Raw genomic sequence first — 56,332 nt, forward strand, 5'->3', positions numbered from 1 at the left:
GCTGCTGGCCGTTGCCTTTGTCATCGCCATGCTCGAGGGGTACGACCTCGCCGTTTATGGCGTTTCAGTTCCCGCTCTGCTGGCCGACAAGTCGCTGGCCATCGACAAGGCGTCAGCCGGTGTCCTGGGCTCAGTCGTGGGAGCCGGAATGCTGATCGGCGCAGCCCTCGCCGGTGCCTTGATGCGCAGGATCGGAGCCCTGCGGCTGATTCTGGCAAGCTGCATGGTTTTCTCCGCGGGCATGGTGGTCTCGGCCGTGGCCCAGAACGTGGCACTTTTCGGAATTGGCCGGGCGTTCGTTGGCCTCGGGCTTGGTATCGTCCTGCCCACGCTCCTGGCTTATGTGGCAGATCTTTCCGTCCCTCAGCACCGTAACCGCAACACCGGAATAGTCATGGCCGGCTATGCAGCGGGCGGGCTTGCAGCCCCGCTGCTGGGCGCGGCACTCCTCCCTTCCACCTCGTTCCGTTGGCTGTACATCATCGGAGTCATTCCAGCTCTGGTCATCCTGCCGTTCGCATGGAAACTGCTACCGGTTCCTCCTGTCCACCTGCTCCGGACCGGCAAGGTTGCCGAGGCACACCGTCTCAGCGAGTCGATGGGCTTGCCGACACCGGTACTGACGCTGGCCGGCAAACGGCACCTTGCTGGAATCGGCCCGCTGTTTGCTCCCGGGATCGCCGGTGCCACACTGCTGTTCTGGGTGATGACGTTCTGTGGCCTCCTGCTGGTCTTCGGCATCACTGCCTGGCTCCCCACCATGATGCAGGCCAACGGCTATTCCCTGGGTTCGGCACTGCTGCAGACCGCCGCCATGTGGATCGGCGTCGCTGTCGGAGTCATCATCGGCGGCCGGATTGCCGACCGCATCGGCGCAAAGCCGGTGGTCGTCGTCGCCTTCCTCACCGGCGCGGTCAGCCTTCTGGTGATGAGCGTGAACCCCAACGTGGTCATTCTGTTTATCTTTATGTTCCTCAGCGGGGTGGGCTTCATCGGTTCCCAGATTCTGGTCAATGGCTTCATCCTGACCCGCTACCCGGACGACATCCGAGGAAGCGGATTGGCATGGGCTCTGTCCTTCGGCCGCGTGGGTGCCATCGTGGGACCGTCATTGGGCGCCTGGGTCATGACTTCAGGGCTCTCCGTGGAATGGAACTTCTACGCCTTTGCTATCCCGGCCGTGGTGGGAGCCTTTGCATCGATACTGGTGCCACGCGTCAGGGTGAAGACGATTTCGGTTCCTGAGCCCGCACCCCTGTCCCTCAAGGTACCTGCCGCCGAAGCTTAGGCAGGAACAGAGGCCTCAAAGACCAAGTACACTGGCCGCACCCCGAACCTGCCGCCAAGCAGGCCGGGGTGCGGCAAGTGTTTTGGCTATCCCGGGAACCAGCAGTTCTTTGGGAACCAACAGTTTTGGGAAAGACAGGGGAGTGAGCTGATTTGAGCGAGTCGGAGCAGGAGTCGGCCGCGGAGCGCCAGGGCATCCAATCCGTTGAGTTGGCGATGCGGATACTGCGGGCTCTCGAGGACGGCGGCGGGCCCATGCCGCTCTCCGAAATCGCTGAGCGCAGCGGCTTCCAGGCCAACAAGGCGCACCGCTACCTGGTCAGCCTGGTCCGCTCCGGACTTGCCTCACAATCACCGAAGACAGGCAGATACGACTTCGGTCCCGCGATGCGGCGGCTAGGCGCAGAATCGCTACGCCGGACCAATGAAGTCTCGGTGGCCTCGGACTACGCCATGAGGCTTCGGGACGCCTGCGGCCACTCGGTGAATCTTTCCGTTTGGGGCGAAGACGGACCTGTCGTGGTCCGTTGGGATTACGGATCGCACGCACTGCCTTTCAACGTTCGAGTCGGTGCCAAACTCCCGATGTTAACCTCCTCGGGAGGGCTCATCTTCCTCGCCTACTTGCCCGAATCGATGTCAGCCGCTGTGTTGGCTGCCGACCGCGCACGCCTGAGCGCCGAGGCGTACTCCGACGCCGAGATCAACAGGAAGCGGCAGGAAGTCCTCCACGCCGGTTACGCGGTGACCTCGGGCGGGATTATCCCTGGCGTTTCCTCGGTAGCCGCTCCCGTCTTTTCTTCGGTCGACTCGCTGCCCCTGGCCATCACGGTGGTCTTCCCTGCCGAAGACGTGGACAAGGCTGAGCTTGAAAAGGTGACAGCGGCGCTGCTTGAAACCGCCCGCACTGTCTCCAACGAACTGGGCGTCTCCTCGGACAAGGCGTCCTGACGCTGACGCGTTGGATTCCTGCGCCCATTGACTTACAGCGGCGGAGGTCTACCTTTGAAATACGTCAGCAAGGATCTGTTGAGCACAGCTGCGCTGCGGGGGACAGCGCCGCAAATTCCCCGGTTCCGACCCTCGAAAATGAGGGCGTCGGCCGGTATCCCATCAGCTTGGTGCCGCCCCCAAGCACCCATAACCTTCGTCAACAGGTGGTCTCAAATGTCCGTGACTGTTGTTAGTGCCCTCGCAGTTAAATCCTTCGATGCCCCGGACAAGAAACGGTGTCCGGATAAGGCCGAGTTTGATCTGGTCACCGTGGATGACTTCTCCGTGGTGCGTCTGATTCTCGAGCCAGGCTGGCGGTGGTCCGAGAGCATCAAACCCTTGGAGGAGACCGATTACTGCCAGCACAATCACCTGGGATTCTGCCTTTCTGGAGTGTTGGAAGTCGAAACTGCCGAAGGTATCCGGTCCAAAATACGTGCCAATGACACCTACACTTTGCCGCCGGGACATGATGAATGGGTGGTGGGCTCAGAGCCGTTTGTCGCCGTCGAATTTCTGGGGACAGCGTCCTACGGCCGGCCCACCAGCCACGGAGTTCACGCCAGGATCTGACCGGCTACCAAAGAACGCACGCAGGCGCTCGACCGGAAACCCGGACGAGCGCCTGTGTACTGCCTCCTAGTGACCTAACCAGGTCCTGCTAACCAGCTAAGCCGCGAGCATGGTTGTCACGCCGCCGGAACCGTGGTGGCTGCGCCGACAACTATCGGCGCGATGGTCACGGAGTCGATATCCGGCGCGTAGGCGGAGCTGTTGCCGAGGGTCAATGCTCCAGTAGTGGTGGTCAGTTTGAGCGGAATGGTCCGCTCCCAGAAGCTGTTCCAGGAGTAGGTGTACCTGAAGAAGGCGCTGCCGGCTTCGGCAGGGTTTCCGCCTTCTCCTACGCGGATCTTGCGGTCCACCACCTGGGGGTTGTAGTCGTGGCTTCCTGACAGTTCGGCGTTGGCGTAGCGGACCACCATGTTGTAATCGCCGGTTGCGGAGAACTTTGCCTGCCGCGCGATTTCAATGTAGTCGGCAGCTCCTGCTCCCACGTTCCCCACCAGCTTCATACCTGAGGCGTTGCTGCCGGTGCTGGCAGTCAGCGTCCTAACCGCTGCCCTCCCGCGAAGGGTAGCGTTCTCCGCCTCGATGGTTACGGCCGCAGAGTCCGATGCCGCTGCCCTGGTGGTGGTGACGCTCTCCACCCAGGCACCAGCCGCGGAAGTAAGCTCGAGCTCATTGATTCCCTGTGAGAGGTGCACTCGGACCGTCGATTTCCAGGAGCCTTTTTGCGCCGGGGCGAAATTCGCAACGATCTTGCCGTTTGCGGTAAGGCGGAGATCAGATGCCGCCGCTGTCCGGTAGGTGGCGGTGATGTCGTAGTAGCCGGAATCCCACGCGGTCACATAGGTGTCCGCCCGCTGGCCCGAGCCCTGAATGCGCATGGAACCGCGTGAAGCAGCAGGGTTGTCCAGCACGGCATCTCCCCAGGTCAGCTTGGCTCCGCCGAAGGGCCGCAGCGTGTTAGCCGCGTAGGCCGTTACTTCGCCGGATGCGACGTCGGTCAAGACGAATTTGTCCAGGGTAATGTCCGAGTTCGGCAGCTTGGTGGTGCCGTCCGCGCTGGTCCGAAGTGAGAGCACGTGCGTGCCTGCCGTGAGTTGGACGGTTACTTCGGCGCTGCCGCGGTACTGCCACTTGCTGGTGGCATTGAGGGCAAGATCAGCTGTGTACTGCACAGTTTTGGTGTTGACGTTATCCACGAAGAGGGCGTGCCGTCCGGGCACGCCAGGGGTGGACCCGATGACCTGGTACCGGTAGGTTCCGGTCCGCGGAACCGTGACTGTCCAGTCGGCCTTGGACTGGACAGTGTTGAAGGCTCCCACGTCCTTGCCGCCGGAGGCCAGGAACTTCCAGCCGCCGCCGGCCTGGGGATCCTGGGTGAATGCCGTGGCGTTGGTAAGGGCGGTGTTCTCAGCTTCGACTGACTGGCTCCACGTGCCATCGACAGTAACGGGCCGGCCCTGCTCCGGCGTGATGATTACCTGGTAAGCGGCGTAACGGTCGTACGTATCGACGTCGAACTTGAGCTTTCCGTCCGTGACTGTGACGCCTTCGAGCGCCTTGATGACGCGGGGAGTTCCGGCGAGGCCTTCGGCGCCTGTGACAGCGGCTTCGCGGACCTCGACGTCCACCTTGGAGCCGAAGACAGCGGGATCAATCCCGCTCAGGTCCACGGAAACGTCCTTGCTGGTGCCGCCAAAGAGGACCGTGGCGCGCTTGTTGACGTTGTCCACGGCGCCGATTCCCTGCAGGGTGTCAGCCACGTTGAGCTGCGGCGGCGTGACGTTTACCGTGGTGCTGCCCTGAAGGTCCCCGTACCACTTGAACATCCACCATCCGGCGTTGGCTCCGTTCGGGCGGGCCGAATTGTCTGAGAAGTTGCCGGCGTAGTTCCAGTAGGCGGTTTGGGCATCCACCTTCTCGTCTTCGAACATGGCAAACCACTGGATGAGCTGGCCTGGCACGCCCATATCCCGCAGCATGCCGTACTCAGTGATGTTTACCGGAATCGCAGGAATGCCCTTCGCGGTTTCCATGTTGCGGTAGGCGGTCAGGTGGGACCGGAACGTTGCGAGTTGCTGGATTCCGAGCTCGTGCCAGATGAAGATGTCCGGCAATGTATTGCTCGCTTTGGCGAAGTCCAAGATATCTGAGGAACGCTGGGCCTTCCATCCGGCGTCGCCCGGGCCGCCGATCTTCGCGTGTCCAAGGCCTTTCGCGGCGTACACGCTTTGGATCTTGGCGTGGGTGGCGTTCCAGTCATTCAGGAATGTGGTCTTCATGGTTGTCCAGTTGCCGTACCAGTTTCCGAGGTCCGGCTCGTTGAAGGGGATGAAGATGTACTTTTCGGGGTGGTCGGACTGGGTGGCGACGGCGGTGGCCACGAGTTCGACCACCTCCAGGTAGTCCCAGATTCCGTTTGCCGCATTGGTGTAGGTCCCGGTGGCTTGGTTGTAGGAGCGCGAATCACCGGGGCGGACGCCGCCGTTATACGGCCAGTCCGGGTAGTAATCCTGCACGTAGACGTACATGTCCTGGCCTCCCTTGGCGAAGAATCCATCCTCCACCTTGAGGGAGTCACCGCTCGGATGTTGGGTACCGAAAGGTGCCTTTTGGGACGTGTTGGTGATCCTTGCCCCGTTGATCAACGCCGGAGTCGGGGCACCTTCGTCACCAAAGCCGTACAGCGTGCCGGTGGCACCGCCCCGGAAATTGCCCGTCGTTTGGGAAAAGTTGACCCCCAGGACCTCCGGCACCTCATCGGCAGCAGCGGCGTTTGGGGCGGACGCGTGGGGAACAGTCACCCCCATCAGGGCCAGCGCCGCCACCGCCAAGTATGTGGAACCCGTAAATCTCTTCATTGAGTTGCTCCTCCTGGACGGTCACACCGTCCGCTGTTCAGGACCAGGACAGGCAGCATCCTGGAAATCGGTTTCCAGGAGTTGGGATGGAGAAATGGCGCCGTCGTAAGTCCCGCTTAGCAGCACACGATACCGCTTTCACATGTTCTGCGGTAGGCCGATTTTCACGATGTGGACAAAAAGTAACTCCATTCACAGGCGTAACTTAGCGGGTTAGCGCTATCAATCTGGATAGTAGAAGCACGTCAGCGTCATCTATTGCCAAACGCCTTGAAAGCGCTATCATCAAATGGTCGTGTGGTTGAGGAATCGTGCGACTCGCAAAAACGAGGAGCACCGTGAGCAAGCTTTCCTGGGGAAACCCACACTTCACACTCAACTTCGAGTGGGATTCCAAGCAACCGATTTGCCTGACCGGGGTTTCAGGCGACGAGGCGGAACTGGTCATTGATCACCCGATGCCGGCAGTGGAGATTCTCACTGCGGCCGGCGGCCACGTTGCCGCTTCGGATAGGTTGTCCCACACAACTGTCGGAGCCGACCTCAGGTACGTTTCGCACAAGGCCCTGGACATCGCCGGCGGAACCGCATTAAGGATTCTGCTCCGCTCGGAACGCTACTCGCTTGAAGCCGCCGCGGACTTTGAAATGCTCAATGGCGTTGCAGCCGTTCGGTCCGCCGTGACTGTCACCAATACCGGTACCGGGGACGTAGTGCTGCAGGCGGTGCCGTCGTGGTCCGCAGGCTTCGGCATCAGGCCGGGTACCGGCGTCGAGGATTCCTTCGGCTCCTGGGAGCGGATCTCGGGAACCAGCGACTGGCTTGGCGAGGGACGGTGGGAGCGCAACAGCCTGCGGGGCAGTGACTTCCCCGAACTGGGCGAGGATTGGACGGGCCACAATCCCCGCGGGGCAATGACGGTGGTGTCGACGGGTGCCTGGTCAACCGGGAAGAACCTTCCGGTCGCCGCGCTGGAATCGCGAGACTTCGCCGCCTCCTGGGCGTGGCAGATCGAACACAACGGCGCCTGGCGCTGGGAGATCGGCGAGGACACCGCCGGCGGGTACTTCACGTTGTCAGGGCCTACCGACCGGGACTCTTCCTGGACGAAAGTCCTCGCCCCCGGTGCGTCGTTTACATCGGTGCCCGCCACAGTGGCTTTCTCCAGCGACTTCGCCGGGGCCATGGGCGAACTCACCCGCTTCCGCCGCTCTGCCCGCCGGGAGCACTTGGACAACAGCACCCTCGGCGCCGTCTTCAACGACTATATGAACACCCTCAATGGCGACCCCACCACCGAGAAACTCCTTCCACTTATCACCGCGGCTGCCGAGGTGGGCGCGGAAATCTTCTGCATCGACGCCGGCTGGTACGACGACAGCGGCCACTGGTGGGACAGCGTGGGGGAATGGCTGCCGTCCACCACCCGCTTCCCCGGAGGGCTGGAACTTGTGGTCCACGCCATTAAGGACGCCGGGCTGGTTCCCGGACTCTGGTTGGAGCCGGAGGTAGTGGGGGTACGCAGCCCTCTTGCGCAGGTGCTGCCGGACGAGGCATTCCTGCAAAGGCACGGGCAGCGGCTGGTTGAACACGGCCGGTACCACCTGGACCTTCGTCACCCTGCTGCAGTCAGTCACCTGGACGCGGTCGTCGACCGGCTGGTCAAGGATTTCGGCATTGGCTTCTTCAAGTTGGACTACAACATTGACCCTGGCGCCGGGACAGACCACAACTCCGACAGCCTCGGGGATGGGCTCCTGGAGCACAACCGGGCGCATCTACAGTGGCTGGACCGGATGCTGGACAGGCATCCAGGCCTGGTCATTGAAAACTGTTCTTCGGGCGCCATGCGGACGGACTTCGCGATCCTGTCGCGGCTGGCCATGCAGTCCACCTCGGATCAGCAGGATTTCCTCAAATATCCGCCCATCGCTGCAGCCGCACCACTCTCCATGCTTCCGGAGCAGGCCGCGAACTGGGCGTACCCCCAACCGGAAATGAGCAGGGAAGAAGTAGCTTTCTGCCTTGCCACCGGTTTGCTGGGCCGGTTCTACCTCTCGGGGTACCTGAACCGGATGCCCCAGCAGTCACTTGAACTCGTCCGCGAAGCAGTGGTTGCCTCTAAGACCCTGCGCGCTGACATCAGTACCTCGCGACCCTACTGGCCTGCCGGGCTCCCCGCCTGGACGGATCCCTGGGTTGCGCTGGGACTTCGATCCGATGCATCAGATCTTCTCACCCTCTGGAATCGCGGCACCATGGCTGAGACTCAGCTCGCCATCCCGCATCTGGCAGGGCGGAAGGTTCGGATCGAAACCGTATTCCCCGTTGACCTCCCCCAATGGGAGACCACCTGGGATCCAACAGAAGGAACGCTCACCGTTGCCGCCACCACAGGCATTTCGGCCCGCACCTTCCGCCTCACTCCGGACGGTCCGGCCTGAGAAACCTGCATTACCCCGCGGCCGTTCGCGGATAAGCGGATAATCCGTATACAAGAACAAGGAGCAGTTTCAATGAAGAAAGCCCTCAAAGTCGCCGCAGTTCTGGCGACCGCAGCATCTTTCGTGCTGACGGGATGCAGTGACCCCGGATCAGGAAGCCAGAACAACAGTCCCGCTGCCTGGCCTGCCGCCGATACCGATCTTAAAGGCACTAAGCTGACCGTCTGGGCAGCCCAGAACTCAAATAAGGTTCCGGACAGCGTCGTCGCAGGTTTTGAGAAGTTGACCGGCGCTGAGATCAACGTGGTCACCATTCCTGACCCGTACGAACAGGGCGTCCAGACCAAAGTGGCAACCGGTGACAAGCCGGACCTCGCCTTTTGGCAGCCCACAGGATCCCAGCTCACGGCCCTGAACGCCACCACAAACCTTCAGTCGCTCGAAGGCGCACCCTGGCTTGATTCGACAAAGCCGGCGCTGAAAGACATTACCGGGATCCTGGACAAGACCCGTTATGCGGCTCTCATCAGCACTCCCGCCGTCGAAGGCGTTTACTACAACAAGGAAGTCTTCGAAAAAGCCGGCATCAAGAGCGTGCCGGCAGACTGGGACTCCTTCATCAAACTGGGCCGTGACCTCAAGGGCCAGGGTGTAACCCCCTTCTACGAAATGGGAGGCGACCGCTGGGCGACCCAGTGGTGGGTCCAGGTTCAGCTTGCTGATGCTGCCAAGGACGGCCTGTGGGACCGAGTCAACACGAACAAGGAAAAGTTCACTGACCCCACCATCCAGGGCGCCATCAACACCTACAACGACCTCATCAAGGAAGGCCTGTTCAACGAGGACATCAAGACCGCAACCTTCGAGGACCAAGGTGCGGCGCTGCTCTCCGGAAAAGCCGCCATGGCCGTCCAGGTCAACTCCTTCTTCTCCCAGCTGCAGGCACAATCGGACACCGAAACGCTCAACAAGAAGATCGGATTCTTCCCGATTGCCCCGAGCGGCAACGTTGGTACCTTCATCCCGGACCAGAGCAATGCTTTGGTGGCTTTCAAGACCGGTGACGCCAAGCGTGAAGCCGCATCCCGTCAGCTGCTGAGCTACTGGCTCGGCCAGGGCTACGGTGATTTCGTCACCGCGCAGTCGACCGTCTCACTTCAGGACGCAGTCAAGACCCCGGGAACTGTTCCCAATGCGTTGCTGGCCGTCAGCGATTCCTTGGGTACGTCCGTGGGATCCATGCAGGCCGAAGCCATCGCCAACCCCGACCTGTACATCTTCCTCGCAGACATGATCCAGGGAACCAAGACGCCTGAAGAAGTAGCGAAGGCGACCCAGGACCAGTTCGCTGAGCTGGCCAAGGCTCAAGGCGCTGCCGGTTTCTAACCGGCAGCCGGTATCTCTAACCCACTGAGGGAGTGCCGGGCATTATGCCCGGCACTCCGCTCCAGAAAGGACCAGACGTGACCGCAGTCATGTCCCGCCAGGACGTCGTCCGCGTCGAAGATATCCGCAAGGCCAAGCGGCGGGGAGGGAAGAACGACCACCCCCTGTGGTTCCTGATCCCTGCCCTTGCAGTCCTTGTTGTCTTCTTCTTCATTCCCACCCTGTTCAACTTCATCTATGCCTTTACCAACTGGTCCAGCTTCAAGTCATCCATCGGCTTCGTCGGGGTGGATAACTTCGTCACCCTTTTCAACAGCGGAACCCTGCTTAACGCACTGCGCGTCACGCTGATATACGCCGTGCTGGTGGCCGTTTTCCAGAACCTCTTCGGGCTGATCCTGGCCCTGCTGCTGGAACGGGACACACGAGTGAACAGGGCAGTGCGGGTGGCGTTCTTCATCCCCGTGATTATGTCCGCCCTCGCCGTCGGCTACATCTTCCAGGCGCTCCTGAAACCAGAAGGCGCCCTCAACGGCATCCTTGGCTTCATTACCGGGACCGACGTCACCATTCCCTGGCTCGGAGACACCACGTGGACCATCGTCGTCGTCGCCTTGGTTCACTCCTGGAAGTGGATGGGACTCTCGATGCTGATCTACCTGGCCGGGCTGAAAACCATCAACGACGACGTGCTCGAGGCCGCAAGGCTCGACGGCGCCTCCTGGTGGACCACCCTCCGGGAGATCCGCTTCCCACTCTTGGCACCTGCCGTCACGTTCAATGTGGCCACAGCACTGCTGGGTTCAATGAACGGGTTCGACGTCGTCCAGGCCACCACCGAGGGTGGCCCCGGCGGCTCCACCGAGCTCCTAAACATCTTCATCTTCCGCACCTTCGGCCAGGGGCTCTTTGCCCAGGCCACCACCATGAGCCTTGTGTTGTTCCTCGCGGTTGCCGTCCTGGCGTTCCCGCTGATTAAGATGCTTCGCAAGCGAGAGGACGTACTGTGAAAGCGGCCCGTAAGTCCCTTCCCGTCCAGCCGATTGTCGCCGTGACAGTCGCAGTCCTACTGCTCGGAGTCCCTTTCTGGCTGGTGCTCAGCACCGCCGGCAAAAACCAGGCCGAGGCCCTCAACCCCAACCTCACGCCACCCAGCCAGTGGCAGCTTCTCGAGAACTTCGGTCAGGTCTTTTCCGAGGGCAGGATGCTGACGGGTTTCTTCGGAAGCCTGCTTGTCATGGTCCCCGCCGTCTTCGGTGTCCTCATCCTCGGCTCCATGGCGGCCTGGGTTCTGGGCCGGCGCGGAGGAAAAGGTATGGCAATTGTCTACGCCGTCGCCATCAGCGGGATCGTCCTGCCGCCCGCCGTCGTGACTATCGTCCTCCTGCTCCGGCAGATGGGTTTGGCCGGCACCGCCGTCGGTATGATCGGCGTTTACATGGGGATGTACCTCTCAACGGTGATCTTCTTCGTGACCGGGTTTGTGCGGACCATTCCGCCCGAACTCGAGGAGGCTGCCCGGGTTGACGGCGCCTCCCCGGTGAAGGTTTTCGTCAGGATCATCCTTCCGCTGCTGGTCCCGGTACTGGCGACGGCCACCATCCTGATCTGCCTGTACATCTGGAATGACGTCTTCTACGCGCTCTTTGTGGTGGGCGGCCGGCTGGATACGTTGCCCTTGAACCTTTACCAAGTGGCCAGCGCCGGACTGTACCTCCAAAACTGGCACCTGATCTTCGCGTACATCACGTTGATGAGCCTGCCGCTGTTGATCACGTTCGTCATTGCACAGCGTAAAATCATCTCAGGCATCACAAGCGGCGCGGTCAAATGAGCTCGAGCAACGCGTCTGAACTCACTGGGGGGCGGCGTGCGGCGCGGGGCTGAGAAGCATCGTGCCGCCCCCACACGAACTGACGGGCTCACTTTGACTACTAAGAAGCAGCAGCAACGCCCTCCTGTCATTGCCGACGTCGCCCGGCTCGCCGGCGTTTCGGTACCTACCGTCTCCCGGGTGCTGACCGGCGCCGCGAAGGTGAGCGAGGAAAAGCGCCAAAGCGTGATGGACGCGATCGCCCTGCTGAAGTACCGGCCCAGCGCGGCGGCCAGGTCGGTGGCATCACGGCAATCATCAGTGGTGGCGGTGATCGCCGGCAACACCTCACGCTACGGATACGCGGAGACCATCCGGGGCATAGAGGAAGCCGCGCGGGCGCGCGGCTACATCGTGTCCATCACCGTGGTTGATTCCATTGAAGAGGACGACGTCGAACGCGCAGTTTCGCTGGTTGTGGGCCAGGACCTCGCCGGAATCGTGGCCCTGAAGTTCGACGCTCCCGGCGTGGCTGCGCTGCAGCGTCTGCCCGAGCACATCCCCACTGTTGCCATATCCGGGGTTCGCGAAACCCAGGTGCCGCAGGCCGTCCTGGACGAATCCAGCGCGGCTGCGGAACTGACTGAATTTCTCCTGGGCCTGGGCCACCGCACAGTCCATCACGTGCGTGTCCCGCCGTCCCGCCGGGAAGATGGGCGCACCACGGGCTGGCGCAGGGCGCTTCGGAAAGCCGGCGCCCCCATACCGCCTGCCCTGGATGCTTCGTGGTTGCCCGAATCGGGGCGGGCCATCGGGCAGGCCCTGGCCAGGGACGGGTCTGTGACGGCAGTCTTCTGCGGTAACGATGAAATCGCCATGGGCGTCATCCGCGGCCTGGCCGATGAGGGACTCCGCACACCGGAGGACGTCAGCGTGGTGGGATTCGATAACCACCCGCTCTCCGGACTGTGGACCCCGCCCCTCACCACAGCCCACCAGGACTTTTTCGGGCTGGGCCAGCGCGGGTTCGAGCTGCTCATGGCACGCGTGTCCGAGGAGCCCGGAGCCCGGCGGTTCTCCTCGGAACGGCCCGCTTTGGTGATCCGGGAAAGTGCTGCGGCACCCAGCACGGACCGCGGCAGAAGCGACCTGACCGCCTAAGGTGTCCCGGCCAGGCTATTCCCCGGTGAGCCCGTCTATTGACTCGCGGAGGAAATCGGCGTGTCCGTTGTGCCGTGAGTACTCCTCGATCATGTGAACCAGGATCCACCTCAGGCTCGGTCTTGTCCCGTCCCCCATGGGGCGGCTGGCCAACCGGTCCAGCCCGCCGTCGGCCAGGGCCTCGAAGGTCAGCGCACGGGAGCGGTCAACGGCTTCCTGCCACAGAATGCGGAGCTGCTCAGGTGAGTCCCCGGAGGCCGAATGCCATTCCCAGTCCCGGTCCGCCTTCCAGTCCACGGCGTCCCAGGGCGGATGTGGCTCCCGGCCGAAGAAGGACTCCGAAAACCAACTGTCCTCAACATAGGCCAGGTGCTTGAGGAGTCCGCCCAGCGTCAGCGAGGATGGCGCCACGGTGGTGTTAAGTCCTTCCGAGTCCAGCCCAGAACACTTCCAGGCCAGGGTGGCGCGCTGGAAGTCGAGGAATCCCAGGAGAGTGCCGGTCTCATTACTTGCCAGCGGAGGCTCGGGACGGCCTTGTTCGTCGATGATGATGTCAGTCATGGTTGGTGAGCCTATCCGAGTTCAGGATGACCGCGGACCCGCCATCCCGACCTTATTTGGCTCAAAACATTGCCACGACACGGCGGGTTTCGGCTCCAGCGGCTGGTTCGGCCTTAAAGAAGGTCGTGACGGCGCTTTGGATCTAGACTTTCTCATCCCAACTGCACCACGGGATCAATTGCACAGAATCCAGCACGCCGAGGTCCCCGGGCGAAGCATCGAGCCGCCGTTTTGCTTCCAGGGGCAGCCCCACCCGGGCTGCCGTCGAGAGCGGGAGGATCTGGAGGGTGACGTCGGCCCCGGGCGTGATCCCGGCGTCGTCAATCTCCAGAACCCACGGCGAGCCGTCCCAGTACCTGTCCGCGACCAGGACACCGTCAACTAGCAACTGCGCGACGTCCCCGGCCCAGGCGATCTCCAGTTCGGCACGTGCACCATTGGCAAACACATCAGCAGGCAACTGAACCTTGTAGGCCAGGGACAGGGCGTCGATAGTTTCCCGGGACGGGGCCGAGGCCCGGCCGGCGAACGATCCGAACGTTTCCGGTACGGGTTGGGAAGGACGGACAAGCTCGACGGCGGGGCGCAGCACAGGGGGAGCTGGCAGGGCGCCTTCCACGGGGACGGCTTCAAAAGCGGCCGACGCCAGGTTGTAGCGTCGGACGTCAGGCATGCCGCGGGACAGGCCAGCGAGGTTTCCGCTGGCTGCGACCCACACAGGTTCCTCCGAAAGAAGCAGCTCCCTGCCTACAGCGGTATCCAGGATCCAAGCTTGATTGGCGGACTCGGGGGACAGCACCAGGATGGTGAGCGCAGCGTCCGCCGACCTCGCTTCGAGCACAACCGATCCGCTGGCAAGGGCGTTGCCGTCTACAACAAACGTGTTGCTGCCCGCTTCATCGACAGGGCCCCTGAGCGACGTCCCCTCCGGTAGACGCACTTCCACGGGAATGCCTGCTTCGGCGGCGAGTACAAGAGTGGGCGAGGTGCCGGGGCTGAGGATTGATAACGGCGACGCGGTGGCCCATTCGAGTGTCACCCCGCCGACTTCCAGGTTCAGGGGCCAGTGCGCAACCGTCCCGGGTGGAACGGTGACAGCCCGGCTCGGGAACGTCACCGTGCCGGCCTCCAAGGCGACGTCGAACCGGGCGCCGGCATGGGGAGCGAGCGGGATATGGGGCTGGTGCCAGGTAACGAACACGAAGCCCGAGTGGCCGTCGCTGCGCAGGGCCCAGCGCAGCGTGGAAGTATCCTCGATCCCGTCCGGCAAGGTATCGGGCAGGCTGGACGGCATCTGGGCCAGCCGGTCTCCGAAGGCAGCGAGGAATGCATGCTGCTTGCGGAGCTCCGCAAAGCTTCCGGTGACCCTGCCGGAGGTGCCAATCGGGGCGTGGAAATCGTAGTCGAAACGAGGCAGGTCGTTCGGATAGCCAGTGGCGTGGGACTCCTGGAGGTTATCAGCCGGGTTGGTCCCGCCCGCGAACATGTAGTACCCCTGCCAGGCCGAGCCGTTGCCGATCTTGTTGTGGGCCACGGCGGCAACGTCCAGCGCCCGCGGCCAGGGGCGGCGTTGGTATGCTGTGGCCATCCCCCCGGCAAGTTCGCACGTGGCCGCCGGGTACAAGGGCGAGGGAGTCCGGGGCGTGCCCGCGTGAACTCCTGCGTTACCGGAGCCCAGATGCTCACGCAGGTCCGCACCGATTCCGGGATCGTCCCAGACATGGCTGAAGAAGAAGTGTTCCCGGAACGTCGGGTCCCAGGGGGCATCCGCCTCCACCCAGAAGCCGTCGCCGTATCCGCCGAACAGCGGCAGGACGTCGTCGTGGGGGAGGTCGGCCCCGCCCCACGCCGTCGCTGTCCAGATGGGCGCGCTCAGGCCTGCCTTCCGGGACAGCTTCTTGAGCTCGATGATGTGCTGAGGTTCGGTATACAGTTCGTTCTCAATCTGGATACCGATGACGTTGCTCGCTGGCCCCATGATGCCGCGGAGGTGGGTTCCCAGTTGGCTGAACCAGCGGTCCACGAGGTGAAGGTAAGCGGGATCATTGGTGCGATGCCTGACCTCGACGGCCTGGACCCAGTCCGGGAAACCGCCGTTCCGGACTTCGCCGTGGCACCACGGTCCTATGCGGAGAACGACGTCCAGCCCGATCGATTCGCACAACCGGACGAAGGCGGCAATGTCGAGGTTTCCGTCGAAACGCACCTTGCCCTCGTGCTGCTCGTGATGGATCCAAAAGACGTAACAGGCGATGACGGTGACGCCGCCGGCCTTCATAAGCCTGAGACGCTCCTCCCACCGTGACCGGGGAAGCCTGCTGAAGTGGATTTCTCCCGAGACCGGGATGCAAGGCCGTTGCCGGACTTCAACGAAGCGGTTGGTCAGCCGGTACCGCTCGTGCCGGTCCATAGTGTTGCTCATTGCCGGCGTGATGAGCGGCGAATCCCAAGGTTTGTGCGAGACGTGAAGTGACCCAATCCGGGCGACGGCGTCGGGATCTATGGTCATGGGCCGTGCGGTGGTGCGGGGAGCCGTGGTCAGGAGGTCGTCGTCGTTCATCCCACCAGTATTCACGACAGCAGTCGTTGGGGGCGCGGGTGGCTACTGGGCCCGGGACCCTTGCAGGAGCCGGGCCAGCATCTCGGGCGATGACGTGAGCTTTGATAGAGCCAGGGCCGCCCCTCCCGCGGCTCCCGCCTCGGGGCCCCCGCCGAGATCCGAGGCCACTACTTCAAGGGCAGCCGACGGCGTCAGGGCGTAACGGATGATGCTCTCCCGGAGCGGATCGAGGACGACGGCGCCCGCCAGCGACGTCTGGCCACCCACCACGATCCGTTGCGGATTGAGCAGGTTGCACATGCTGGCCAGAAGGCGGCCCACTGTGCTTCCCGCCTCTGCGAGGACGTTCTGGGCGGGCCTGTCTCCCGCAGCGTTTGCAGCAAGGACATCATTCATGGTTGCTGATGGGCCCAGGGTTGCCTCGAGTCGGCTGAGGATCGCAGGAGCCCCAGCCACCAGGACCAGGCATCCACGGTTTCCGCAGCGACAGGCGGCGCCATTGACGTCAATCGAGACGTGGCCCAGCTCCCCGGCCCCGCCCACGGATCCCCGGTAAAGCTCTCCGCCAAAGAGGAACCCGGCTGCAATGCCGCTGGACATGCTCACGTACATGAGATCCCGGATTCCCTGCCCGGCTCCCCACTTGGCTTCTGCGATGGCCTCAAGGCGTACGTTGTTTTCGATGAAAACGGGCAGCTCCAGGCGGCGGTTCATTTCCTGCCGCGCATTGATGCCGTGCCACGGCTGGTCGGCCAGCGCACCGTGCACGATGCCATCCACCGGGTTGATCTGCCCGGGCAGCCCGATCCCGACGCCGAGAAGGTCACTGCGGTCTCCGCCGCCCTCCTTCAGTGCGCGGTCCAGGAGGTAGACAGCCGCCTCAGCGCGGAGCTGCCATTCATCCTTGGCACCAATGGGGCCTTCTGCGGATGAAACTTCGTGGCCCGTCAAGTCCGTAATCCGGACGCAGATTCTGTCCAGCACCTGGCTCATACCGGCGATCCATCCGGCCATGGGATGAAAGGCCAACTGGTCCCCAGCCCGGCCATCGATCTCATCGCCGCCATCGGCCCGCTCCGATAGCTCTACGAGGACACCCCGCTCCATCAGGTCGCGCGTAATAGTGGTGATGGTGGTGCGCGAAATACCCAAACGCCTTGCCATCTCGGCACGGTGCATGGGACCTTGGCCGACTATCAGGTCCAGGACATGCAGCGAGTTGGATTGTCGCAGATCTCGGAGGGAGCCTCCGCTTCGGGCTGAATTCACTCCCTCATTATGTACGACCCCCTGTAAGAAAGAAAGAGTTTGTGTAAAGACTCTTGACACATCGACGTGGTGACCATCACACTGAGTCGGGGGTCGGTCCACTTGATTACACACCTCGGCCTGTTTGGGCCCGTAGCGATGAAGGTACGTCAAATGAATGTACAAAAGCATGTTTCCCGCCGCAGCCTTTTGGGCGGCGCTGCCCTGTTTGCCGGCTTTGCAGCCACAGGCGGTGCACTGACCGGATGCTCGGCGAGTGCGGCAGGTGGAGGGTCTGCCCCGAAGCCGGGTGGTCTGACGATTATGGGCAACCCGGGTGAGATCACGCAGGAGGTCATCGATGCATGGGTCAAGGAGCACCCCGATGTGCCCATCACCCTGATCAAGGATGATCCGACCCGGCTCAACGCCATGATGGCCGCGGGAACCCCGCCGGACCTGGCCCGCGGCTTTGGGGCCACAGGCACAGCGAATCTCGCCAGCCGCGGGCTGGCGTTGGACCTGGACCCGTATCTGGCGAAGTCGAGCACGCTGAAGGAGTCCGACCTGGCCAAGATCAACGATGTCTGGCGCTGGGATGGAACCAAGCAGGGCAGTGGACCGCGCTACGGCTTCGTCAAGGACTGGTCCCAGGACGCCATGTTCTGGTACAACACCGAAATGTTTGCTGCCGCCGGCATTCCGCTTCCGACTGCTGACAAGCCGCTCACATACGACCAGCTGCTCGAATACGCCGAGCCCATGACAAAGCGTGGCGGAGGCAAGGTGGAGCAGTATGGACTGTTCGCCACTGCACCTACCATAGAGTTTCTCTCGACCATGGTCGCCACTTCCAACGCGCGAATTTTCAATGACGATCTCACCAAGGCGGACTTCAGCAGTCCGGAGGCCAGGCAAGCGCTGCAGTGGCACATTGATGTGGCGAAAAAGCAGGTCGGTTACACGTTGGTGGATCCTAACCCGGATGGCTGGGACTGGCCGCCGTTTGATGCCAAGAGGGAAGCGATGGCGTCTGCCGGCTACTGGTTTGGTGGCATGGTGGCCACGAATCCAAAGACCGCCGAGTTCGCCCGGCTTGCGCCTGCCCCCATGATGGGATCCAAGCGTGTGAGCCCCACCATTGGGGCCACGGGCTACTGGATCTCCTCCAAGACGGCCATGAAGGACGAAGCCTACGCATTCCTCGAGTGGTACTGCTGCACCGGCCCCAACGCCAAGTGGAGGGCACAGACCGGCGTGGGACTGCCTGCCGTCACGGCTTTGGCTTCCGAACTGCCGCAGTCACAGCCATACCAGGTGGATGCATTGAAAGTGCAGCGCAATGAAGAGCAGTATTTGGAGGTTCTTCCCTTCAGTCCTTACGCCCAGGCGGTAGCTGTTAGCGCTGCCATTGCTGAACTCTTCCCCCGCGCAGTGAAGGGCGAGTTGTCTGCCGGTCAGTTTGCAGACCAGGCGACCACTGCCGTCAACGATCTCCTCAAGCAGGGCATGGAACTTGCCGGCAAGAAGGGCTGACGGAGGTGAGCACACAGTCTTTGGCTAGAGATGTCCGCCGCAGAAAACGGCGGGGAGTCACCGGGGGCTCGGGCGCGTTCTACGCCTTTATCTCCCCCTGGCTGATCGGGACAGTGCTGCTGACGCTGTTTCCGCTGGGCTACGCACTGTGGATCAGCTTCACCAACTGGGATGGAATAGCACCTAACCAGAACTGGATTGGCCTGAAGAACTACACCGATGCGTTGAGTGACCCGCGAATGTGGGCGAGCCTGCAGCGCACCGGACTGCTCGCTCTGGCCATTGTGCCCATCACCATCTGCGGAGGGCTGGGCCTGGCGCTGCTGCTGAACGAAAAGGTCCATTTCCGCACTGGCCTTCGGATGCTGGTTTACTTGCCGGCGATTGTGCCGCCCGTCGCGGCAACGCTGACCTGGAAGCTGCTATTCGACCGTGACAGTGGCGCCATCAACGGCGTTCTGGCGATCTTCGGTGCGGATGCCGTGAGTTGGATGAGCGGAAACACGGTGTTCGTCGTCCTGCTGGTGGTGATGCTTTGGGGCATTGGCGCCGGCGTGCTGATCAACCTCGCCGCCCTGCAGGATGTTCCCGCAGAGCTTCATGAGGCTGCGCGGCTGGATGGGGCAAACGCCTTCATGGCTTTCTGGCATGTGACGCTGCCGAGCATCTCGCCGGTACTTCTTTTCCAAGTGATCACCACCACCATCGGCGTTTTGCAGACGTTTGTCCCGGCACTCCTGCTTTCACCTGCCAACGGTCCGGCAGCGATCACGGCCGTGCCTGAAGCCAACAGGATCTTCATGGTGGACGTCTATGCCCAGTACTTCGCGTACTCCAAGTACGGGTATGCGTCCGCGATGCTTTGGCTCTTCTTCCTGGTCATCCTGCTGGTCACCATCATTACGTTCAAGATCGGCGGACGCACTGTGTTTTACGCCGTCGACCCCTCCAAAGAAGGGAAAGAAGGATGACGCTCACCGATCACCGCACCCAAACGGAAACCGATCACCGCCCCCAAACGGAATACCAGGCCGCCCCGCCGGAAGTCCCGATCCGGCAAAGCCGGGAACGCAAGAACCAGGTCGCCTTCGTCATACTTGTTGTGGTTTGCGCCATTCTGTTCCTTCCGGTCCTTTGGCTCTTCCTGACGGCCCTGAAGACTCCGCAGCAATTGGCCTCCGATCCAATCACCTGGATTCCCACTCAGCCGCAAGTGCAGAACTTCATCGAGGCCACCATGGTCTTGCCGTTCTGGGCCTATGCCGCCAATTCCCTCTTCCTGTCCACGGTGACCGGTGTACTGACCACCATCAGCTCCGCGCTGGTAGGCTACGGGTTCGCCCGCCTTCACGGCAAGGGAAAGAAGGTCCTCTTCGGGATCCTGATCGCCATGATGATGACACCCCCCATCATCACCCTCATACCCACCTACCTGCTGTTCGCGAAGGTCGGTCTGGTCGGCACCTACTGGCCGTGGGTTTTGTGGGGTATGGCTGGTGCTCCCTACCTCATTTTCCTGTACCGCCAGTTCTTCGCCCAGCTTCCCCGGGAACTTGAAGAGGCAGCCATCCTCGACGGCTGCGGGCGGCTGCGCATCTTTCTGCAAATCTTCCTCCCACTCTCCAAGCCCGTCGTCATCACCGCCTTCGTCCTGTCCTTCAACGGCGTGTGGGGCGACTTTATCGCTCCGCAGCTCCTGCTCAACCAGGACAACACCACGCTGGCGGTGGCCATTACCACCGGCTACGTCAACTCCCAGGGGTTTCCGGTAAATAACCTCCTCGCGGCCGGTGCTGTGCTCTACGTCCTCCCCGTTCTCATCATGTTCTTTTTCGTCCAGCGCTCCTATGTCAATGGGTTCGCCACATCAGGCATGAAATAGAAGACTTCTCCTGTACGAAAGGCCTGACCCCGTGAAAATAACGGACCTCGAAGTCCTCACCATCGACGACGGCGGCGCCCTGATGATGGTTGTTGTGCACACCGACGAAGGAATCTTCGGCGTCGGAGAAGTGGGCCTTCGCTCACGCCAGCTGGCCGTCCGGGGAGCCTTGGAGCACTTCAAGCCGCTTCTCATCGGCAACGACCCCTTCCGCACGGAACATCTGTGGCAGGTCATGTCGCGGTCCGGCTTCTACCCGGCGGACCGCGTTCTCGCCTCGGCCATCTCGGCGGTGGATATTGCCCTGTGGGATTTGAAGGGCAAGGCCCTGGAGATCCCGGTTTATGAGCTGTTGGGGGGAGCAGTCCGCGACCGGGTGAAGTGCTACCGGCATATCTGGGGCATGGACCACGCTGAACTTATCGACAACGCCAGGAAGGCCTTCGAGCAGGGTTGGACCGTTGGCCGGCTCTCCGTACCCTCCGAAGGCGACCTGCTGGAACCCCGCGCAGCTACCCGCCATGCCCTGGCCGAAGTGGCCGCTGTGCGGGACGAGCTCGGGAGCGAATTTGAGCTGATCCTGGATGTTCACACCCGGTTGGAACTCCCCGAGGCCACAACCCTGTGCCGTGAGCTGGAGGGGGCCAATATGTACTTCATCGAGGATCCGCTGCGCTGGGAAAATCCGGACATCTACCGGACCCTGCGTCAACGCACCTCCGTACCCTTGGCCGCGGGGGAGCAGGCGGCGTCCAAATGGGAAATCCGGCCGCTTATTGAGCACGACCTCATTGACTATGCCCGGTTCGACATCTGCATCGTGGGAGGTTTCACCGAGGCGAAGAAGATAGCCGGCTGGTGCGAGTCCCACCACATCCGCACTGCCACGCACAACCCGCTGGGGCCCATTGCGACGGCGGCATCTCTCCATCTGAACATGACCCTGCCCACTTTCGGCATCCAGGAGCAGTACCAGCTTCCGGGCACCGAGGCCAACGACGTATTTCCGGTTCAAGCCACCATGGACGGGGAATGGATGCGCCGGCCCGAGGCGCCCGGCCTGGGACTGGAAGTGGATCTTGATGCTGCCAGGGCGCACCAGATCCAGCCACCGCCCATGCCGCAACTGCGTAGACTCGATGGATCATTCACCAATTGGTGAAAGGGCAATTTATGGTCTCAGGGGCAAACGAAGGAGCACCGCGTCCTCTCGTTGTGGTTACCGGCGCCGCCGGGCACGTCGGTAAACTCACCTCCCGCGCTCTCGTCGGGCGCTACCGGCTCCGGTTGATTGACCTGAACTGGACGGAGGGAGACGCGCTGGAGGCGGGCGACGACGTCGAACGCCTTACGTTGGACCTGACCGAGAGCGGTTCCTGGGACGCTGCCCTTGAGTCTGCGCACTGTGTGGTCCATCTGGCGGGGCATCCCTATCCGGGAATCGACGCGCGGACTGCCGTCGAAGGCGGGGCAATGCTTTCGGCAGGGCTGGCGGCCGCGGCCTCCCGCTCAGACCAATTGAAGCGGATTGTGTTTGCCAGCTCGATTCACACCATGGGTCTTTACCACCGTCGCGGACAGTATCCCATTCGCCGTGACTGGCCGCCGCGGCCTTGTTGTGAGTACGGCGCAGCCAAAGTCTTCTCGGAAAACCTCTTTGAGCTGCTGACCGAAAGGACGCCGATCACCGTGGTGTGTCTTCGACTGGGCCTGACTGGATTTCCGCCTTCTACCCCAAACTTTGCCTCCCAATGGCTGGGCCCGGAAGACTACGCACGCTTGCTTCACGCCTCGCTAACCGTGCCCATCAGATACGGAGCCTATTTCGGATTGTCTTCGGGAGCCCTGGATAGATGGGATCTCAGTGAAACCATCAGGGACCTGGGGTTTGAGTCAACCGACCCTGCCCCCATCCTCGATCCGGTGTCCAGTAACGAGCCGGAGCCGGCCGCCGAGCACTGCCTGATGTTCAGCCGCAAACCCACCCCAGCACGCAAACCCAACCCGGCAGAGGATTGACCCTATGGAGCAAGCGAGTCCCAACCTCCTGGCCACTCTGCGGGAGAACCGCCTTCTCGCTATCATCCGGGGAACCAACCCTGATGCCTGCGTCAACACTGCCTTGGCCCTGATCCAGGCGGGGGTAAATGTCCTTGAGGTCTCCCTGACAACCAACGATGCACTCGCGGTGATCAGCCGTATTGCCGAAGCCTCGGAAGGACAGGCGATCATCGGCGCGGGCACCGTCCTTACAGCAGGCCAGGTCCATGACGTCCACGAGGCCGGAGCGAAGTTCATCGTCACGCCGTGTCTGGCCCCCAGCACTCAAGCGGCCGTGGACCTCGGACTTCCCTTACTTGTCGGCGCGCTGACGCCCGCGGAAGTTTACGCGGCAGCCTGCGGTGGAGCCACAGCCGTCAAACTGTTCCCGGCGAGTGTGGGCGGTCCTGCCTACCTGAAGGCGCTGAGGGATCCGTTCCCCGATATCAGCTTTATCCCTGTAGGCGGGGTTGGCAGAGACTCGGTGACGGACTACCTGCGGGCCGGAGCGCTCGCAGTCGGAGCCGGGAGCCCGCTTACCGGGGATGCTCCACGCGGCGGAAGCCTGGCCGAACTCGGAGAACGCGCCCGGGCCTTCATCGGACTCGCACAGGGCGAATCCGGAGAAACCCGGGAGGCCCGGCAGCTGTGGATGTCCTGACCTTCGGCGAGACCATGATCGCCCTGAGGGCCTGCCGATCCCTTGCCCTGAACCCGAACATCACCGCCACCATAGCCGGGGCTGAGTCCAATGTGGCCATCGCCCTGGCCCGCTTGGGCCACAGTGTTCAGTGGGCGGGAAGGGTGGGTGACGACGCCGGCGGGGAGCTGATCCGCCGCACGCTCCGTGCGGAATCCGTCCAGCAGGACTATGTGACCACAGACCCTGACCGGCAGACCGGAATCTTGATCTTTGAGCAGCGGCTGCCGGACTTAACCAAGGTGAGCTACTTCAGGCGGAACTCGGCAGGCTCGATGCTTAGCTTCGCCGATGTGACGCCCGCCCTCGCCGAAGTCCCACGCATTCTGCATATCTCGGGAGTCACCTGTGCCTTGGGCCTTACTGCTGCGGACGCCGTTCAGCAGGCCGCAGCGGCTGCCCATGCGGCTGGGGCCACGGTCACCTTCGACGTGAATTACCGGGCAAAACTCTGGAGCAAGGAGCTGGCCCGGGAAACACTTCGCAGGCTTCTCCCGTTTGTCCACGTCGTCATCGGCTCAGACGACGAGCTGACCCTCCTCTCCGGTGCAGGTGAAGAGCCCTCAGCGGAGCAGCCGGCCACCGGCGACAGTTCAGCAGCAGCCCTCTCCTTGATCAATCAAGGAGTCCCTGAGGTGGTGGTGAAACTGGGCGCAGACGGTGCGCGGTTCCATAACGCTGCAGGAAGCGTTCATTCGCCAGCCAGAACAGTCACCGCCGTAGACAGCATCGGTGCAGGCGATGCTTTCACCGCCGGTTACATCTCCGGACTGCTCACCGCGAGCACTGTGGAGGAACGCCTCTGGCTTGCCAACACTCTCGGAGCTTTCGCAGTAGCCAGTGAGGGTGACTGGGAAGGGCTGCCCACAATGTCCGAACTAGCCTTGTTGGACGCCGGGAACGGCACCGCAATCCGCTGAAAGGCCCCACGCATGACACAAGACCCCGTAGTCCAGCACCCGGACTGGCGTGTCTGTAACCGGATCCCGCTGGAGCTGGGAGAAGGCCCACGCCTGCTGCCCGACGGGCGGGTCGTCGTCGTCGACATCCTGCGGGGGCAGCTGTGGCAAGTGGACCTGAACGACCCCCACCTGACTGTTCTTCTGCAAGAACTCCCCGTTTCGCTGGGAGCCGTCGCCCCTATCGCTGGATCAGACACCAAACTGCTGGCGGCGGCACGGGACGGCTTCGCGATCCTCGACGGCGGCAACGTGTCCTGGCTGGAAGACCAGGTTCTGCCGGCACCGGAACCTGTCCGCATGAATGATGCTGTCTGCGACCCCAGCGGAAGGTTCTGGGCCGGAATCATGGCCCTCGACGCAGCCCCAGGCGCAGGATGCCTCCGTCGGATCAACACCGACGGAACCATCAGCACAGTGCTTACCGGCCTGACCATTCCGAACGGGCCAGCCTTCACCGCCGATGGGTCCTTGATGTATTTGGCGGACAGCGCGGCAGGCACAATCACAAGCTACGAAGTAGACCACCACAGCGGCGACCTCGGAAATCCGCAGGCATTCGCACAGGTCCCGGATGGGAGCCCTGACGGAATGATCGCGGACACGGAAGACCACCTGTGGGTTGCCATCTGGGGCGCAGGACGAATTCACCGTTACAGGCCAGACGGCAGCCTTGACCGCATTCTCCATGTCCCCGCAAAGCAACCGACCAGTGTCTGCTTTGCGGGGGAGGACCTGACCACCCTTGTTGTCACAACCGCCGGTATCGGCCTCCAGAATCCGGGCGCCTTTGACGGGTTGATACTGGCCGCCGACGTCGGAATCGCCGGCCTGCCCACACCCCCGGCGAGGCTTCCCGCTTCCCTGACCGGACTCAGCCGTGCAGGCGCCGGTAGCTCGCAGCCGCAGCAGGATGAAGCGGCACCCCTGCAGTATTGATCAGTGTTTCCGTGCTGAGGAACTGCACGCCGAGACTGGACCGGGGAATGAGTTCCTGTGCATGGCCAACCAGCAGGTCCACGGTTTTTGACACAGTCTGGTCCTCCAGATCGCGGCGGCAGAGGAGCAGGTTCGCCACCCCCAAAGTCCCGATCGCAGGGGTCCCCTCATAACTGTTCTCCGGGATGATGACGCGATCGTAAAAGGCACCGTATTGGTTGCGCATGGCCGGGATGAGGTTTGAGAGGTCAAGGAACCGGAGGCCGAGTTCTCCGTTGGCCGCGGTGATGGCAGCAGTAGGTATTCCCCCTGACCACAGCATGGCATCGACGGAACCGTCCTTGAGTGCAGTCAGCCCGGCGTTGAGGCCCAGGGTCAGCTCTTTCAGCGGCTTGCCCGACGAGCCGCCAAGACCCGCTGCCTGGATAATCCGGTGGGCGGTGAAGGCCGTTCCGGATCCCTTCGCGCCGATGGCTTCCGTCTTGCCGGCAAGATCCATCAGGGTCAGGATGCCGCTGTCCCGCCGCACCACGCAGTGCACATAGTTCTCGTAGACCTTCCCGAGGGCCACTATTCTCCCGGCCTCAGTGTCTCCTTCTTCTGCGGACGACGTCTCTACCGTTGCATCTGCAAGCGCGACGGCGAACGTTGCCTCCCCCGCCAGGAGGCGGGCGATGTTTTCGAGGCTGCCTCCAGTGGTCATGGGGACCGCATTGCGTGCGACGCCGTGGCGCCGCAGTGATTCCGCAAGCAAGGTGGCAAATTCAAGGTAGAAGCCGCCGGGCTCCCCGCCGGCCACCGTCAGATTCTCCGGGCTCTCCGCGGGACGGCAAGCGCCGATGGTCGGAAGGCTCAGCCCTGCCAGCCCCAGGGCCGCCCCGGCCCGGAGCACGGTACGCCGCGACAACTGCAGATTTGCGTGCGGGGGCTGGCTCCCCGCCGGGCTACTCATGGGCTGACCCGTCCATCGGATCCGTCCAGCGGATCCGTCCGTGGGAATTCCAAGCGCCAGGGAAATTCAAGGCTCGCTACCAAGCCACGTGGATCCCCTTGCGATAGCCTCAGGCTCCCACCGTTGGCGCCTGCAAGCCGGGACACGATGGTCATGCCCAGGCCGTTGCCGCGGAGATGCCGGTGCCGGGGAGAGCGCCAGAACCGGCCCAGCGAGGCGGTCCTTTCATCCTCCGAGAGGCCAGGCCCATCGTCGGCTATTTCGATAACCAGCCCCCGGGGGAGGAGACGGACGCGGGCGGTGATTAGTGCGCCGGGGGCATATTTGATGGCGTTGTTGAGAAGCTCGCCCACCATTTCGGCCAATTCCGTGGCATTGCACTTGAGCTCAACAGATGTCTCCGGCGTGTCCAGAACGAGCCGGCAACCGGCCAGTCGAGCCGCATGCCCTGCCCTTTCGACTTCCTCCCGGAGCACCACGCACGGATCAATGAGGGCTTCGAGGTGGGGCGCAGCCTGGCCGATTGTGTTTCTGGCTACCCCTTCAGAGGCCCGGTGTTCAGCCGCCGCTAGTTTCAGGACGCCGTCGAGGATTTCTTCCACTCGTTCCAGCTCGTCCACCACGCCGGTCACCGCTGCCCCCTCCTTGCTGTTCCGCAGATCAAGCTCCAGCAGATCGATCCGCAGCCTGAGGGCTCCCACCGGGTTGCGCAACTGGTGCGAGGTATCGGCAATGAGCTGGCGCTGGGACTCGATGCTTTCCGTGACCGTCTCCGCCATGGTGGTGAAGGAGTGGCTCAGTTCCCGCAGCTCCGGCGGGCCGTCTTCCGGTAGCTGACTGGTTTTCCCCGTGGCGGCGAGTTCCCGTACGGCGGTGTTCAGCCGATGGATCGGGCGCAGTACCCATCCTGTTACCCTGCTGGCCAACAGGAGAAGGACCGCCTCCAATGCTGCCGCTCCGAGTCCGACGGCAAGCCAGCGCTCGCGGAGCTTCTGCCTTGCAGCGTCCTGATTTACTTCTAGGACGGCTTCACCCAAGACCTGATTGGCGCTCCCGAATGATCTCGAGATCACGTCGGAGCCGCTTTCAAAGGGCAGAAGGGGTGGCAGGGTTGTATCGGTCAGGTTCAGGCTTGCACTGGACACGGCATTGCGGACATCCAGGCGGTCCTCATCCAAGGCTCCGGATCGAAGCATCCTGTCCTGGAGCCGGATGATAATGCCCTCGTCGTAGAGCTCGGAATAGCGGTCCATTTCTCTCTGGAGCTTCGTGAAGTCGTCGTCCAGCGCGGTGTCGGAAGCGAGCTGGGCGAAGCGGTTGAGCGACGAGACCCTGTTGATCTGGAGTTCCTGGGTGAGCTCCCTGCTGGCAGACGTCACCAGGGCGTAAGAAACGCCGATCACCATGAGCAATGACAGCAGGCTCAGGACACCAAGCACGCGCAATCTCATGCGGGTTCCGTTTCGATCCGGTACCCCACGCCGCGAACATTGATGATGAAACCCGGTAGATCCAGCTTCGCCCGCAGGCCCGTCAGATGGACGTCGAGGGAACGTGAGGAGGCCATAAAGGCGTCACCCCAGAGGACGTCGAGGATTTGCTCCCTCGTGACGACCGATCCGGCATGTTGGGCCAGCAGGGCGAGGAGGTCAAACTCTGTGGCGGTCAAAGCGAGTACGCGGGGTCCGACGGAGGCGACGCGGCGGTCGAGGTCGACGTCGAGCTCTCCTACCACCAGGATGCGGCTCTGGGTGCCGTTCGTCCACGCGACCCGCCTGGTTACAGCTTCGATTCTGGCCAGCAGCTCCACGAGTTTCACCGGTTTGACCAGATAGTCATCGGCCCCGAGCCGAAGACCCAAAACGACGCTCCGCTCGTCGTCCCGCGCCGTAAGGATCAGAATGGGACAGCGGGTCACCTGGCGGAGCTTCCGCAGGACGTCGAGTCCGTCAAGGTCCGGCAGTCCCAGGTCCAGGAGGATGACGTCGAAGGTCCGGTGGACCAGCAAAGCGTCTGTTCCACGGGAAACCCTGGTTGCCCTGTGCCCGGCTGAGACGACGGCCGCTTCGAGGGCAGACGCCATGGCGTCGTCATCCTCGACGATGAGTAATTCCATGGCCTGGATCCCTTTTCAGCCGGGTGAGCACGTGCAGACCACATCGTAGCGTCCCCGTCACGCAACAGTACGACGGCGGGAGTTCCCGCCGTCGTGCTCTTGCTTTTCCGGGGGTTGAGCAGTTGCCGTGGGTTGAGGCAAGACCCTAGTGGTGGCCCACTTTCGTGGTTCCAAACATGAGGGTCTGGCGGCTGACGTCATAGAAAACGGTATGGGCGGTGGACAGGAGATCCTGGAGGTTGTCGGCGTCGTCGGCTTCGATTGTCAGGACTTCCTCCCAGGCCCCGGCGTCCAGCACAAGCTGGAGCGTCCACGTGCCACGTTTGCCGGCGTCTCCGGCGACCCACGTGAACTGATAATGGCTGACCTGGCGCACCTTGATGCTGTCGTCGGTCACAGGCTGTTTCGGAGTGGGGCTCATGGTTTTTCCTTACCGGCTGCACCCCAGCCGCACAGCCTCTTCGCTGGTCTCTTGCAGGTCCCGATCACCGCCGGCAGCCTCGATTCTGCCCTGCGGCCGGAGCATTAATGTAGCCCCGCTCCCGTGGTCATGTAAATGCCTCGCGGATACCAACAGCCATCAAGGACTCAGCGGGTAGCACGACTTCCCCGTTGTCCATAAGCGGGGAAACGAGCCCTTCATAGTGCCCTTTCATAGCGGCCTGCATTGAGGGGGTCTGGCTGCTCACGATCTTTCCGATTCCTGCCACTCCGCCGGCCGGTCCGGCCCACAGATCCTCCGGAGGGATTCGGAATTCCCAGGACAGGACTCTTGTCCGGACATGGCTCACGCCTGCTTCTGTCAGCAGCTGAGTGAGTCCGTCTCTTGTCCGCTCGAAGTCCTTGTCAGCCGGCAGATGATCCGGTGGCGGCGCAAGCGCCCCGCTCGCTGTGATGACCTCGGCCCAGAGCGCATTCATGGCCGAAGGGGTTGAGGGCCACACTGTCACACCGACGGCCCCGCCAGGAGCGCAGACTCGTGTGAGATCGGTCGCCGCCGAGCGTGGATCGTCTACGTGGTTCACCACGAAATTAGCGGTCACTGCCTGGAAGGTCCCTTGCTCGAATGGAAGATCCGGGACACCCCCTGCGCTGAAGATGGCCCTGGGTACCGTTCGACGTGCGAGGTCGAGCATTTCCGGGTCAGGGTCGACGGCGGTGACTCGTGCGCCGAGTCTGGAAGCCTGGCCCGCGAGGGCGCCAGTACCGCAGCCCACATCCAGCAGGTTTTTGCCGTCGAGGCCGCCGATGGCTTCCCCAACTGCAGCGAGCAGTGGCGTGATGGTTCCTGCGCAGAGATGTGCGAAGCTCCTCGAATAGGGAGCGGCTGTTCCTGACCAGTTTTTGGCGCGGACCCCTTCTGTACGATCAGCCATAAGTTCCTCTCTGCCTTATGCCGCCAGCGTCATTCCACCCCGCCTGATTCCGTCCTGCCTGATTCCGTCCTGCCTTATCCACTCGGGATAAGGATTTCACACCCACCTATGCGGCCGCCGGTTCTTTGTAGCGGGCGCGTTTGAGTGTTTTGGCGCTGTGGAGGAGTGCGCGGCGTTGGTGGTTGATCGGGCGGTGGGCAGCGTGCTGCGGGGCAGCACGTTGGGGCGGGCCGGGTAATGCTGTGCCGGGGAGGGGTGGGGCGGTGGAGTGGTAGGTGTGGCCGGTGGGGGTGTGAAGTTCGGTGGTGTGTCGTGGGCCGGGGGTGGGTTTGGGTGGTCCAGCCGGGGGTTTCTTTGGTGTGGTTGCAGGCTTCGCAGAGGCCTTGGCCGTTGGTTGTGGTGGTGGTGCCGTTGTGGTGCCAGGGGGTGATGTGGTCCAGGTGGCGGATGGGTGCGTCGCAGTAGGGGGTGCGGCAGGTGTGGTCCCGGGCCTGGATGAAGCGGCGAAGGTTTGGTGGGAAGAGCCGGGCGCGGGAGTCCATCGCGATCAGATCGCCGGTGCCGGGGGCGGTGTAGAGCCGGCGTACCCACACGTTCAGGGGCTTGTTTGCGTTGGGGTCGGTTTCCGGGGGAGTGGTCTCCGGAACCTGTCTGGTGTTGAGACTGTTGGGGTTGATGGGGGTGTTGGTGTTGTGGCTGGGCCCCGTCTGCCAGGGGTTGATGGTGTTGTGGGCCCAGTGGGCGGGGATGATGCCGTAGCCGGGCAGGCGTGCGGGTTCGTGGTGGCCGTGGAGGAGGGTGCGGTCTGTCATGACGAGTTGGATTTCGATGCCGGTGATCCCGCCGGGGGTTCCGGTGATCCGTTCGACGAGGGTGTCGGCCATGATCTGCCCGCGGGACCGGGTGTCCGCGACACGGATTTCCTCGCCGGTGTCGGTCGTGGTGTCGGTCGTGGGGCCGGTGCCGGTGGTGTGGAGGGTGTTGGCGTGTTGGGTGAGGGCTGCGTGGACGGCGACTCCTGCGGCGACGGGGAGCAGGGCGGTGAGGTAGGTCATGGTGTCGGGGGCGGGGCGGAGGCTGACGTGCCGGTCGGTGTGGGCGTTGGCGGCGCGGGTGACCAGGGAGCGGGGGTCGATCCGGTAGGCGGCGGTGCGGGCGGCGGCGATGAGGCCGCGGTCCCCGAGGCCGGAGAGCGCGCCGGTGTCTGCGGCGAGTTCTTCATCGGCTGTGCACCGGTCGGCGGCTGTGAGGCAGGCTGTTTCCCTGACCAGGAGGGTGGCGCGCCATTCGTTGAGTTGCCCGGTCTGGAGGGCTGCGAGGGTGTGGGGCATTTCGGTGGCGAGGGCTTTGGCCAGTCCGAGGAGCCGGGAGCCGCGGGCGGGTGACTCGCGCCGGGCCAGGGCGATCTGCGCACCCACGCCCTTCCCGAGCTCGGCCGCGGGTAAACCAGCCTCCCGCTGGGTGCGGCGTTGGTCGGCGTCGAACGCGACGGCGATGCGGGCCTGCAGTGCTGCGGCGGCGGACTTCAGGTCCTCCAGCTCACGCAACTGCCCGATCAGTCCGGCGCCATCACTGCAGGGACGGACACATGCCAGGGCCGACAGCACGTCCCCCACAGAGACGCCGCCCACGGCGGCTCCGCGGCTGCCCGCTAAAGCGAGTCCCGCCGTCGACCCCTGAATTTCCCCCATGGATAGAGTCTTCCAGCGACCACCGACAATTAAGCCGAACTTCGACGCCTAGGATCGCGGTAGCTCAACACCCGGCACTTCAAGACCCGTGGCAAGCTCGGAGGACGGCGTCAGCCTCCAACGACCGCTGGCGGCTTCATGGCTGATGACCGTGGATGGCCCGCCGTTTCCTGCCGCATCCATGGCCTTGAGCAAGGCGTCAAGCATCTGGCGCGCGTGTTCCATTCTTTCGGCCAAGGTTCCCTGAAGGTCGCTGTCATCAATGAGGGGGTGGGCCTTGCCACCCGCGACTACCTTCACTGAATATCCCATTTCCTCGTGGAGGGACCCACGGGAACAACCAATTTCAGTGACCTTATCTGCCCGAACCAAGCCGTTGCTGATGGTGCGGAGCCACACATCACCCATTGCTCATCCTTTGGTCTAGCTACCAAACGGGACTCATCCCCAAGCACACCGTAGCCCCGAAAGTCCTGCCACCGCATCCCCGGCGCAAAAAGCATTCCTGCGTTCCTTCCGGGTGAAGTCTGGGAGAACAAACCAGGATGACGACGCCGGAACTTTCCGACGTCGCTATCTTGCGTATAAATTGTGCAAATTGAGCTCAATTAGTTTGGTAGAAGATGATCTCATTTTGGCAATTTGCTTCCTGAGATTTGAGTTTTCATTGCAAGAATCAGGCGAAATGTGTGTCCAAAAAGACCTATAGGGATGAATTCATGCGTGTTGGGGCAAATTGCCATGTGGAATTATGCGTGAAGGCCGCGATCCCTGTATTTGATGCTTAGGGGCGGGCGCTACCGGGCAGCGGGCAATTCGATAATTACCGTACTGGTTCCGGCGCACAATGAGGCTGCTGGAATCGGGGAGACCATAAAATCCCTGACAGGCCAGACCTGCGTCCCTCACAGGGTAATTGTTATAGCAGACAACTGTACTGACGACACAGAGGCGATCGCCTTGGCTCACGGAGCGGAAGTGATCAGGACTGTGGGAAACACTGACAAAAAAGCCGGTGCCCTCAACTTTGCGCTTGCGGGCGTCCTTCCGGATTTGGCACCGGACGACCTTATCCTGGTGCAGGACGCGGACTCACAGCTTTCCCCTGACTTCATCGAAAGGGCCGTCGGACACCTGTTCGCGGATCCTTTCCTCGGCGCAGTGGGCGGGGTGTTCAGCGGTGCAACCGGCGGTGGGTTTGTCGGTCATCTGCAGCGCAACGAATACGCCAGGTACGCACGGGACGTCAGGCGGCTCAACGGGAAATGCCTCGTTGTCACTGGCACGGCGGCGCTATTCCGGGTGCTGACCCTCGAACACGTTGTGGAGGCGAGGTTGGATGGGACTCTCCCTCCGGGCAATGGCCGGGGTGGGGTGTACGACACCACCGTGCTCACCGAGGACAACGAACTCTCCTTCGCGTTGCTCACGCTTGGCTACCGGATTAAGTCGCCGGCCGACTGCACCCTGGTCACGGAGATCATGCCTTCCTGGCGCGAACTCTGGGGGCAACGGCTTCGGTGGAAGCGGGGAGCAGTGGAGAACTGCGTCCAGTATGGCTGGACTAAGGTCACGCGGCCGTATTGGGGGCGGCAACTCCTGGCCATGGCCGGCGTACTGGTGACCCTTATTTACTTTGGCACGGTCGCGTTTGCACTGGGCACGGGATCCGGGTTGCACCTGCACCCCTTCTGGCTCGCCGTGACCGGTGTCTTCGTGATCGAACGTGTAGTAACAGTGCGGCTCAGGGGATGGAAATACATGCTTGCCGCCGCAACGATGTACGAACTCGTAATCGACCTGTTTCTGCAGGTAGTCCACTCGAAGGCCTATTTAGATGCAGCCCTGAACAACAAGAAAGCTTGGTAGAGAAATGTATAACAACATAGCGGCCCCCGCAGCAGCAGGAGTAGGCGCCGGAACACTGGCATTGACCGGCGCCGGAGATATCCTGTGGCTTGGTCTGGCAGCATTTGCCCTGGTTGCCCTGGGTGCGGCGATCAAGCGCATTGTTCCTGTGAAAGCCAAATCAGACGCTGTCTAGTCAGCAATTCCCGCAGGAGTGCCCGGGGCGGCCCCTCAATGCCGTTCCGCCCCGGGATTTCCTGTTAAGTCTGGATGCTCACGATATTTGAGCAGCCAGCTGTATCGCAGAGTTGGTAAGTAGTAGTAACACTGCCTTTGAACTTGTTGATGTAACTCCCGGTGTTCGGCACGGCTTTCCTGACACCGTTTACCAGGAGCGTGACGCCGGTTCCTGTGGCCCCGGTCCATCGCACCGTGGTGTTGTTGACACCTTTGACCTTGGCGTTCACGGCAGTCAAAGTGATGGCCGAGACCGGAAGGGGTGTCACTGCTGCAGGTGTGAACGAGAAGTCCCGAATGACCACCGACTCCGGTTTGACGTGGGCAGGATCGCCTCCACCGCCGCCCGTCACCCACAGGTTGAAGTGGATTTGTTCCTCGGCAGGCTTCGGGACCGTACTTCCTTCGAGAATGGTCCGTTTCAACAACGGCCCCGCATATCCCTCGCCGGCGTAGGTTTCAAAGGTCAGCTTGCCAGGCTCCCAGATCATTTTGTGCGTGAGGACGGGATCGCTGGTGACATCAAAAACCACAGTGTTGTTGCCTTGGCCGGGCGGCTTGCTTGCGTCGAACCAGTAGCCGTGGCCTTGGGTTACAGGCCAGGATTCGCCGTAGCTTGCTCCGCCTCCCCAGGCAGAAGCTTCGCAAAGGTCAATCTCGTTGTAGCCCGGCGCAGCAAGGGGATCGTAAGTGAACAGGCACCCCCACACGACCTCCTTTTGGAGAAGGCTCACGTTCTTTTCCACGGTGGTGCTGTATGTTCCGTAGCCGAAGCCTTTACGTGTGGACTGGAATTCCGCGCCCACCGGGTCGGCGCCAGTCGGATTCGTCAGGCTCATGGTGATGTGGCCGTTGACGTCGGGATTGCTGACGTTGTTGGCACTGAACAGTTTGTTGTACTGCGGGGCGCCGCCCCAGAATCTCTTCTCCCAGTTGAAGCCCTTCCAGGCGAAGCTTCCTGCTGGCCCGGGGTCCGAAGACAGTGGGGTTGTGTCCGCCGCTTGGGAAGAACTCACGGCGGTAAGCAAAGTAAGGCCGGAGACCATGACCACGGCCAACGGTCTGACAACTCGCGAAGATCTGAGACCGGACAAACGGGACCTAAAAAATGACGACATGCACGCCCCCTATTGCGTTGGTGCTCCCCCGAGCAGCCTCGTGCCCCCAGCGAGCACAAGACGATCATCAATCAATTAAGTCAGAAAACGCAATAGCAAATACATATATTGAGATGCGGCAATTTAGCTCAAGAGTTGCACAAGTTTTACCAACAACTCAAGAACTACTCAAGATTGGATTGGATCGGACAAGAAAGTCATTATCATGTGTAGGCTCATTTCTGCACCCCAGCGATCCCGACAACGGAATTCCGGTCCCTTAGCGATCTTTGCACCGACAAAGGATGAAGCGCCCGACGGCGCTGCACGGTGGAGCAACAGGCTTATCTAACCTGGGATCGTAAATTCCGTGCGGCTCACGCGCCCGGAAACTCTGAGGCCAGAATTTATTCGTGATTTGTTGGAATCAAAAGGCTGGGAGCAAGAGTGGTAAATCGCGGCGTTGCTGTGGTTGTGGAGGACGACGACGACATCCGGGAGTCGCTGAGGGATATCCTCCGGCAATCAGGATTTACCGTCCACACAACCGCATCCGGAACCGAAGGCGTGGAAGCGGTCCGGAAGCACAACCCGGTTCTCATCACTATGGACCTGGGCCTTCCCGACTTCGACGGGATCGAGGCATCACGGCGGATCCGGACGTTCAGCTACGCCTACCTCATCATGGTGACGGGAAGAGTGGACGAAGCCGATGCATTGATGGGATTTGGGGCCGGCGCTGACGACTATCTCACCAAGCCCTTCCGTCCGCGCGAGCTTCGGGCCCGTATCGCAGCGATGCTCCGGCGGCCACGGTGGTCCATCATGGAGCCGGCCGTTATGGAGCCTGCGCCCATGGACCGCCACGCAACGGAACCTGCGTTGCCCGAACCTTCCCTGCTGCAACCTGCCGTGGCACCAGTTGTCCTGGAGACGGAAGCGAGGCTGCCCGCCGTCGGGCATTCCTTTGGGGCGGAGGAGGCGGATGAGTTCCGCGACCTGGAGCACCGCGGGTTGAGTATTAATGAGGGCACTCGGACGGCAACGATTGATGGCAAGAAGGTAGAGCTGACACGGACCCAGTTCAATCTGCTGTTGGTGCTTATGGAAAACGGGCGCCGTGTTCAGAGTAAGGAGGAACTGGTCCGGAGGCTCCGCAACGATCCCTTCGGCTCGGGTTCGTACGTCAGCACAGCCGAGGAGCGCGTCATCGAGGTGCACATGGGAAACCTCAGGAACCGTCTCGGTGATGATCCTAAGGCGCCCAAATGGGTGGAAACCGTCCGCGGAGTCGGTTACCGGCTGGCTCCCTAGGGCTGGAGGTGCAGGTCCGGTGTCAGGAAGGTGCTGATCCGGTCCAGCACGCTGTCTTCGCGCAGCGGCCGGTTGTGCCCCAACCCGTGCGTGACCACCAGGGTGGTGGAGGCGGGGTGGGCAGCGACCAGGGCGTGTGCCTGGTCCAGCCCGATCATCGTATCGGCGTCGTCGTGGATCACCAGCCACGGAACTTCGACGGGGAGCGCGGCCGTGGCCGAGAGACTTGTCCAGATATCAGTGGTCCCGCGGAAGAGCCGGCGTTCCGTGCGGCGCCGCACGGCGAGCACGCTTGAGCCGCTAAGCCCGAGCTTGCGTGCGAAGCTCTGCAAAAGATACTCGAAGTCAGCAGCGCCGTTCACAGTGACGAGCCGCTCCGCGTGTACCCCTCCCCGAATAGCGAGAGCTGCGCCTGGCGTCCCGAACGAATGCGCGACGATGGCCTCGAACCCGTCGTGCTGGCGGCCAAGCTCGGCAATGATGGCAGCATAGTCGCGAACGTCGGTCCGCAGACCGCTGGATTCACCGTGCGCAGGGGCATCAAAGGCCACGATCGTGCGTCCTGCCCCACGCAACTCACGCACAAGGGGAGCAAATGCAGACGCACGACTTTGCCAGCCGTGGACCAGCAGCACCGCGCGGGGCCCGGTTCCCCAGCGATAGACAGCTACGCGCCGCCCGCGCACGCGGATGGTGGATCGTCTGGCGTGCTCCATGACATACCGCTCGGCTTCATGGACAGGCTTCCGCTTTCCGGGCCGGACCCAAAGGCTGTAGGCAGTCTCAGCCGCGAGCGGCGGGGCGACAGACTCCAGCAGGTGCAGGGCATGAATCGCTGGCGGGATAGTGGGCGTTTGAGTCGTCATAGTGCTAATATATACACACGATCGTTCGTATTGTCTAGGGGATCTGAATGCCAAACACAGCTTTTACCTCCGACGGCCGCCGACAGCGCGGTGATGAGTCCCGTCGCGCCATTCTGCGCGTAGCCGTCGACCAGGCGTCGCTGAGCGGACTCGATGGGCTCACGATCGGCGGGCTGGCAAGCGAGCTCGGCGTCAGCAAGAGCAATGTCGCGACGCTGTTCGGTTCGAAGCTGGACCTGCAACTCGCGACGATTGAAGCCGCGCGGACAGTATTCATTGAGAAGGTCATCAGCCCGGCGCTTGCCAGACCTCGCGGACTCCGGAGACTGATTGGCCTTGTTGAGCTGTGGCTCGACTACTCGGAGGGCCGTGTGTTCGCGGGCGGATGCTTTTTCCGTGCCGTCGGGGCCGACGCTTCGGCAAAGGACGACGCCGCCCGTGAGCTTCTCGCTCGGATCGATGAGGAATGGCTGGCGTTCGTCACCCGGGCAGTGCGCGAAGCTGAGCCGGAATTGCCCGGCTTAGCCAGCCGGACCAACGCCGCGGAAGTGCTCGCGTTCGAGATCGCCGCGATGCTGGATGCAGCGAACATGACCTCCCTGTTGCACCGCACATCGCGCGGATACTCGCTCGCACGCAGCGGGATCCGGGACCGGCTCATCGCGCTGGGTGCCCCGACGGACATCGGGCTCACCGGATCCAGCCGCAACCTAACTACTGAACAGTGACATTCACTGAACAGTGACATTCACTGAACGGCGACATTAAATCCTTGAGCGCTCTGAATCGCCACTCCTGGCGTGGGACCGGAGCGTGGCCAGCAAAAGTGCAGCCAAAAGCGCAGCCGCCACATGGGTGTCCACCATCAGTTCACCGGAATGCGGGGACGCAGCTCCCATGGGAACCTCAGGCAACTGCCAGTCCACACCGTCGTGTCCGTGCCTTGGCGAGCCACCGCCAGGTGCTGAGGAGAAAAAATCGAGGGCAAGGTGCAGCAGCTGTTGGATCAGCCCGCAAAATACCAACAATGACCAGCCGGAAGCCAAGAGCCTGCCTAGCAGCGTAGCGGCCAAACCAATCAAGGCTGTCAGGGCCAGGAGAACCAACAGTCCAGGAATCTGAGTTCCGGAGATCAGATGCGCACACGCCCCCAAAGCGACGCTCGCAGGCCCGGCCAGCCACCCGTACCGCGGGCTTGGACGCTTGAAGTCTTCTGCCACGGGAAACCCTCCTGCGGTCCGTGCACTCATCTGCGCCTGAATCTACTGCGTGCCTCTACGATTGTCAGCATGATCAGCCGCGCAGACGTCAACGAAGCCTCCCTAAGAATCGCCGGTAAGGTCCGCCGCACGCCCCTGATCCAGATTGACCCGGGAACTTTCGCGGGCGAGGTCTGGCTCAAGTGCGAGTTCATGCAGTACACCGGCACGTTCAAGGCCAGGGGCGCCTTCAACCGCATCCTCGCCTCCCGCGAACGGGGAGAGCTGGATCCCGACGTAGGAATCGTCGTCGCGTCCGGTGGGAACGCGGGCCTGGCCAACGCCTATGCTGCGCAGCAGCTCGGAGTCCCGGCCTCTGTTTATGTCCCGGAGAACGCGCCGCCCGTAAAAGTCAGAAAGCTCGTTGCGACAGGTGCAACCGTTGTCCAGGGCGGAGCTGAGTACGCGGAAGCCTACGAGGCCGCCACTAAGTATGCGGTTGAGTCCGGCGCCGTCTATTGCCATGCCTATGACCAGCCGGAGATCGCAGCAGGGGCCGGCACTGTTGGTTCTGAACTGCTGGAACAACTTGAGGGCGTGGACACTGTCGTGGTCGCGGTGGGCGGCGGAGGGCTGATGGCGGGCGTGGCTGCAGCAGTGAAAGGGCAGGCCAAAGTGATCGCCGTCGAGCCCTACACAGCACCCACTCTTTCTGCTGCGCTCCGGGCGGGAGAGCCTGTTGATGTTGCTGTTTCGGGGATAGCGGCAGATGCTCTGGGAGCACGCCGAATCGGAGAGATTGCGTTTGCCGTGGCGTCCCGTACGGGGGTAGGAAGCCTCTTGGTCTCCGACGACGACATCGTGACCGCCCGTACATGGTTATGGGACCACTACCGCGTCATCGTGGAGCATGGCGCGGCTGCCGCATTCGCCGCGCTCCACTCCGGCGCCTATGTCCCCTCCGAAGGTGAGCGCGTCGTCGTCGTTCTCTGTGGCTCCAATACAGACCCAGCCACTGTTTAGCACGTCTATTTAACGTGTCGAAAAGTTTTGTTACTGAAACGTGACTTTTGGTAGAAGCAGAAGCTACTCTCTTGTGGTGCCCACGGCTCCAGCCGGGGCATTCCCGCGTCAGTATGCCGAACCCTGCCGCTGACGGGGATTCGTCCGCATTTTTCAGCGGCAGGGACGGGGGAACCACGATTCCACTCGGACCTCATGTAGGTCCTAGGGGTTAAGTCGCTTTGCCCCGCCCCACGGCGGTGCGAGCGGCCGGGTGAACTCCCATCCGAACCCGACAGCTCACCCCGCAGGCATGGGAGAGGCAAAAACACCATGTCACAAAAGTCCATTTTGGCACGCCACCGTGCCACCCCTGCCCGCTCTACCGTCGTGAGCGGGTTGTCGACTTCGGCTAAATCGAACGCCCTGGCGCTTGGCAGGCCAGCCCTTATCATCGCCGCCGCATCAGGCCTGCTTTTCGGAGTGGGCGCTCCTGCCCATGCTGGAGCGCACGCACCGGATGGTTCTACCGGCGCCACTGTCGGCGCCGCTGCCCCGGCCCCGGCTCCGGTCCGGGCAGCAGCAGCGGTTGCCCCGGCCGCAGTTGCCCCGGCCGCTGGAAGGGTTCACGTCGTGGTTTCCGGCGACACCCTCGGTGCGATTTCGGCACGCTACGGCGTAACCCTGAATTCAGTCCTGGCCGCCAACAACCTGGCCATGACGTCCATCATCTACCCCGGGAACCAGATCCAGATTCCTGCAGCGGGACAGGCAGCTGCCCCCACGCTGTCTCTGGCGTCGACCTCCATCAAGCCTGTCGCGGCGCCGGCGCCCGCGCCCGCACCGGCTGCCGCAAGCGGTACTGGCGCAGCATTGCTGGCTTCTGCATATGCCCAGATCGGTGCCACCCAGGACTGCACCATTCTGGTGGAGCGTGCCTTGCGGTCCATCGGCAAGAGCGTCGGGGACCTTGCCCCGACGCAGTTCTTCCAGTACGGAACGGTGGTCGGAACTCCCGCTCCCGGTGATTTGGTCATCACCTCCGGGCACATCGGGATCTACGCAGGCAACGGTCAAGTCGTCAGCAGCGGCATGAATTATGTCAATGCCACGCTCGTCCATCCGTTGTCCTGGCTCTCGGGCTACTCCTTTGTGCGGGTCGCCTAGTCCGGTCTGCGCCGAATCGCAGGGCAATGGGAAAGCGGCAGGTGCCGGGAGATCCGGTTCCTGCCGCTTCCTGATACTTAGATGGTCAGCCGAGCCTCATACCTTCAATGGCAGCTCATGAATTTCGTCTGCGCGGTGGCCTGTACGTTCGTGGATCCGCTGGATAGCTTCGGCTGACGGGGCCTCGCTCAGGCAGTAAATAACGCCGGCTTCGGGGTCCGCCCATGCATTCTTGAAATTCACGTTTTCCTCGGCCTGGATGGCCAGATCAGCGGCATGGGCTGCCTGGAGGTCCTCGCGGCTTAGACCCTTCATATTGTGGTGAACATCCATAAATTCCGGCATTGTTCCTCTCCTTAAGGTACGGCCTGCATGGTTTGCAGTCTGGGGTTAAGGGAGACGGTAGGCCTCTGGCACCACACGGTCAATAGGCCTGTCGTGGGGAATAATAGGCCAATGCAACCCGAGTGGAGTACCCGCATCAGCTGGCCCGATTTGCCGGGAGACGTGAGGGCCGGGATCGAAGAGATCCTGGGAGCTCCTGTACAAGAATGGAGCACCCAGCGGGGCGGATTCTCGCCGGGTACTGCAGACAGGGTGCGGACCGCTTCGGGGCAACGGGCCTTTGTGAAGGCAGTGGGCACGGCCTTAAACGAGCACTCCCCGGCGATCCACCGGAGAGAAGCGGCCAATACCGCCGGCTTACCTCCCGAGGTACCGTCACCTGCACTGATTGGAACGTTCGACGACGGCGAGTGGGTGGCCCTCATCCTGGCTGATGTCGAAGGACGTGCCCCGCGTGTGCCGTGGTCCTTGGCCGAACTGACCATTGTGCTGGATGCGCTGTTAGACCTGGCCGGCACTCCGGTTCCTCAAACCCTGGCGCATTTGCCGTTCCTTGAACACGAGCTTCGTGAGGCGTTCGGCGGATGGGCACGTGTGCGGGACGATCAGCCCGAAAGCTGCGACCCCTGGATCCTGGAGAACCTGGATGCCCTCGAAACACTGGCTACTCAAGGCTTGAAAGATCTCGGCGGCAGCAGCCTGGTGCATACGGACATCCGGGCCGACAACATCCTGATCACGGAGGACAACCAGGCTGTCCTGGTCGATTGGCCTTGGGCTTGCATCGGTGCTGGCTGGATGGACGCGCTGTCACTGCTGATCAATGCGCGCGTGTTTGACGCAGACTTCGATGTTGAGTCGGTGCTGGCTTCTCATCCCGTCTTTGCGCAGGTTCTGCCAGGCAACATCAACGGAGTCCTCTCCGGACTCGGGGCCTATTTCATCGATGCCGCCCGTCAACCGCCTCCAGCCGGGCTTCCCACCGTACGTGCATTTCAGCAGCAGCAAGGCGACGCTGTCATCGCGTGGCTCCAACAGCGCGCCTGCGTCGGGTAATCCAGTGCTGGACAGAGCGGATTCGGAGAGACTTGCACCGAATATCCCTGCACTGCTGCTGGTGGATCTGGACAACACGCTGGTGGACCGGGCATTGGCCTTCAACCAGTGGGCGGCCGGGTTCGTGCGGGACTTAGGTGGCTCGGCAGAAGACGCTGCCTGGCTCATCGAGGCAGACGATGACGGGTATCAGGCCCGGGAATCCCTTGCCGCAGCCATCAACGCCCGCTTCGAGACCGGCTTAGGGGTCCCGGCCCTGATCGAGGTGCTCCTGTATGAACATGTTGGGGCCATGGTCCTGGACTCCGCTACGGCTGCTGCCCTGGACAATGCCCGAAATCACGGATGGACGATAGGCATCGTCACGAACGGGACGGTGGGCCAGCAGATGCTCAAGGTAAAAACTGTCGGACTGGAAAAGTACGTCGACGCTGTAGTGATTTCCGAAGCCGAAGGTGTGAAGAAGCCGGATCGGGGGATCTTCCACCTTGCTGCGGAACGTGTCGGCATCGGGCTCAGCGGGGGTTGGATGGTGGGCGACCACCCCACCGCTGACATTTCGGGCGGCCGCGGCGCCGGTCTGGCAACGGGCTGGGTATCCCGCGGGCGGGACTGGCCTTACGGTCTGGAACCGCCTTCCCTATCAGGGAGAACGGCTGCTGCCGTCATTAACGCGATTGTCTCGCCTACTCAAACAGGCTGAGACAGATCTCGCGCGTCAACTGTTGGATGACATCGATTCTGCCTTGCTTGCCGAACGGGTTCTCCGTGTAGATCGCCAGTGAATAGGCGGTACCGCCGGAGGTGAGGATGGCGACGTCGTGCATGTACTGGTCCACGATGCCGTACTTGTGGTGGACGGTTACGCCCGCCGGAACCGCGGCAGGTATCAGTTCTTCGTTGTTGGTTTCCTGCATGTGGCCCAGAAGCTGAGCCGTGTGTTCCGGATTGATCAGGTCTCCTGAATACAGCCTCATCAACAAGATGGCCATTTCCACTGGCGTCAGGAGGTTCTGCTTGGGGTCGTAACTGATACCGATGGAGGCGGCATACTCAATGAGCCGGGGAAAGCCGATCGCATCCATGAGAAGCAGCCATGAATCGTCATTGCTGGAGTTGATCATGGCCTCCAGCTGGAAGGCTGCCGTGTAGTTGCCAAGCGGCTCCTCCAGCTCAAGATCTCCGGTTTCCACGAGATGGTAGTAGGCAACAGCCGTGAGGACCTTGGCAGTGCTGGCCGCCAGATACGTGGACACATCTCCATACAGGCGCACTTCCCCGCTCTGTACGTCTCCCAGCGCAACGCCGATCCTGAAATCAGCGTTGTCAGCAAGGATCCCCTGAATCGCGTCATCCAATTCCTCTGTCAAGCCTGCCATCCGTTCTCCCGGCGGCTTCGTTTCCGGCGGCAGCTTGTTACCCGCTTCATCAAAATCACGGGCGTCTGCCTGGCTTGCCGGCGGGAGGAAACCCGGACCGTTGGGAGTCGAGCGAATTGCGGCCAAAACCAGGGTGGCCAGGATGATGACAGTGGTGACTGTCCAGATCAACACCAGGCGCGTAATTGCCAAGCGCGGCACCACCCCAGGCCGCCTGCCGCTTGTATTTGAGGGGGTTGATGAAGTCATCCCGGGTCCCTCCACACGAGCCGGCAGGGACCGCCGGCTGCATCAGCGGATTCGTCGTCGACGTCGATGGGAGGCGTCTCCTGCACCGAATCTAGCCCCGGGTTCAGCCGATGTCCATGAGGCTTCAGGACCTGCTCCGCACGGACGGCCCTGCCCCGCTTGAGCGGCCCGGGGCGGGGCCGCTCAAGCGGGGCAAGGCCGCCTTTGTGACAAATGGGAGTGCCGCACGCATCCCCCCAATACATCGGATGCGGGCGGCACTCCTGCCTGTTGCTGAGACCCTGCTTATGTTGAAACTTTTGTTGAAGCCCTACTTGTTAAAGCGCTCCGGGCGGAAAGTGGCCAGCATCGGGTGTTTCTTGCCCGAGATGATCTCGTCAGCCATCAATTCGCCGGCGATCAGGCCAAGGGTGGCTCCGGAGTGAGTGAAGGCTACGAAGCAGCCGGGGGTCTTCTCGAGTTCACCGAACACCGGCTCGCCGTCGCCCGGAATCGGTTTACGGCCGATCTTCCAGGACGCGGGCTTCAGCTCAGGGTTTCCGGCTAGCAGCTTGGAGGCTTCATCGGCCAGCTCCTGCACCACTTCGTCCGGGATTGCGAAACTGCCGTCCTCGAATTCGGTGATGTGTTCCTCGTACCAGTCGTGATCCAGGGCAAGCGTTCCGCCCGGGTTGGGGCGGACTGCCGCCCGCGGGGTGTTGAGCACGGCGCTCAGGGAGTGCTCCACGGGTTTGGTCACAACCAGCATCGCGATCGGTGAGGCGTTGGGAATCTCGACGCCGAGGGGCGCCACTACCGCGGGCGTTGCCGCTCCGCACGCAACCAGAACGGCGTCCGCTCCATAGGTTTCGCCGTCGGCCGTGGAAACCCCGCTGGCCACGCCATCGGTGAGAACCACAGACGCCTTTCCGGCGTTGGTGACCAACTGGCCTCCGCGTTCGTGGAATTCGTCCATGAGGAAGTCCACCAGATCCGGCAGGCTGACCCAGCCTTCACCCGGATTGAAGATGGCGTTCTCCGGAACGGCAGAGGCATCTATGCCCGGCGTGACAGTGCCGATTGTGGCCGGTTCGAGCAGCTTGGAGTCGTAGCCGATCGACTTCTCGTAGGCATGCCGGGCCTCGGTGACCCCGGACTTGCCTTGGGCGTTCCACATGAGTCCGCCACCGAACTGCAGCCACTCCCGGTGCGGGTCGGCGGCAAAGAGGGTGCGGTAGCGGTCGACGCCGGCCATCCGCAGCTCATGGTACGGACCGGAGCGTTCCCCGGCGGAATTAAGCCAGGAGAGGGACCGGCCGCTGGCCTCGCTGCACAAGTGACTTTCGGTGATGAGGGTGACGGCCACACCGGCACGCAGCAGGTGGACTGCGGAGGAAACGCCGAGGATTCCGCCGCCAATAACGGCAACGTGCTTGGCGGAAACAACGGATGACATAACGGGCTCTCTTTCTTGAAGATTGAAAATAATCAGGGGGCAGCTGCCCGGCCAGGGAAGGCCAGGGAAGCAAGGGTGTGGGGCTAGCTCTGGGAGTGGATTTTCTCGATGATCCGTAGTGCTTGCACTGATTCGGCGGGGTCGACGGGCGACGGTCCGCGGCCCTTGAGCGCATCACCGAGGATCCGGTAGAACTCGGGATACGCGCCTCGTTCGGGCTGCACCTGCTCCTCCGAGCCGTCAATGCCAAGCCGTCCCCAGGTGCTTTCGGGTTCCACCCCGTAGTGCGGATCATTGGGACGGAGGCCTGCATCCAAGGCAGCCTCCTGCCCGTCCAAGCCCCACTTTGTGTAGCCGGACTTGGTTCCGAGGATATGGAAACGGGCTCCTACCTGGGCCGCAGCCCCGTTCATCCAAAGACGGGACCGGACGCCGGACCTGTGAAGCAACGAGACAAAGGCCTCCTGATCCGCGCCCTCACCCTGCTCCTGCCATCCGTGCGATGAGGTCTCTCCATAGCTCTCCTCCACGGGGCCAAAAAGCTGGATGGCCTGGTCGATAAGGTGCGCGCCGAGATCATGCAGAATGCCGCCGCCCTCGCTGATGGGGGTGGTATCCCGCCAGTTGCCGAACCCCTCGGGCCGCCACCATTCAAAGCGTGATTCGAAGGTCCGTACTTCACCCAGGGATCCGGCCTCCAGGAGCCTCCGGACGGTAAGGAAGTCTGCGTCCCAGCGCCGGTTCTGGAAGACGGTGAGCCGGACACCCGCCTCTGCCGCCCGGGAAATGAGCTCCTCACCTTGTGCTGAGTTGGGCACAAAGGGCTTGTCCACCACGATGTCCAGTCCGCGGTTGATGGCCTGCACCGCCAGATCGAAGTGCGTCACCGGCGGCGTCGCCAGGACAACAAGGTCCATGTCCGCGGCCCGGTCGAATAGCTCCTCAACTGTTGTTACGACTTCGGCAGCGGGATAGCTGCTTTTCGCCTGACGGGAGCGCCCGGGATCGGCGGTGACAATAAAGTCCAGCGAGAACCGGGGATCGGCGGCGATAAGCGGTGCGTGGAAGACGCGTCCCGAAATCCCAAACCCGACCAGGGCGGTGCGCACGACGGCGGTGCGCACGGGATCGCCGTGCTGGCCGTTTTTCACGCTTGGAACCGTCATTACAGCACCTCGGAGAGGAAGCGCTGAAGGCGTTCGCTCTTGGGGTGGTCGAAGAGCTCGGCAGGGGTGCCGGCCTCTACCACTTCGCCTTCGTCCATGAAGACCACCTGGTCAGCCACCTTGCGGGCGAAGCCCATCTCGTGGGTCACCACCAGCATGGTCATGCCGCGGCGTCCGAGTCCTGCCATGAGGTTCAGAACGCCCTTCACGAGTTCAGGGTCCAGCGCGCTGGTGGCCTCGTCGAAGAGCATGACTTCAGGTTCCATGGCCAGTGCCCTTGCGATGGCGACGCGTTGCTGCTGCCCGCCAGAGAGATCCCGGGGCCGATGGTCAGCACGTTCTGCCAGCCCTACCTCGGCAAGGCTGCGGTTCGCCCGTTCCCTCGCCTCCGCCTTGGACATCCCCTTGACGCTCCAAAGTGCCAGGGCAACGTTTTCGAGCGCGGTGTGGTCGGGGAAGAGGTTGAAGTGCTGGAACACCATGCCGATGCGCCGGCGAAGGGTGTCCGGCTGGACGGCCAGGGCGCTCTTGCCTGCGAGCAGGACATCTCCGCTCTTGGGCTCATGCAGCCTGTTGACGCCACGCAGCAGGGTTGACTTGCCGGAACCCGAGGGTCCGATGATGCAGGTGGTGGTGCCAGGAGCCACGGCCAGGCTGACGTTACGGAGGACCTCAATGTCGCCGTAGGCCATGGTGAGGTTCTTCAGCTCCAGGCTGGAACCGTGGAACGTGTGGATCTCAGGTGCGGGGATATTGGTGCTGGTGCTCATGTGTTGCTCCCGGTGATGAGGGGCGATGCCGAGTCGAGTTCCTTGACTTCCTTCAGTCCGCTGCTTGGGGCAACAGGCCGACGGCGTCCGGTGCGGAAACGGTTGTCGAAGTAGTTCACGAGGTGCGTCAGGGGCACCGTGATGATGAGGTAGAAGATCCCGGCCATAACCAGGGGTGAGAGGTTGCCGGACAGGACAGCGGCGTCCTGGCCGACGCGGAAGAGTTCGCGCTCGCTGACCAGCAGGCCAAGGAAGTAAACCAGGGAGGAGTCCTTCACAATGGCGATGAACTGGTTGACAAGGGCGGGCAGTACACGGCGGATGCCCTGCGGGACCACCACGAGCGCCATCGACTTGGCGTAGCTCATGCCCAGGGCCCGGCATGCTTCGCCTTGCCCCTTGTCGACGCTCTGGATGCCGGCGCGGAAGATCTCGCCGATGTAGGCACTGGCGATCAGGCTCAAGGCGATGATGCCCAGCGGGTAGGGGGAGGGGCCGAAGACTGATTGGCTGAAGCGGGCGAAGCCCTGGCCGATCAGCAGGATGGTGAGGATGGCCGGAAGTCCGCGGAACAGGTCCGTGTAGATCCGGGCGGGGATGCGCAGCCATTTCGACGGCGATATCCCCATGACTGCCACGATCATTCCCAGTACCAAGCCGATGGCCGTAGCTGCAATGGAGATGATCAGGGTGTTCATGAGTCCAACCCCGAGTAGCTGGGGAAGGACCTCGGCCATCGCGCCGAAATCGAAGAAGGTGCGAATGATGGTGTTGAGCCAGTCCATGGGTTGCTCTCAGTGCTAGTAGCGAAGGGTGGGGAACCGGGCGGGCCAGGCGGCCCGCCCGGGCTGCTTACTTAGTGGCGGTCGGCGTCGGGCTGGAAGTCTGCTCGGCCTTGGGAAGGTACTGTTCCGGCATTGGGGAACCCGGGAACCACTTCTGGTAGAGCTTCTTCCAGGTGCCGTCCTCCATCGCCTCGGCAAGCCCCTTGTCCAGGGCTTCCTTGAATTCGGTCTTGCCCTTGGCGATAGCGAAGCCTGCCGGTGCATCGAAGGAGGGGATATCTGCGGCGCTCACCAGTCCGAACTGCTCCTGGTAGGCCTTGGCGGCCTCGTAGTCCAGGAAGTGAGCGTCAACTGCCCCGCTGTTCACAGCCGAGATGGCGGTGTTGTTGTCGGGGAAGCGCACCAGGTTGGCAGACGCAAAGTTCTTGACGGCGTAGGCTTCCTGGAGGGTGCCCTGGACCACGCCCAGGCGCTTGCCGCCAAGTGCTTTTTCGTCAGTGATTCCAGAGTCCTTGGTGGTGATGACGGTCAGGTAGCCGGCAAGGTAGCCGTTGCTGAAGTCCACGGTTTCCTTGCGCTTGTCCGTGATGCCGATGGCGGCCACGCCGACGTCGAACTGGCCGTTCGCGACGGCGGCGAGCAGGCCGGAGAAGTCCTGGCCGGTGAACACTACGTCGTCCACGCCGGCACGGTTCGCCACATCCTTGAAGAGTTCGACGTCGAACCCGGTGAACTGGCCTTGGGCGTCCGTGAAGGTGTAGGGCTTGGCGTCGCCCAGGCTGGCCACGCGGATGGTGCCGGGTTCGATCAGGCCGTATGGGTTATCGGCTGGAGCCGCGGCGGGAGTGCCCGAGCCGCCACAAGCGGACAGGGCAAGGACAGCGGCGAGGGCCGAAGCTACGATTCCGCCTTTGCGGCGGATGTTTCCTTTGAACACGTTGTTTTTCCTATCGGGGTGTGTGAGTGGGGGAGCCCGCAGTTTTTGCGGTATTCAGATTTTCCCTGCGGAATCCCTTGTGGAGTCCGGTCTCAGTGCTTACGATTGAGACCGGACTCACATGGGGTTGTTTTCGACTGTAAGGCATCTCACAAACCCTCGTCAAGAGGTTTCCGAAAGGCAGTAATGAAAAATTCTTCCTCCCGGCAGCGCGACACCACAGTGGCGGATGTCGCGAAGGCTGCGCAGGTTTCGAAGGCCCAGGCCGCCCGGGCATTGGGCAATTATGGGGCAGTCAGCGATGACGTCCGCGAGCGTGTACTGGCTGCGGCAGAAGAGCTGAACTACCGCCCCAATGAGCTTGCCCGGACCATGAACACGGGAAAATCGAACACTATCGGCGTTGTGGTGGGAGACATCGAAAACCCGCATTTCGGCTTGGCCATGCGGGGGATCTCGGACACAGCGAAGGCCGCAGGGTTCGACGTCATCCTGATCAACACCGGCGAAGATCATGTGGCTGAGGTGGATGCCGTGCGGGTCTTGCTGGAAAAGCGTGTGGACGGGCTCATCGTTGCGCCCGCCTCCTCGGCGGAGTACGAGCATCTGCGGCGCGTGCATGACGCCGGGAGGCCGCTGGTTCTTTTTGACCGGAAGGCGCCAGGCTTGGACGTGCCGGTAGTTGCTGCCGACATGACGTTGGTTGCGCGCGAGTCCACGGCCTACCTCATCGAATCAGGGCACCGCCGTATCGCGTTCATCTCCACGTTGGACATTGAGGAACCATACCGGCATGGGATGGAGCTTGCGTCCTCGCAAATTGCTGAGCGGATTGAAGGCATGAATCAGGCGCTCCTGGCGGCGGGCTTGGATCCTTGCGAAGAACTGGTGCGGTTGAACGCCGGGGATGCCGACTCCATCAAGGCCATAGCGCGCGAGCTGCTGCTCATGCCGGAACCGGCGACGGCGGTGATCGCCTCGGACGGCCTGGTGGCGTTGGGCGTTGTGGAGGCCATCCAGGAGTTGGGTTTGCGCATTCCGCAGGATGTCTCGTTTCTGATGTACGACGACTTTCCTTGGACCAAGCTCACCACGCCGCCGCTGACCGTCATCTCGCAGCCCGTCTATGACATTGGCGCCTCCGCTGCCGAGGCTTTAATCCGCCTGATCAGGCAGCCGGGGAAAGCCATTGAGCTGCCGGTATTTCAGGCGACGCTCAAGCACCGGGGATCCGTTGGCGCCCCGGTGTCCGAGCGCAAGCGGAAGCGCGAGTCCGCAGCTGCCGCATCCTGATTGAGAGGCCCTGCTGCTTACAGTTCCTCTGCGATCCGCTTGATGGCAGCCAGCCGGAGGTCCCACTCATTGCCGATGCTCTCGAGGCGGCGCGCCGTCTCACTGAGCTGCGCGCCGAGCACCCGATAGCGGAGTTCTCGGCCGACGCGTATGGACTCGACCAGCCCGGCCTCCTGCAGCACAGCAAGATGTTTGGCGATTGCCTGGCGGGTGACTGGCAGGCTCCCGGCGAGGGCTGACGCGGACGCATCACCCTCGCCAAGGGCCGCCAGGATACTCCACCGGGTTTCGTCTCCGAGGGCGGCGAACACCGGAACGAGGGTGCTTGTGGTCACGAGCCGCCCTCGAGGTAAGCGACCAACTCGTCCAGCTCGGCGTCCCAGCCTCCGCGGTGATCCTCCATGGCAGCGGAGGGGTCGGTGTGGGTTTCAAAGCCCGATTCGACCACCGTCAGCTGCGTGCCGCCGTCGTGCGTTTCAAGAGTGAAGCGGAACAGCGTGGAACGGCTGGGGTCGATTGGGGCGTTGGGATCGGCCTGCTCATTGCTCCAGCGGTAGGCGATCATCCGTGGCGCGTCCAGCTCTTCAATCCGGACAGGGACGTCGCCGTGGCCCTCGAAGGAGAAAACTCCGCTGGCGCCGACGGCCAGGCCGTCCAGTACAGCAGACTGCCCGAACCACTTGGCGATGTGCTCTGGTTCAGTGATGGCAGCCCAGACCTTCTCAATGGGTGCGGCGATAGAAATGGTGCGCCTGACGGTGAGTTCGTCGGCGTCAATGACGGAGGGCTGGTTTGTGGTTGTGGTCATGATTCCTGTTTCCTTTCGATGATGTACTGCAACCATATGGTTGCACCACATCTTCGATAAAGCAACCCTTGGGTTGCAGTTTGTATGCCTTTTCGGTTCGTGGATCACTATTCCCGGGACGCGGCCCGGGCGGCCCGGCCAATAATGGCGCTATAGGTGGGGTAGGCGAACTTGACGCGAGCCAGGGTGGCCAGGTCAGTGCCTGCGGCCATGGCGGAGGCGACAGCCTGGACGACTTCGACGGCGTTCTCGCCAACAGCGTGAGCGCCGAGGATCAATTCCCCATGCCTGTCGGTCACCAGTTTCAGGAAGCCGGTTTCACGGTCATCGATGATCGGACGCTCCTCCGCCGCATACGGGACGGTGACGGAGCGGCACTCGGAGTCCCGCTTCCGGGCCTGCTCCTCGGTAAGGCCTACGCCCGCATAATCAGGGTCAGTGAATCCTCCCTCGGGCAAAAGATGGTGGGGAGTGGTCCGGTTGGCGCCCAAAACGGCGTTGCTGCCCGCCGTTTCACCTTCAAAGACTGCGGCCTGCACCAGCATGCTGGTGCCGTTGGCATCCCCGGCCACAAAGATGTGCGGGACGTTGGTGCGCAGGTAGTCGTCCACCGGGATGAATGACCGCTCAGTCTTCACGCCGGCAGCTTCCAGGCCCAGTCCGGGGATGTTCGCCGGCCACCCGGCCGCCATGATCACGGTGTCAACCTCCGCTGTGAAAGCTTCTCCGTCCTTCGTCCAGGTGACGCCCAGACTTCCGTCGGATGTCCTGGTGATCCCTTCGATTCCTTGGATTCCCGTCTCCACTCGGATTCCCTTTGAAAGGAAGCTCTGCCCCACAAAGGCGGCGACGTCGTGATCTTCGGTCAGCAGCAGGCGCTGAGCGACGTCGAGGAGCAGGACCTCGGACCCAAGAGCGTTGAAGATGGTGGTCAGCTGCGCGCCGGTATGCCCGCCACCGATGATGGCCAGTCTTCCAGGAAGCTCTGTCAGAGTCAGCACTTCCTCGGGGAGAACGGAGAGCTCCGCGCCCGCAATGGGAAGCCGCCTCGCCGCCCCGCCGACACAGAGAATGATGGAGCGTGCGCTGAGCTCCTGCCCGTCGACGTCGACTGTGCGCTCTCCCGTGAACATCGCCTGTCCGGAGAAAAGGTCGATGCCGAGGCGTTCCATCATGGCGTCGTATTGTTTAGCCTCAAGGACACGCTGCACCGTCTCCTGGACCCGGGTGACTGTCTTCTTCCAGTCGACTGCGGGCTCCTGCACCACGATTCCGTAGTCAAAGGCTGTTCTGACTTCGCGATACAACCGAGCCGTCTTGGCCAGAACGCGCGTGGGTACACAGCCTGAGTTGAGGCAGGTTCCGCCCAGCGCAGAACGCTCGACGACGGCCGTTTTGGCGCCCAGTTCCGCAGCCCGTTCGGCCGCAGCCATCCCGGCCGGCCCGCCGCCGATAACGAGGACGTCGTACGTGTAGTCCATGAGCTGCTCCTTGAATCGGCGGGCATCGGCTGGTTTACACGGTACTGGAGCGCCCTGAAACTGGCCCCCGGAACATGCGGACAGTACCTGTCCGCAGCGATACCGATGGCGGGCTATTGAGGACGATAGATGTCCTCAAAGCACCCTAGCCTCGGTGTATGGAAAAGGGACGAGAGGAGATGGCGTCAATGAGTAGACAGCTGGAGGAAGTGTTCTCTTTTATCGGCACACGTAAGGGGAAACGGAACAGGAAAGAAAGACTCCTGTTCAACGCAGACCTGCTCGACCAGAAGAGGGAGGATGTCTTCGCCGTCATGTACATGATGGGTATGTATCGTTGATTCCCAAGTGGAAAATGCCCGCCTACCTCGCCGACGTGTACAGCTGCCGGACCAGATCTTCGATGTCCGGCTCGTGCAACGACAAATCGGCAACTTCGGCGCTTGTTGAGACGGCAGCCAGGAGAGCCGCCGCCGAGAGCAGACGCGGATCAAACGCAATACGGTGCCGGATCCCCTCCGCCTCGGCTCCCAGATGCTCAGCCCCTGGGGGCAGGACGAGACCGGCACCATCCAGTGGAGCCACGAAATCAATCACCATGGTCCGGCGCGCTTCCGCTACTTCCGAAAGTCCGGTGAGGGGTCCGTCAAAGGCAATAACGCCGTCGTCCACTACAAGAATCCGCTGACAGAGACGCTGGACGTCACTCATGTCGTGGGTGGTCAGCAGCAGCGTGGTGCCGTGTTCACGACGCTCAAAGTCCAGGAACCGGCGCAGGCTTTCCTTGCTGATCATATCCAGGCCGATGGTTGGTTCGTCCAGGATCACCAGCTCGGGCCTGTGCAGCAGCGCCGCCGCCACCTCTCCACGCATCCGTTGCCCCAGCGAAAGCTGACGTACGGGACTGGTGAGGAACGGACCCAGCCCCATCTGCTCGGAGAGTTCACTGAAGCGGGGCCGCCAGCGGCTTTCAGGCTGGCGGTGCATCGCGCCCAGGATCGGGAAAGAATCCTGAAGCGGCAGGTCCCACCAAAGCTGTGAGCGCTGGCCGAATACCACACCGATCTTGCGGGCCAAGGCCTGCCGCTGCGGCACCGGCTGCAGCCCGCAGACTGTGACCCTGCCCGATGACGGCACCAGGATGCCGGTGAGCATCTTGATGGTGGTTGATTTCCCAGCACCGTTTGCGCCGATATAGCCCACAGCCTCGCCCCGCTCCACCGTGAAGCTCACGTCCCGGACGGCGTGGATTGTTCGGGAACGCCTCCTCAGCCGGTTCCAGCCCCGGCCCTCGCCGGCTTCCGCAACGGTAAAGTTCCGGCTCAGTTGCTCTGCCTCGATAATCATTCAGCCTCCTGCTCCGGTGTATTTTTTGATGGCTGCCCGCCACAGCAGCAGCATGAGCCCCCAGAGCACGACGGCGGCCGGCAGTCCCAGCCAGCCCGTCCAGCTTGGGATTCCGGCCGGGCCCTCCAGCTCCAGCAGGACAAGGCTCGGGGCGTAGGCCACCAGTGTGGCCGGGACGACGAACGTAAAAAAGACCTGCATGGGAAGGAAGAGGGCGGCCCCCGGCATGGACGCCACGTAGCGGCCGCCGTACGTGAAGGCGTTCCCAAACTGGCGGCCGTCCACCAGCCAGAATTGCGACGCCCCCGCGCCCACGAAAAGAGCACCGAAAATCGCGGCACCGGCCAGCGGGGTGATGATAAACAACACCACTTTTCCCGGGTCCCAATCAATGTCCGTCAGGAACAATGCGGCCGCCATCGCGAGCAAGGCGAAGGCCAGCCGGCCGACACGCCGCAACTGGAAGTCAGACGTCATGAGCTGCAGCAGCACTGGAAGCGGGCGGGTCAGGAGCACCTCCAGCTTTCCCATCCGGATGGCATCGCTCATGGAGTCGGTCTCGCCCAGGAGCAGATCGCCTATTGAGAAGCCGATCGACGCGAAGGCGAAAACCAGCAAAGCCTGGGCGAACGTCAGGCCGCCAAAGGTTGGAATGTTGTGCAGGATCGCATACAGCTCAACGAACTCTGTCAGGGCCAGCACTACTTGGCCGGCAACGTCAGCGGCAAAACTTCCCCGGTAGGCGGTCTGCGAGCGCAGCCGGGCTGAGATCAGCAGCCGCAGGAGTTTGGCGTTGGTGACCCAGGTGCTGTCCAGAGCTTCAATTTCAGCCACCCTGCACCACCAGCTTCCGGGAACCGAACCGGACCATCAGGTGCGCGCCCGTCAGCAGCACTGCCAGCCAGAGGAGCTGGGTACCCACCAACGCAAGGCTTTCCACGACGTCGGTCCTGCCGGCGAGGATGTCCACCGGCGTCTGCAGCATCGAAGGGAACGGAGTGGCCCGCGCGAAGTCGAGCATCCACTGCGGGAACCAACTCACGGGAACCAGGAATCCGGACAGCAAGTTCATGAGGACGAGGTACAGCATCCAGTACCCTCGGATCTCCACAACCCAGAAGGCCAACAGGTTGATAATGAAAAACCCCAGGAAGTTCAAGGTCATCGCCGCAATGATCGAGATGAAGCCCAACGCATAGGGGCCAGCCGTTGTGGGAAGCGACAACCCCGTGACAATGGCGCCAATAACAAGGGGAGGCAGCCCACGAGGCAGGACATCGAAGGCCGCCCGGCCCAGGTCCTGCGCCCAGTAGGACGCCGTCAGGTTGACCGACCTGGTGAGGTCGACGGCGATGTCCCCGCTTTTAACCCTTTCGGCGATCTCTGCACTACCGAAGAGGCCCAAGGGTGTCAGGAGGGCCTGGCCCAGCCACACATATGTTGCCGCCTCCACAGCCGAGTAGCCCCCGATCGAGCCTCCCGCCGTCGAAATGGCTGACAGGAGCAGCGACGCGCGGATCAGGCCGAAAACTGAATTGGTGAAAGCGCCGGAGACGGCCGCCAGACGGTAGGTGGAGTGGCGCCGGAAGGATGATTTGGTCAGCTCCCAATACGCGTTCACCGGTTGAGTCTACTTCGGCGGGTGCTTTCTCAGGCTGTGATCAGCTGCAGCGGCCGGTCGCCGAGGCGGACCTTGATTTCCTGGCCCCAGGTAGCAGTAAGCCGGTCCTCCTCCATCCCATCGCCGAACACCACCAGTTGGTCCGAGGCGACAGTAACCGTCAGCGCTTCCGCGGCCTCCAATGAGCCCTCGGTCAGGGTGGTTCCCGTGATGGGAGAAGGCCAGGCCTCGCGGACAAACCATGCAAGCTTGCGGTCGACGGGCCGGGGGAGTGTCCGCCCACCGCGTTCAAGGGCAATCGATGCGCACCAGCCGGTGGCACCGGTTCCCGTTGAGACAATGAGGCCGGATGAGGATTGCCGCTCGGTCCCGCCTCCGGGAGTCCGCAGCAGGTAGCGGGCGGACTGGTGGCTGGCATGTCCGATGAAGATCTCGTTGAGGCCTGAGAGCTGCTGCCCGTCGTCCAGCTCGGCAGTGACGGTGGGAAGCTGTTCGCAGTCGGCTACCGGCAGGGCGCCCGTTGCCGGCTGCCCGAGCCGCTGGAGGATCCGGACAGCGTAGGCAACTGTGTGCCGGACAAGGATGCCCGGGTTCGCTCCCGGTTCGGGATCGATTCCCAGGACCGGTTGGCCGGACAGATACTTTGCCACGTTGGCCACCAGCCCGTCCTGGCCCACGACGGCGATGATGTCTTCGGGCGCCAGAAGGAACCTGCTCAGGTCCGCCCGTTCCACTTCAGCCCGCCGCCAATCGGAAGGGATGGCCGCGCGGAAGGTCGCCAGCGAATCCTGCAGGTGGTCGTGCCGGTCCTGCACGGACTCGATGGTGCGGCCGCGCGTGCGGAGGAAGAATTCAGCCTGACCCCGGGTGGCATGCCGGTCAAGCAGCTCCTGAAGCTCGGTGCGCCGGTGCACAATCACCACACGGGGGTTGGCCATTTCAGGCTCCTGCCTGGTTGAGTGCTGCGGTGCCCGGTATGGCTGCGTGCGCCGTGTGGCCGCCACCCCCGGCTGGGAGGTTGCCGCCGAGCAGTCCGGCGAGTGCGCCGCTGAGGAGGTCAGGAGTGATGGTGAGATTCCCGATGTTGGGCAGGGATCCGGCGGCGTCCCGCAGGGCCAGGGCCAGAAGCGTGGCCTGGTCCATGCCCTGGTAGACCTCCATGGCAGCTGCTTCCTTGGCGGCGGATGCTTCGCCGACAATACGGATCTGGTTCGCTTCCGCAGCAGCTCCGATGCCCTTCCTTTCGGCCGCGGCGTGGGCTTCCACGAGTCCTGCAGTCGCTTTTTCCTCCGCCTGGCGCCGTGCGTTGGCGCCTTCCTGGGTGACCAGCTGCTCCCGGCGGATGGCGAGTTCGATCTGACTGGCCATCTCGTTTTCGGAGATGGCACGTTCCCGCTCCACGGCAAGGGCACGGCGCTCGTAGACCGCCCTGTCTGCTTCAGCCTGCAGCTGTTCACGGACAGGTGTCTGCAGGGCCCGTTCGACGTCGGACTGGGGACGGATTGCCAGGACCTGGACTCCCAGGATTTCGATGCCGGTGGATTCGAGGCGGGCATCTCCACGCAGGGCGGCGATAAGGATGCCGCGCAGTTGGCTGATCCCCCGTTCCAGTGCTTCTGCCAGTGTGGTGGTGGCCAACTGGTCGATCGCGTGGCTTTGGCACAACTGGCCGATGATGGTGGCCACTTGTTCCCGGCCACCTGCCGGACCTGCACCGACAGGCTGCAGCCCGAAGTCCAGGCGCCCTGAAACGGACACGGGGTCGATAAAGCGGTAAGTCACGTTTGCCTGGACACTCACATCCTGGTGGTCCCGGGTGATGGCGTGGAACAGGATAGGCAGTTCCTGGTCATCCACG

Annotated in this window: 55 protein-coding genes and 1 riboswitch (2 of these 56 only partly in view); of the genes, 26 read left to right on the forward strand and 29 right to left on the reverse strand. The window is 62.6% G+C overall.

The genetic code is table 11. The annotated features are described in order from the left end of the window. The 3 genes from MU551_RS03745 to MU551_RS03755 all read left to right on the forward strand — a co-directional run. Positions 1-1,288, forward strand: partial view of an MFS transporter gene (locus MU551_RS03745; protein WP_247040809.1) — the 3' portion only. It extends 59 nt beyond the left edge of the window; only the last 1,288 of its 1,347 coding nucleotides appear in the window; its start codon lies off the left edge, out of view; its stop codon occupies positions 1,286-1,288. Between the two features lie 152 nt (positions 1,289-1,440). Next, a complete protein-coding gene (locus MU551_RS03750) occupies positions 1,441-2,238 on the forward strand; it encodes an IclR family transcriptional regulator (protein ID WP_247040810.1) in 798 nt (265 codons plus the stop codon). A gap of 216 nt (positions 2,239-2,454) precedes the next feature. Next, the gene (locus MU551_RS03755) at positions 2,455-2,853 is read left to right on the forward strand and encodes a cupin domain-containing protein (protein ID WP_247040811.1); all 399 of its coding nucleotides are present in this window, start codon (positions 2,455-2,457) and stop codon (positions 2,851-2,853) included. Positions 2,854-2,969: 116 nt separating this feature from the next. On the opposite strand, the gene MU551_RS03760 is transcribed toward MU551_RS03755, so the two are convergent. Continuing rightward, on the reverse strand, positions 2,970-5,708 hold the full coding sequence (locus MU551_RS03760) for a carbohydrate-binding protein (protein WP_247040812.1): 2,739 nt from the start codon (positions 5,706-5,708) through the stop codon (positions 2,970-2,972). A 338-nt stretch (positions 5,709-6,046) separates the two neighbouring features. Between MU551_RS03760 and MU551_RS23465 the strand changes: the two genes are divergently transcribed. The 5 genes from MU551_RS23465 (at position 6,047) to MU551_RS03785 (ending at position 12,512) form a co-directional block, all read left to right on the forward strand. Continuing rightward, positions 6,047-8,152 carry an alpha-galactosidase gene (locus MU551_RS23465; RefSeq protein WP_247040813.1) on the forward strand — a complete coding sequence of 702 codons (2,106 nt, stop codon included), beginning with the start codon at positions 6,047-6,049 and terminating at the stop codon, positions 8,150-8,152. A 72-nt stretch (positions 8,153-8,224) separates the two neighbouring features. Further along, on the forward strand, positions 8,225-9,538 hold the full coding sequence (locus MU551_RS03770) for an ABC transporter substrate-binding protein (protein WP_247040814.1): 1,314 nt from the start codon (positions 8,225-8,227) through the stop codon (positions 9,536-9,538). Between the two features lie 77 nt (positions 9,539-9,615). Further along, positions 9,616-10,548 (forward strand): carbohydrate ABC transporter permease, encoded by a 933-nt coding sequence (locus tag MU551_RS03775; RefSeq protein ID WP_247040815.1) that lies wholly within the window; start codon positions 9,616-9,618, stop codon positions 10,546-10,548. Next, positions 10,545-11,372, forward strand: coding sequence for a carbohydrate ABC transporter permease (locus MU551_RS03780; protein WP_247040816.1), 828 nt, complete (start codon positions 10,545-10,547; stop codon positions 11,370-11,372). Before MU551_RS03775 ends, MU551_RS03780 begins: the two co-directional genes overlap by 4 nt. 93 nt (positions 11,373-11,465) lie before the next feature. After that, complete coding sequence (locus MU551_RS03785) at positions 11,466-12,512, forward strand: LacI family DNA-binding transcriptional regulator (RefSeq protein WP_247040817.1); 1,047 nt, start codon at positions 11,466-11,468, stop codon at positions 12,510-12,512. Positions 12,513-12,527: 15 nt separating this feature from the next. Here the strand turns inward: MU551_RS03785 and MU551_RS03790 are convergent, their stop codons facing one another. The 3 genes from MU551_RS03790 to MU551_RS03800 form a co-directional block, all read right to left on the reverse strand. Then, the gene (locus MU551_RS03790; protein WP_247040818.1) at positions 12,528-13,073 is read right to left on the reverse strand and encodes a DinB family protein; all 546 of its coding nucleotides are present in this window, start codon (positions 13,071-13,073) and stop codon (positions 12,528-12,530) included. A 142-nt stretch (positions 13,074-13,215) separates the two neighbouring features. Further along, positions 13,216-15,633 (reverse strand): beta-galactosidase, encoded by a 2,418-nt coding sequence (locus MU551_RS03795; RefSeq protein WP_247040819.1) that lies wholly within the window; start codon positions 15,631-15,633, stop codon positions 13,216-13,218. 42 nt (positions 15,634-15,675) lie between these two features. Further along, entirely contained in the window at positions 15,676-16,902 is a 1,227-nt protein-coding gene (locus MU551_RS03800) for an ROK family protein (protein WP_247040820.1), read from the reverse strand. A 153-nt stretch (positions 16,903-17,055) separates the two neighbouring features. Here MU551_RS03800 and MU551_RS03805 point away from each other — a divergent pair, with 153 nt between their 5' ends. From MU551_RS03805 to MU551_RS03840, 8 genes are read left to right on the forward strand one after another with little or no spacing between them, the layout of a single operon-like run. After that, on the forward strand, positions 17,056-18,417 hold the full coding sequence (locus MU551_RS03805; protein ID WP_247040821.1) for an extracellular solute-binding protein: 1,362 nt from the start codon (positions 17,056-17,058) through the stop codon (positions 18,415-18,417). A gap of 5 nt (positions 18,418-18,422) precedes the next feature. Further along, positions 18,423-19,388: a carbohydrate ABC transporter permease gene (locus MU551_RS03810; protein ID WP_247040822.1), complete on the forward strand. Its 966-nt coding sequence runs from the start codon at positions 18,423-18,425 to the stop codon at positions 19,386-19,388. Next, positions 19,385-20,299, forward strand: a complete 915-nt coding sequence (locus MU551_RS03815) for a carbohydrate ABC transporter permease (RefSeq protein ID WP_247040823.1) — start codon at positions 19,385-19,387, stop codon at positions 20,297-20,299. Before MU551_RS03810 ends, MU551_RS03815 begins: the two co-directional genes overlap by 4 nt. A gap of 31 nt (positions 20,300-20,330) precedes the next feature. Beyond that, positions 20,331-21,461 (forward strand): mandelate racemase/muconate lactonizing enzyme family protein, encoded by a 1,131-nt coding sequence (locus MU551_RS03820; RefSeq protein WP_247040824.1) that lies wholly within the window; start codon positions 20,331-20,333, stop codon positions 21,459-21,461. Positions 21,462-21,472: 11 nt separating this feature from the next. Next, positions 21,473-22,318 (forward strand): NAD-dependent epimerase/dehydratase family protein, encoded by an 846-nt coding sequence (locus MU551_RS03825; protein WP_247040825.1) that lies wholly within the window; start codon positions 21,473-21,475, stop codon positions 22,316-22,318. A 4-nt stretch (positions 22,319-22,322) separates the two neighbouring features. Next, the gene (locus MU551_RS03830; RefSeq protein WP_247040826.1) at positions 22,323-23,000 is read left to right on the forward strand and encodes a bifunctional 4-hydroxy-2-oxoglutarate aldolase/2-dehydro-3-deoxy-phosphogluconate aldolase; all 678 of its coding nucleotides are present in this window, start codon (positions 22,323-22,325) and stop codon (positions 22,998-23,000) included. After that, complete coding sequence (locus tag MU551_RS03835; RefSeq protein ID WP_247040827.1) at positions 22,988-23,959, forward strand: sugar kinase; 972 nt, start codon at positions 22,988-22,990, stop codon at positions 23,957-23,959. Before MU551_RS03830 ends, MU551_RS03835 begins: the two co-directional genes overlap by 13 nt. 12 nt (positions 23,960-23,971) lie before the next feature. Further along, a complete protein-coding gene (locus tag MU551_RS03840; protein WP_247040828.1) occupies positions 23,972-24,937 on the forward strand; it encodes an SMP-30/gluconolactonase/LRE family protein in 966 nt (321 codons plus the stop codon). Here the strand turns inward: MU551_RS03840 and MU551_RS03845 are convergent. The 7 genes from MU551_RS03845 to MU551_RS03875 all read right to left on the reverse strand — a co-directional run bounded on the left by MU551_RS03845 (position 24,873) and on the right by MU551_RS03875 (position 31,480). After that, on the reverse strand, positions 24,873-25,889 hold the full coding sequence (locus tag MU551_RS03845; protein ID WP_247040829.1) for a TAXI family TRAP transporter solute-binding subunit: 1,017 nt from the start codon (positions 25,887-25,889) through the stop codon (positions 24,873-24,875). The genes MU551_RS03840 and MU551_RS03845 overlap by 65 nt on opposite strands. After that, positions 25,886-27,340 (reverse strand): HAMP domain-containing sensor histidine kinase, encoded by a 1,455-nt coding sequence (locus tag MU551_RS03850; protein WP_247040830.1) that lies wholly within the window; start codon positions 27,338-27,340, stop codon positions 25,886-25,888. Before MU551_RS03850 ends, MU551_RS03845 begins: the two co-directional genes overlap by 4 nt. Then, entirely contained in the window at positions 27,337-28,005 is a 669-nt protein-coding gene (locus MU551_RS03855; protein ID WP_247040831.1) for a response regulator transcription factor, read from the reverse strand. The genes MU551_RS03850 and MU551_RS03855 overlap by 4 nt, the downstream gene beginning before the upstream one ends. A 145-nt stretch (positions 28,006-28,150) precedes the next feature. Next, a complete protein-coding gene (locus MU551_RS03860; protein WP_247040832.1) occupies positions 28,151-28,426 on the reverse strand; it encodes a hypothetical protein in 276 nt (91 codons plus the stop codon). A gap of 127 nt (positions 28,427-28,553) precedes the next feature. Next, a complete protein-coding gene (locus MU551_RS03865; protein WP_247040833.1) occupies positions 28,554-29,381 on the reverse strand; it encodes a class I SAM-dependent methyltransferase in 828 nt (275 codons plus the stop codon). Between the two features lie 74 nt (positions 29,382-29,455). Then, on the reverse strand, positions 29,456-31,072 hold the full coding sequence (locus MU551_RS03870) for an HNH endonuclease (RefSeq protein ID WP_372489784.1): 1,617 nt from the start codon (positions 31,070-31,072) through the stop codon (positions 29,456-29,458). Positions 31,073-31,120: 48 nt separating this feature from the next. After that, positions 31,121-31,480, reverse strand: a complete 360-nt coding sequence (locus MU551_RS03875) for a hypothetical protein (protein ID WP_247040834.1) — start codon at positions 31,478-31,480, stop codon at positions 31,121-31,123. A gap of 372 nt (positions 31,481-31,852) precedes the next feature. On the opposite strand from MU551_RS03875, the gene MU551_RS03880 reads away from it, so the two are divergent. Together MU551_RS03880 and MU551_RS03885 are read left to right on the forward strand one after the other, a co-directional pair. After that, the gene (locus MU551_RS03880) at positions 31,853-32,941 is read left to right on the forward strand and encodes a glycosyltransferase family 2 protein (RefSeq protein ID WP_247040835.1); all 1,089 of its coding nucleotides are present in this window, start codon (positions 31,853-31,855) and stop codon (positions 32,939-32,941) included. A gap of 4 nt (positions 32,942-32,945) precedes the next feature. After that, positions 32,946-33,116 carry a hypothetical protein gene (locus tag MU551_RS03885; protein WP_247040836.1) on the forward strand — a complete coding sequence of 57 codons (171 nt, stop codon included), beginning with the start codon at positions 32,946-32,948 and terminating at the stop codon, positions 33,114-33,116. Between the two features lie 64 nt (positions 33,117-33,180). Here the strand turns inward: MU551_RS03885 and MU551_RS03890 are convergent, their stop codons facing one another. Beyond that, positions 33,181-34,173, reverse strand: a complete 993-nt coding sequence (locus MU551_RS03890) for a LamG domain-containing protein (RefSeq protein WP_247040837.1) — start codon at positions 34,171-34,173, stop codon at positions 33,181-33,183. 528 nt (positions 34,174-34,701) lie between these two features. Between MU551_RS03890 and MU551_RS03895 the strand changes: the two genes are divergently transcribed. Then, positions 34,702-35,568, forward strand: a complete 867-nt coding sequence (locus MU551_RS03895; protein ID WP_247040838.1) for a response regulator transcription factor — start codon at positions 34,702-34,704, stop codon at positions 35,566-35,568. On the opposite strand, the gene MU551_RS03900 is transcribed toward MU551_RS03895, so the two are convergent. Further along, a complete protein-coding gene (locus MU551_RS03900; protein ID WP_247040839.1) occupies positions 35,565-36,434 on the reverse strand; it encodes an alpha/beta fold hydrolase in 870 nt (289 codons plus the stop codon). The genes MU551_RS03895 and MU551_RS03900 overlap by 4 nt on opposite strands. Before the next feature lie 47 nt (positions 36,435-36,481). Between MU551_RS03900 and MU551_RS03905 the strand changes: the two genes are divergently transcribed. After that, on the forward strand, positions 36,482-37,162 hold the full coding sequence (locus tag MU551_RS03905; protein ID WP_247040840.1) for a TetR/AcrR family transcriptional regulator: 681 nt from the start codon (positions 36,482-36,484) through the stop codon (positions 37,160-37,162). A gap of 36 nt (positions 37,163-37,198) precedes the next feature. Here MU551_RS03905 and MU551_RS03910 read toward each other — a convergent pair whose 3' ends face one another. Beyond that, on the reverse strand, positions 37,199-37,654 hold the full coding sequence (locus MU551_RS03910) for a hypothetical protein (RefSeq protein WP_247040841.1): 456 nt from the start codon (positions 37,652-37,654) through the stop codon (positions 37,199-37,201). Between the two features lie 69 nt (positions 37,655-37,723). Between MU551_RS03910 and MU551_RS03915 the strand changes: the two genes are divergently transcribed. After that, on the forward strand, positions 37,724-38,656 hold the full coding sequence (locus tag MU551_RS03915; RefSeq protein WP_247040842.1) for a threonine/serine dehydratase: 933 nt from the start codon (positions 37,724-37,726) through the stop codon (positions 38,654-38,656). 108 nt (positions 38,657-38,764) lie between these two features. Further along, a riboswitch (cyclic di-AMP (ydaO/yuaA leader) is annotated at positions 38,765-38,964 on the forward strand. Between the two features lie 4 nt (positions 38,965-38,968). Next, the gene (locus MU551_RS03920; protein ID WP_247040843.1) at positions 38,969-39,802 is read left to right on the forward strand and encodes a C40 family peptidase; all 834 of its coding nucleotides are present in this window, start codon (positions 38,969-38,971) and stop codon (positions 39,800-39,802) included. Between the two features lie 96 nt (positions 39,803-39,898). Here MU551_RS03920 and MU551_RS03925 read toward each other — a convergent pair whose 3' ends face one another. Further along, positions 39,899-40,147 carry an SCO4226 family nickel-binding protein gene (locus tag MU551_RS03925; RefSeq protein ID WP_247040844.1) on the reverse strand — a complete coding sequence of 83 codons (249 nt, stop codon included), beginning with the start codon at positions 40,145-40,147 and terminating at the stop codon, positions 39,899-39,901. Positions 40,148-40,258: 111 nt separating this feature from the next. Between MU551_RS03925 and MU551_RS03930 the strand changes: the two genes are divergently transcribed. Continuing rightward, complete coding sequence (locus MU551_RS03930; RefSeq protein WP_247040845.1) at positions 40,259-41,203, forward strand: phosphotransferase; 945 nt, start codon at positions 40,259-40,261, stop codon at positions 41,201-41,203. A 4-nt stretch (positions 41,204-41,207) separates the two neighbouring features. Continuing rightward, positions 41,208-41,906, forward strand: coding sequence for an HAD family hydrolase (locus MU551_RS03935; protein WP_247040846.1), 699 nt, complete (start codon positions 41,208-41,210; stop codon positions 41,904-41,906). Here the strand turns inward: MU551_RS03935 and MU551_RS03940 are convergent. From MU551_RS03940 to MU551_RS03965, 6 genes are all read right to left on the reverse strand, one after another. Continuing rightward, entirely contained in the window at positions 41,890-42,831 is a 942-nt protein-coding gene (locus MU551_RS03940; RefSeq protein WP_247040847.1) for a serine hydrolase, read from the reverse strand. The genes MU551_RS03935 and MU551_RS03940 overlap by 17 nt on opposite strands. A 310-nt stretch (positions 42,832-43,141) precedes the next feature. Beyond that, positions 43,142-44,266, reverse strand: coding sequence for an NAD(P)/FAD-dependent oxidoreductase (locus tag MU551_RS03945; RefSeq protein WP_247040848.1), 1,125 nt, complete (start codon positions 44,264-44,266; stop codon positions 43,142-43,144). Positions 44,267-44,349: 83 nt separating this feature from the next. Then, on the reverse strand, positions 44,350-45,432 hold the full coding sequence (locus tag MU551_RS03950; protein ID WP_247040849.1) for a Gfo/Idh/MocA family protein: 1,083 nt from the start codon (positions 45,430-45,432) through the stop codon (positions 44,350-44,352). Beyond that, positions 45,432-46,202 (reverse strand): amino acid ABC transporter ATP-binding protein, encoded by a 771-nt coding sequence (locus MU551_RS03955; protein WP_247040850.1) that lies wholly within the window; start codon positions 46,200-46,202, stop codon positions 45,432-45,434. Before MU551_RS03955 ends, MU551_RS03950 begins: the two co-directional genes overlap by 1 nt. Beyond that, positions 46,199-46,987, reverse strand: a complete 789-nt coding sequence (locus MU551_RS03960; RefSeq protein ID WP_247040851.1) for an amino acid ABC transporter permease — start codon at positions 46,985-46,987, stop codon at positions 46,199-46,201. The genes MU551_RS03955 and MU551_RS03960 overlap by 4 nt, the downstream gene beginning before the upstream one ends. A gap of 67 nt (positions 46,988-47,054) precedes the next feature. Then, on the reverse strand, positions 47,055-47,924 hold the full coding sequence (locus MU551_RS03965) for an ABC transporter substrate-binding protein (RefSeq protein ID WP_247040852.1): 870 nt from the start codon (positions 47,922-47,924) through the stop codon (positions 47,055-47,057). Positions 47,925-48,110: 186 nt separating this feature from the next. Here MU551_RS03965 and MU551_RS03970 point away from each other — a divergent pair, with 186 nt between their 5' ends. Continuing rightward, positions 48,111-49,217: a LacI family DNA-binding transcriptional regulator gene (locus tag MU551_RS03970; RefSeq protein WP_247040853.1), complete on the forward strand. Its 1,107-nt coding sequence runs from the start codon at positions 48,111-48,113 to the stop codon at positions 49,215-49,217. Positions 49,218-49,234: 17 nt separating this feature from the next. Here MU551_RS03970 and MU551_RS03975 read toward each other — a convergent pair whose 3' ends face one another. The 3 genes from MU551_RS03975 to MU551_RS03985 all read right to left on the reverse strand — a co-directional run bounded on the left by MU551_RS03975 (position 49,235) and on the right by MU551_RS03985 (position 51,506). Next, the gene (locus MU551_RS03975; RefSeq protein WP_247040854.1) at positions 49,235-49,552 is read right to left on the reverse strand and encodes an ArsR/SmtB family transcription factor; all 318 of its coding nucleotides are present in this window, start codon (positions 49,550-49,552) and stop codon (positions 49,235-49,237) included. Then, entirely contained in the window at positions 49,549-50,025 is a 477-nt protein-coding gene (locus MU551_RS03980; RefSeq protein WP_247040855.1) for an SRPBCC family protein, read from the reverse strand. Before MU551_RS03980 ends, MU551_RS03975 begins: the two co-directional genes overlap by 4 nt. Positions 50,026-50,132: 107 nt before the next feature. Next, positions 50,133-51,506 (reverse strand): dihydrolipoyl dehydrogenase family protein, encoded by a 1,374-nt coding sequence (locus MU551_RS03985; RefSeq protein ID WP_247040856.1) that lies wholly within the window; start codon positions 51,504-51,506, stop codon positions 50,133-50,135. 188 nt (positions 51,507-51,694) lie between these two features. Between MU551_RS03985 and MU551_RS03990 the strand changes: the two genes are divergently transcribed. Further along, positions 51,695-51,847 (forward strand): hypothetical protein, encoded by a 153-nt coding sequence (locus MU551_RS03990; protein WP_247040857.1) that lies wholly within the window; start codon positions 51,695-51,697, stop codon positions 51,845-51,847. A gap of 22 nt (positions 51,848-51,869) precedes the next feature. On the opposite strand, the gene MU551_RS03995 is transcribed toward MU551_RS03990, so the two are convergent. The 5 genes in view from MU551_RS03995 to MU551_RS04015 are tightly spaced (at most 29 nt apart) and all read right to left on the reverse strand, a layout consistent with a single transcriptional unit that may run on beyond the window. Then, positions 51,870-52,853: an ABC transporter ATP-binding protein gene (locus tag MU551_RS03995; RefSeq protein WP_247040858.1), complete on the reverse strand. Its 984-nt coding sequence runs from the start codon at positions 52,851-52,853 to the stop codon at positions 51,870-51,872. Then, a complete protein-coding gene (locus tag MU551_RS04000) occupies positions 52,854-53,687 on the reverse strand; it encodes an ABC transporter permease (protein ID WP_247040859.1) in 834 nt (277 codons plus the stop codon). After that, the gene (locus MU551_RS04005; protein WP_247040860.1) at positions 53,680-54,474 is read right to left on the reverse strand and encodes an ABC transporter permease; all 795 of its coding nucleotides are present in this window, start codon (positions 54,472-54,474) and stop codon (positions 53,680-53,682) included. The genes MU551_RS04000 and MU551_RS04005 overlap by 8 nt, the downstream gene beginning before the upstream one ends. 29 nt (positions 54,475-54,503) lie before the next feature. Next, the gene (locus tag MU551_RS04010; RefSeq protein WP_247040861.1) at positions 54,504-55,412 is read right to left on the reverse strand and encodes a diacylglycerol kinase catalytic domain-containing protein; all 909 of its coding nucleotides are present in this window, start codon (positions 55,410-55,412) and stop codon (positions 54,504-54,506) included. Position 55,413: 1 nt separating this feature from the next. After that, on the reverse strand, positions 55,414-56,332 hold the 3' portion of the coding sequence (locus MU551_RS04015; RefSeq protein WP_247040862.1) for an SPFH domain-containing protein. The gene runs 152 nt beyond the window's last position; 919 of the gene's 1,071 nt are visible here — the last part of the coding sequence; the start codon falls outside the window, past its right edge; its stop codon occupies positions 55,414-55,416.

The organism is Arthrobacter rhizosphaerae, assembly GCF_023062595.1.
GTDB lineage: Bacteria > Actinomycetota > Actinomycetes > Actinomycetales > Micrococcaceae > Arthrobacter > Arthrobacter rhizosphaerae.

What these genes read in the sequence shown, in the direction of transcription:
- MU551_RS03760 (WP_247040812.1), bottom strand. Translation starts at nt 5,708, where the DNA reads ATGAAGAGATTTACGGGTTCCACATACTTGGCGGTGGCGGCGCTGGCC.
- MU551_RS03865 (WP_247040833.1), bottom strand. Translation starts at nt 29,381, where the DNA reads ATGGCTGATCGTACAGAAGGGGTCCGCGCCAAAAACTGGTCAGGAACA.
- MU551_RS03830 (WP_247040826.1), top strand. Translation starts at nt 22,323, where the DNA reads ATGGAGCAAGCGAGTCCCAACCTCCTGGCCACTCTGCGGGAGAACCGC.
- MU551_RS03850 (WP_247040830.1), bottom strand. Translation starts at nt 27,340, where the DNA reads ATGAGATTGCGCGTGCTTGGTGTCCTGAGCCTGCTGTCATTGCTCATG.
- MU551_RS03925 (WP_247040844.1), bottom strand. Translation starts at nt 40,147, where the DNA reads ATGCCGGAATTTATGGATGTTCACCACAATATGAAGGGTCTAAGCCGC.
- MU551_RS03905 (WP_247040840.1), top strand. Translation starts at nt 36,482, where the DNA reads ATGCCAAACACAGCTTTTACCTCCGACGGCCGCCGACAGCGCGGTGAT.
- MU551_RS03815 (WP_247040823.1), top strand. Translation starts at nt 19,385, where the DNA reads ATGACGCTCACCGATCACCGCACCCAAACGGAAACCGATCACCGCCCC.
- MU551_RS03985 (WP_247040856.1), bottom strand. Translation starts at nt 51,506, where the DNA reads ATGGACTACACGTACGACGTCCTCGTTATCGGCGGCGGGCCGGCCGGG.
- MU551_RS03955 (WP_247040850.1), bottom strand. Translation starts at nt 46,202, where the DNA reads ATGAGCACCAGCACCAATATCCCCGCACCTGAGATCCACACGTTCCAC.
- MU551_RS03940 (WP_247040847.1), bottom strand. Translation starts at nt 42,831, where the DNA reads ATGACTTCATCAACCCCCTCAAATACAAGCGGCAGGCGGCCTGGGGTG.
- MU551_RS03900 (WP_247040839.1), bottom strand. Translation starts at nt 36,434, where the DNA reads ATGACGACTCAAACGCCCACTATCCCGCCAGCGATTCATGCCCTGCAC.
- MU551_RS03790 (WP_247040818.1), bottom strand. Translation starts at nt 13,073, where the DNA reads ATGACTGACATCATCATCGACGAACAAGGCCGTCCCGAGCCTCCGCTG.
- MU551_RS03755 (WP_247040811.1), top strand. Translation starts at nt 2,455, where the DNA reads ATGTCCGTGACTGTTGTTAGTGCCCTCGCAGTTAAATCCTTCGATGCC.
- MU551_RS03840 (WP_247040828.1), top strand. Translation starts at nt 23,972, where the DNA reads ATGACACAAGACCCCGTAGTCCAGCACCCGGACTGGCGTGTCTGTAAC.
- MU551_RS03990 (WP_247040857.1), top strand. Translation starts at nt 51,695, where the DNA reads ATGAGTAGACAGCTGGAGGAAGTGTTCTCTTTTATCGGCACACGTAAG.
- MU551_RS03860 (WP_247040832.1), bottom strand. Translation starts at nt 28,426, where the DNA reads ATGAGCCCCACTCCGAAACAGCCTGTGACCGACGACAGCATCAAGGTG.
- MU551_RS03945 (WP_247040848.1), bottom strand. Translation starts at nt 44,266, where the DNA reads ATGTCATCCGTTGTTTCCGCCAAGCACGTTGCCGTTATTGGCGGCGGA.
- MU551_RS03770 (WP_247040814.1), top strand. Translation starts at nt 8,225, where the DNA reads ATGAAGAAAGCCCTCAAAGTCGCCGCAGTTCTGGCGACCGCAGCATCT.
- MU551_RS03795 (WP_247040819.1), bottom strand. Translation starts at nt 15,633, where the DNA reads ATGAACGACGACGACCTCCTGACCACGGCTCCCCGCACCACCGCACGG.
- MU551_RS03950 (WP_247040849.1), bottom strand. Translation starts at nt 45,432, where the DNA reads ATGACGGTTCCAAGCGTGAAAAACGGCCAGCACGGCGATCCCGTGCGC.
- MU551_RS03885 (WP_247040836.1), top strand. Translation starts at nt 32,946, where the DNA reads ATGTATAACAACATAGCGGCCCCCGCAGCAGCAGGAGTAGGCGCCGGA.
- MU551_RS03855 (WP_247040831.1), bottom strand. Translation starts at nt 28,005, where the DNA reads ATGGAATTACTCATCGTCGAGGATGACGACGCCATGGCGTCTGCCCTC.
- MU551_RS03875 (WP_247040834.1), bottom strand. Translation starts at nt 31,480, where the DNA reads ATGGGTGATGTGTGGCTCCGCACCATCAGCAACGGCTTGGTTCGGGCA.
- MU551_RS03915 (WP_247040842.1), top strand. Translation starts at nt 37,724, where the DNA reads ATGATCAGCCGCGCAGACGTCAACGAAGCCTCCCTAAGAATCGCCGGT.
- MU551_RS03930 (WP_247040845.1), top strand. Translation starts at nt 40,259, where the DNA reads ATGCAACCCGAGTGGAGTACCCGCATCAGCTGGCCCGATTTGCCGGGA.
- MU551_RS03995 (WP_247040858.1), bottom strand. Translation starts at nt 52,853, where the DNA reads ATGATTATCGAGGCAGAGCAACTGAGCCGGAACTTTACCGTTGCGGAA.
- MU551_RS03825 (WP_247040825.1), top strand. Translation starts at nt 21,473, where the DNA reads ATGGTCTCAGGGGCAAACGAAGGAGCACCGCGTCCTCTCGTTGTGGTT.
- MU551_RS03805 (WP_247040821.1), top strand. Translation starts at nt 17,056, where the DNA reads ATGAATGTACAAAAGCATGTTTCCCGCCGCAGCCTTTTGGGCGGCGCT.
- MU551_RS03920 (WP_247040843.1), top strand. Translation starts at nt 38,969, where the DNA reads ATGTCACAAAAGTCCATTTTGGCACGCCACCGTGCCACCCCTGCCCGC.
- MU551_RS03870 (WP_372489784.1), bottom strand. Translation starts at nt 31,072, where the DNA reads ATGGGGGAAATTCAGGGGTCGACGGCGGGACTCGCTTTAGCGGGCAGC.
- MU551_RS03960 (WP_247040851.1), bottom strand. Translation starts at nt 46,987, where the DNA reads ATGGACTGGCTCAACACCATCATTCGCACCTTCTTCGATTTCGGCGCG.
- MU551_RS04010 (WP_247040861.1), bottom strand. Translation starts at nt 55,412, where the DNA reads ATGGCCAACCCCCGTGTGGTGATTGTGCACCGGCGCACCGAGCTTCAG.
- MU551_RS03845 (WP_247040829.1), bottom strand. Translation starts at nt 25,889, where the DNA reads ATGAGTAGCCCGGCGGGGAGCCAGCCCCCGCACGCAAATCTGCAGTTG.
- MU551_RS03970 (WP_247040853.1), top strand. Translation starts at nt 48,111, where the DNA reads ATGAAAAATTCTTCCTCCCGGCAGCGCGACACCACAGTGGCGGATGTC.
- MU551_RS03980 (WP_247040855.1), bottom strand. Translation starts at nt 50,025, where the DNA reads ATGACCACAACCACAAACCAGCCCTCCGTCATTGACGCCGACGAACTC.
- MU551_RS03880 (WP_247040835.1), top strand. Translation starts at nt 31,853, where the DNA reads ATGCTTAGGGGCGGGCGCTACCGGGCAGCGGGCAATTCGATAATTACC.